The sequence below is a fragment of the Citrobacter sp. Marseille-Q3906 genome, from assembly GCF_916618775.1.
In the GTDB taxonomy this organism is placed as follows: Bacteria; Pseudomonadota; Gammaproteobacteria; order Enterobacterales; family Enterobacteriaceae; genus Citrobacter; species Citrobacter murliniae.
The window spans coordinates 461,371-518,612 of the sequence record NZ_CAKAKA010000001.1 but is presented as its reverse complement, the minus strand read 5'-3'; the positions used below and the strand labels follow the sequence as shown (position 1 = coordinate 518,612).

Below are 57,242 nucleotides of genomic sequence, written 5' to 3'. Positions count from 1 at the left end.
TCACAGGCCGAGGAATTAAGTGAAACTTCTCGCAACAACGAAGATGAAATGGTAATCACCGCATCCGGTTTCTCACAACAAAAACGTGAAGCCCCGGCGACCATTTCCGTTATCGATCGTAAAACACTGGATATTCAACCCGACCGTAACATCGGTGAAGCAATAAAAAATATTCCCGGCGTTTCAGTTACCAACAGCAGCGGTATGAATGCTGGCAGCATTATGATCCGCGGGATGGACCCGTCCTATACCGCATTCATGGTCAACAGCGTCAAACAAAACACCGGCGAGTCACGCCCGTACGGACACGATATTGGTACCGAAGCCAACTTCTTACCGCCGATGGAGGCCATTGAGCGTATCGAGGTTATTCGCGGGCCGATGTCATCGCTGTACGGATCAGATGCCATCGGCGGCGTGGTGAACGTTATCACTAAAAAGCCTTACGGTACAAAGGACTGGACGACGGCAATTGCCGCCAATACCTGGCTTCAGGAACACCAGTATCTGGGTAATACCAGCCAGATGAATCTGTTCACTATGGGTCCCATTATCCCTGATGTTCTGGGATTAAGCGTGGCGGCAGACTGGCTCGACCGACGCGATGACGATCGCAACAATTACTTTGGCAAGCATAACCGTAAATCCGTGGATATGACGCTGGGTCTGGCCGCCAGCGAAAATAACCTGTTCGACCTCAACGTCGTCACCGGTGAACAAGAGAAAAACCGCACCCAGAAACGTGGCGCGCCGTGGTCATGGCTGTTCGATCGTAACGCCGTCACCCTCACTCATACCGGCTGGTACGCAGAAGATACCGTCGCGACAACCAATTACATTAACTACGAAAAAGGCCGGTCAAAATACGTTTACGACGGGCAATCACCGCAGTATGTGCAGATGGAAAACTACGTCGCCAACTCGCAAACCACCATCACTCTCGACAACCACAAGCTGACCGTCGGGGCGAATTTTACCCGTGAAGAGTTAAACGACCGCTTTGATGTGGCAAACAAAACGCTGCCGGGTTCAGAACCCGTGACCAAAGTCAGCCGCAACGGTTGGGCTGTGTTTGCTGAGGACGGTTGGAGTATTGATGATTTTATCCTGACTACGTCAGCGCGTATGGATCAGGATGATAATTTTGGGACACATATTACGCCAAAAATGTACGGCAACTGGGCATTCAGCGATGCCTGGGCGCTGAAAGGCGGCGTTTCCGCAGGGTATAAAAAACCAGAACTGCGCGCGACCTCCAGCGACTTCGTCACGCCTTACGGCTCAACTGTGCCTTATCCGTTCCTGACGGTGGGTAATGACGACCTGAAACCGGAGAAAAGCGTTAACTCTGAGCTGGGTCTCTACTGGACCGGCAATACATTGTCGCTGGATAGCACCGTCTTCTATACCCAGTTCAAAGATAAAATTGCCGAGCAAACCATTTGCGAAACCACGGCGACAAATCAGTGCTCCGTAAATGGTTACAAGGCAGATTCCGTCAGTAAGTACTTCAACGTTAGCGAGGCGGATGTATACGGTGTGGAGCTTAACGCCGACTGGCAAATCAGCGCGGATATTAAAGCTAACGCCAACTACACCTGGAACCACAGCGAGCAGAAAAGTGGGGTAAATAAAGGCTACGCGCTGAACGATTACCCACGCCATATGGCAAATCTGTCGCTGAACTGGACGGCAACACAAAGTCTGGACGTATGGAGTACGGTGAATTATCGCAGCAGTAACCGCAACAGTGGCAACAACTATAAGTACGATGACTACACGATGGTAGACGTAGGCGTACGCTATAAACTCAATAAAAATACACAGCTGATGGCGGGTATCTACAACCTGCTGGATGAGGATCCGAAGCTGACTACCGCGTGGAATGAGTCCGCTCAGGTGGAAGGACGTCGCTATAACCTCGGCGCGCGAGTGGAGTTTTAAGCCCTGTAATAAAACAACGCCACCCGAGGGTGGCGTGTTCATATTAGTACTGGTCTCTGTCTAACCAGTTACCGCTTTCAATCAGCGTTAACCCCTCGACCGGACGTTGGTACACGTACATCCATGCACTTCCGTACGGCGTCTGAATTAACTGGCGTGCATACTCGCCGCCTCGCGTACGCAGAGCGTCAAGCTCTGCCAGCGTAGCGTTGTCAATACGATAAACTTCCCCGTGTACCGATCCGTTTCCCGGAACTGCGCCTGGATAGTGGCCCAGACTATACAACTGGTAGTTCTCGATATTGAAATCACCCAGCAACTGGGCGTTGGTCATCCAGTGGCTGTTGCCCTGTTTGCGTCGTAAACTACCGTAGACAAATATTCGCATTGCTAAAACTCAAACTGATAGAGCAAATCAAGTGCCTGATCTACGCCAGACACGGCTTCCAGATATAGCTTAGGCATCAGACGATAACGTAGCGTGAGTGTCGCTAAGGAGTCAAATATACCCACACCATATTTCACCTGCAGACCTGGCAGTACGTATCCGCTGACAACCACCTGAGATGAGTCGCCCACCCCTTGTGTGTCCAGTGCCAGATTGCTTACGCCAAATGTCTCCCCGATTTTACCCACAACCTGACCACTTTGTGCAACCCCCAGACCAATAAGCATTGATGTCATTGCCGCACTGTCGCTCTGCTCGCTGTCCAGTCCTTGCCCACGAAGCAGGTAGGAAAGCGCCATTTGCTGTGACATCGCCGGGTCAGAGAAGATCTCCGCTTTTGGTTCATCAGCAGTACCTGTAACGCGAACACCGGCAATGACGTCGTCTTCAGTGGCATCCGGGTTACGAATCGCCTCGATGTTGAGCAACGGCTGGTCCGGCGGGCCGGAGAACAACAGCTCGCCTTTGCGCACAATAAGATCCTGACCATAAGCATGGAAGCGACCGCTCGGGATGTTAATCTGCCCGTTAAGCCCCAGCCCCTGCTTGTCCTGCGCCACTTTCAGATCGCCTGTCAGTCTTGCTTTCAGACCAAACGCATCGATGCGCACGTTGTTGCCTACATGCACGATCAGATTGCTGTTGATCGGAATACCCGCACTCTGTGGCTTCTCAGGCTGAAGATCGTTATTGAGCATTACCATATCGCTGGAGACACCCACCGCGCTTTCCGGCAGGTCATGCACCACAATACGCGCCCACGGTACATCAACGCTACCATCCAACGTGAATAAACTTGGCGTGGCTTCGAAGACCACATCCGGAGATACATCCAGACGAACCATTGGCGGCACGGTGATACGAACGCGGCTGCCTTTAGCCGCGATACGCGCCCGCCAGTTGTCTATCTGAGTCCAGTCGGCGTCACCACTCAGGTTAATCTGTCCCTGCTGCGTGCGCACCACGCCCGCAATCGTCGAACGTGACCCCGTGAAATTAATCGCCAGCTGGCTTGGCTGCATGTCAAATGGCATAAAGTTGCCGTCAATGTCCAGACCACTAAGCTGTAACTGTCCGAGCAACTGCGGGCTTTGCACATCGCCGCCGAGGCGCAGGTTAGCGTTTAGCATCCCCGCAGCTTTTTCACCACGCGAGAAGATGGGATTGACCATCGCCAGATTAAAGTTACGGATATTGACGTTACCGCCAAGGTTGCGTCGCCCTTGCGGATCGGTAACCTGCACCTGCCCGTCAAACTGTCCGTTATTGGTCAGGCGAATCAGCCATCCCAGTTCGGCACGGTTATTATGCAGGTCAGCGGTCATATTCAGCGTTTCAAATGCCACCGGCAACGGTGCATCATTGACGCTTTGTGTGACCTTCACGTTACGCCCGCTTAGCGTTACCTTTCCCTGTGGCAACCCTTCTTTAGTCGTGTCCCAGCTTACATCGGCTTTACCGCTGAACACGCCGCTCGCCTGCGTGGTATCTGGCATAAACGGTTTCAGCATCGCCAGATCGAAGCGGTTCAGATTAACCACTGCACGTCCTTCAGCACCGGCATCAATCGTCTGCGGCACGCACAGCTCAGCGTTTGGATTGTTCCAGCAGTGCGGCCCGATGCTGATTTTCTGTTCCTGATTACGGTAATCCAGCGCTATCGCGCGGTTCAGCGACCACGGACCAACCGGCGTCTGGAAGCGGGTATTGCTCAAGGCTCCTTTCCAGCGCTGTTCTTTGCGATCAAAACTCCCTGCCAGATCAAGCTGCCCGGAGACCGGATCCCCCTGAATACGCAGCTGCAGCTCATGTTGCTTTTCGCTGCCTTTGGCATTCAGGGTTACGAGATTGATATTCACATCAGGTTGCACAATCCGCTCTACGCGCACGTTGAGGCTACCGGCGATTTGTTCAGCCGATTTCACATCGCCTTCAACACGCACCTGGGCAACGGAGAGTTCCTGCCAGCGCAGGCCACGGGCAGTGATATCCGCCAACAGTTGCGGCGCTTCCACCGTACCGCGAATTTTGACCAGACCTTTCGCCGTACCGCCTAACCCCGGTAGCGCGTTATCCAGGCCCGGAGCATCAATCATCGCGTCGAGATTGAGATCTTTTACCCCCAGTTCACCTTTCACCTCGGCGCTGTTACGCCCCAGTTCCAGGTGCAGGCCTGGGATTGTCCACTGCAGGTAACTGTTCCCTTTCAGTGAGCCATTCACATTAACCTTGTTCTGTTTAACGTTACCGGTCAGCTTCAGCTCCGGAACCTCCATCTGCCAGGTTCCGCCATACAGGCTACCTCGGGTTTTCACCAAACCATTCAGTTTTGACGGCCAGTCCGGAAGCTCTTTCGCAGTGTTAATACCATCCAGCGTCAGTTCTCCACGCCAGCTTATAGCCTGCTGCCAGTCAAGCAACGCTTTGAGTTCGGTTTTCCCCTCCAGCGCCGCCACGGTAAGTTTGTCGAGATTAATCTGCTGTTCGTTGCCTTTAGCATCCAGCGTAATGGTTGCCGGAGGAATGTCCTGTCCCTTCACTGCTGTGCGCATCGACAGCGTATAGTCCGTCATTTTGCCGGTCAGTTTGAGCTTGATATCATCGGCCTGGAATTGCTTATCGCCAGTAAACGGCCAGTAAACCTGTTTGCTGACGACGTCCAGATTGAGCGGTAATCCTGCTTCCGCCAGGCGCGTCTGTGCGCGCAGATCCATATCCACCGGGCCGGATAGATTAACACCCACTTCCAGTTGTTCGCGCAGCGCGCCACCAACCTTCAGCTTCACCTTTTCGCCTTTTAACGGGTCAATGTTCAGCGTACTGTTCAGCGTAATATCGACTGGCCACGCATCGGTCAGTTGCGCCGTCCCGCTGGCGTTCACCGTCCCCTGGCTGGAGTCGATATCCAGCGCGTCGAGCTTCATATTGCCGTCAATGCTGCTCACTTTCAGCAACATGTTGTGTACTGTCAGATCGGTATCCCCGGTCACGCGCAGTTGCTCGCCGCGGAATTCTTCAATATTGAGATTCAGCGGCAGGTGAACATCGGTCATTTCCGGTAGGACCGGTTTTGAGAACAGATCTTTGAGCGTTTCACCCAACGGTTTCTCATCCGGCTGCGGATTCTGGATCTTCGGCTCAACAACCTCTTCCTGGGCGACTTCCGCCACTTTAGGCAGTGCAATCAACAGGCCCTGTAATGACGTTGGCTTCAGGGTCAGCGTTTTTTCCTGCCAGTTCAGGCCGGAAGTAAAATCCAGCACGGAAACGGTGGTGTCATCAATTTTGATATTGATGTTGTTAAGCGCCACGCGTGAAAGCGTGATGGGATAAGGCGTTGACAGATTAAGCGGGCCGCTATCCTCTTCCTCCACCGGAGCAGAAGGCGGCATTTTTTTACTGTCGATAGCCACGTTAATATCTTTTAGCGACAGATCATTGACGCACAGACTGCTGTTCCACAGACAGTTGAGGCCGATGGCCAGATGCACTTCACCCGCATTCACCGCCACGCCAGGCTGATCGTAGCGGATATTTTTCAGCGATAAATCCCGCCAGCCGCCAGTGACCTGGCCTATCTCCAGCCCCGGAACCCAGCGATTAGCCGCCTTAAAGAGCAGATGCAGACCCGAGGTTGTACCCACGAGAAACGCTACAGTGCCTAACAACAGCAGGATAAAAATCAGAACGCCGAGGCTTATCTTCTTCCATAAACTCATAATTCAGGCCCCAGACCGATGTAAAACTGTAAACCATGCTCATCTTTGTCGCCGACAGGTACAGCAAAATCGAGCTTGATAGGTCCTACCGGTGACTGCCAGCGCACACCAACCCCGGCACCGGTTTTAAAATCACTTCTGCGGATATCGCTGACCGCTTCACCGCTATCAACAAACATCGCACCCCACCATTTTCCGGTCACGTTGTACTGGTATTCCAGCGATCCTGTCGCCAGCTTCGAGGCCCCTTTCAGTTTGCCGTCGCTGCCTTCAGGCGCAATAGATTTGTATTTGTAACCGCGAATACTGCGGTCGCCCCCGGCGAAGAAACGCAGATCCGGTGGTACTTTGTCGAAGTCTCCGGTTTCAATCCAGCCGAGGTTACCGCGCATCACAAAGCGATGACGGTCGTACAACGTGCGGATCCAGACGTTCTGTGCCTGGAAGACGGAGAAATCGACATCTGAACCCCAGGCGGTATTCGAGTAATCGATGGAATAGCGCTGAGAATCCCCCCAGACGGGCATCAGACCGCCGCGCGAGCGCGTCCGGCTAATCATCACACCAGGATAGAGCAGCATAGTGGTATTGGTGACATTACCCTGGGTAAAGTGGTCGAGGCTCCAGCGCAGGTTAATTGCGCGCTGCCAGCCGCTGGAGAGATCCCAGTAGCGAGAGACGGCAAGCGTGGTGGAGTCCTGCTCGGTATCGTTCAAATCGGTACGTTTAAATCCCCCCTGAACCAGGTAGTACTGCTCCAGTGGGTTCTTTAACAGCGGCATTTTATAACTGAAATCAAGAACCTGTTCAGGCGCAGAAACGCTGACGCTGGTCGCCAGACTGTGACCGTACGAGTTCATCCACGGTTTTTTCCACGTGGTTTTTAACCTTGGCCCGACGTCGGTGGAATAGCCGACCCCGGTTTCAATGGTGTTTTCCGTGCGTGGCGAGACCACGCCTTTCAGCGGCAACACTTTGGTTTTGCGGGCTTTGTCGAATTCCGGCGCGACCACTACAGAATTAAACCAACCGGTTGCCGAGAGACGACGGTTCAGCTCCGCCAGATCTTTCGATTCGTACTCTTTGCCTTCTTTGAACGGCACCAGATTTTGCAGATACTCATCGCGAATCTGCGATCCTTCAAAGGTGACATGTCCAAAACGATAACGCTCTCCGCTGTTGTAATCGATATCCCAGAATGCCTGGCGACGATCGAGCGCGATCCCGAGTTGGCTTTTATTAAATTCACTGTCGAAATAGCCCTTACGCAGCGCCACGCTGGCTAGCGACTTTTTGAAGCTGTCATAGTCGCCTTGATTCAGCACAGTGCCGATGGCTGGACGCGTTTTTAGCAGGTCCAGATAATCTCTGTCAGTGCGCGCCCCACCGCGTAAAATGACGTCGGTTCCGCCAATCAGTACCGGTTCACCGGGTGTCACTTTGGCAATCAACACCTGACGTCCCTTCGCCGGTGGTGGACGCAATTCAAAATCAATGGTCGGCTCAAAATAGCCCAGCGCTTTTAGCCCTTCGCGAATAGCATCATCGACGCGCGCACGAAAACGGCGGTCAGGCGTGACTTCATCACTCTGAATCGTGGATAACTGCGCACGGACGTTTTTTTCCAGCGGTCCCGATAATCCCTCGACCTGTAAGCGAACATTCGCAGCGGCGGCTGAGCCACTTAAGCACAGTAACCCCACCCAACATAACTGACGGATATGTGGCACATTTTCTCCTGAATATCCTTTTTTCCCACCCCTGGAAAAAAATACTATGCCGTTCCTGGGCTTAACAAAAAATCAACAATAAGAGTTGAAAAACAGACGACAACCCAAATATTTCTTATGTTTAACTCTAGACGTATTCACACCGTTTATTGTGGGCAAAGACGCGTCTTGTTACAACCTTAACCCAAATGACTGATTTCGGGAGAACGGCCATGAGTTTATTTGATAAAAAGCATCTTGTTACTCAAGCAGATGCATTACCTGGACGCAACACCCCGATGCCAGTGGCAACGCTGCATGCGGTTAACCAACATTCGATGACCAACGTGCCCGACGGTATGGAGATCGCCCTTTTCGCCATGGGCTGTTTCTGGGGCGTAGAACGTTTGTTCTGGTCACTCCCCGGCGTGTACAGCACTGCAGCCGGATACACTGGCGGCTATACCCCCAATCCAACCTATCGGGAGGTTTGTTCTGGTGATACGGGCCATGCTGAAGCAGTACGTATCGTCTATGACCCGCATGTTATCAGCTACGAACAGCTACTGCAGGTATTCTGGGAAAATCACGACCCGGCGCAAGGTATGCGTCAGGGCAACGATCTGGGCACTCAGTATCGTTCCGCAATTTATCCATTAACTCCGGAGCAAAATACCGCAGCCCAGGCCAGCCTTGAACGCTTTCAGGCAGCGATGACCGCAGCCGGTGATGATCGTCCTATTACAACGGAAATCAAAACGGCAACCCCGTTCTACTATGCCGAAGACGATCACCAGCAGTACCTGCACAAAAATCCTTATGGATATTGCGGCATTGGCGGCATTGGGGTTTGCCTGCCGCCACAAGGATAAATATCAGCCTCTGGCGACTTTACAGTCGCTTACGCTATACTAGCTTCTGAATTTACCGGCTCACTTCCGCGAGCCGGTTTTCAATGAATATTCCATTGGATTTATACTCTATGGATTTCGAGTTGCAGAAAGGCGGCAAACTCGTGAATCCCCAGGAGCATAGATAACTATGTGACTGGGGTGAATGAGTGCAGCCAACGCATCTGCGGCTTGAAAGACGACGAGTATCAACTTCTCCCTTCCGAGGATCTGGCCTTAACGGTCGGATAAGATATGTTAAACAGTATTTTAGTCATTCTCTGCCTGATCGCCGTGAGTGCGTTCTTCTCGATATCCGAGATCTCGCTTGCCGCATCACGCAAAATTAAACTTAAGCTGCTTGCCGATGAAGGCAATATCAATGCACAACGCGTTATGAAGATGCAGGAAAATCCCGGCATGTTCTTCACCGTGGTGCAAATTGGTCTTAACGCCGTCGCCATTCTTGGCGGTATCGTGGGGGATGCTGCGTTTTCTCCGGCTTTTTACGGCTTGTTCTCGCAATACTTCGCTCCAGAGCTGTCCGAACAGTTGAGCTTTATCCTCTCGTTCTCACTGGTAACTGGCCTGTTCATCCTGTTCGCGGATTTAACCCCGAAACGCATCGGTATGATTGCGCCAGAAGCTGTGGCTTTGCGTATCATCAACCCGATGCGCTTCTGCCTGTTCGTGTTCCGCCCGCTGGTGTGGTTCTTTAACGGCCTGGCAAATAACATTTTCCGCCTGTTTAAGATCCCAATGGTGCGCAAAGATGACATCACCTCAGACGATATTTACGCCGTGGTAGAAGCTGGCGCGCTGGCGGGTGTACTGCGTAAACAGGAACATGAGCTGATTGAAAATGTGTTCGAGCTGGAATCCCGTACCGTCCCGTCTTCCATGACATCACGTGAAAACGTCATCTGGTTCGATCTGCACGAAGACGAACAGAGCCTGAAGAACAAAGTTGCGGAACATCCGCACTCCAAGTTTCTGGTGTGTAATGAAGATATCGACCACATCATTGGCTATGTGGACTCCAAAGATCTGCTTAACCGCGTACTGGCAAACCAGAGCATGGCGCTAAACAGCGGCGTGCAGATCCGCAATACACTGATTGTCCCGGATACGCTGACGCTCTCAGAAGCGCTGGAAAGCTTCAAAACTGCAGGTGAAGACTTTGCCGTCATCATGAACGAGTACGCGCTGGTAGTAGGGATTATCACGCTTAACGACGTAATGACCACGTTGATGGGTGACTTAGTCGGTCAGGGCCTTGAAGAACAGATCGTAGCACGTGATGAGAACTCCTGGCTGATTGACGGCGGTACGCCAATTGATGACGTGATGCGCGTGCTGGATATCGACGAGTTTCCACAGTCTGGCAACTATGAAACTATCGGCGGTTTCATGATGTTTATGCTGCGTAAAATCCCGAAACGCACCGACTCGGTGAAGTTCTCAGGCTATAAATTTGAAGTGGTGGATATCGATAACTACAAGATCGATCAGCTGCTGGTGACGCGACTGGACAGCAAACCCAGCGTCCTGGTGCCGAAACTGCCGGATGCAAAAGAAGAAAGCAAAGCCTGAATGTCCTGAGTGTAAAAACATCAACGGCTCCTGTTTAAGGAGCCGTTTTTTTATATACCACTTACACTACTGCATAGCACTTTGGTCAAGCCATCTCAGTTTGCAGACGCAAAACCTGACGGTTAACTTCGGACATCACAGAAAAATGCTGTTTGTCCTTCACTTTTGGGATAAGAATCTTACCCTTATCAAATTCAAAAGCGCCTACATCCTTGATATATAACCGTCCACGAAACAGGATCTTCACGTACTTCGCCACCTGCAGCGGGTTGTATCGTTGGAAAATTTTCATTGTTGTCTCCTGCTGAGCATTACGCCTTTGCGGTACCACAATCGGTCCGACAATACTCAGGCGCAAATTTTAATGCCCTATGACTATAGACTATCTCTACGATGTTTCCAGCGTGTATAAGTTTATTTACCTTCAGGTTACAATTATTCAGAATTATCTTTTCATCCATTCGCTGTCTTCAGTATAAGCCTTCATTTTTCACAGGATTTGTGCGCCCGTCCGCAAACTGGCATCGCACTTGCGGGAAAAAGCATCATTCGCACATATGATTAAATTCCAGACCCAAGTGGTCGGATCACCTGCAAAATATAAAGAAAGAAGGAAACACCATGACCTTACAAAAACTGCTGGCGGTATCATGCCTGCTGCTACCCATGATGGCCTCCGCACATAAGTTTGAAACCAACCAGCGCGTGCCGCCGGTGGGGATTACCGATCGCGGTGAACTGGTGCTTGATAACGATAAGTTTAGTTATAAAAGCTGGAATAGCGCGCAGTTGCCAGGGAAGGTACGCATTGTGCAACACATTGCCGGACGCACTTCTGCCAAAGAGAAAAACGCGACGTTAATCGAGGCAATCAAAGCGGCAAATCTGCCGCACGATAAATACCAGACCACCACCATCGTCAATACAGACGACGCCATTCCAGGCTCCGGCATGTTCGTTCGCAGCAGCCTTGAGAGTAATAAGAAGCTCTATCCCTGGTCACAGTTTATTGTCGACAGTAACGGTGTTGCGCGTAAAGCCTGGCAACTGGATGAAGAAAGTTCAGCCATCGCGGTACTCGACAAGGATGGCCGCATTCAGTGGGCAAAAGATGGCGCATTGACGCAGGAAGAGGTGCAGCAGGTTATTGCCCTGCTGCATAAGTTGCTCAGTAAATAGAGACCCGGAAGCCGGGGTTAAGAAACGATTCACGCGGAGTGTAATCCAGGGGTTTCCCCTGCCAGTCGTGAACGTGCGCCCCGGCTGCTGCGGCAACAGCGTGGCCTGCGGCAGTATCCCAAACATTGGTTGGCCCAAAGCGCGGGTACAGCTGTGCCTGCCCTTCAGCGACCAGACAAAACTTCAGCGACGATCCAATCGACGTGGTCTGATGCTCACCTAATTGTTGCAGATACTCTTTTAGCTCATTGTCAGCATGCGAACGGCTGATCACCACCAGCGGTGGACGCGCGTCGCGTACCCGGATTTGCTTGCGCACGCCGTACTCTTCTTTCCACGCCTTACCTTCCGCCGCGCTGTACATCACGTTCATCACCGGCGCATACACCACGCCCAGAACCGGTTTTCCCTTCTCAATTAGCGCAATATTCACGGTGAATTCGCCGTTACGCTTAATGAACTCTTTCGTTCCGTCCAGAGGATCAACCAGCCAGTAGCGCTGCCAGTGCTGACGTATATCCCAGCCCGGGGGAGCCTCTTCTGATAAAACCGGAATATCTGGTGTCAGGGCCTGTAATCCTTCGAGGATCACCATGTGCGCGGCAATATCCGCCGCAGTGACCGGAGAATCATCCTGCTTGCTGGTGATCTCTATCGGTTTGATTCCATCGTAGACCTGCATAATGGCATCGCCCGCGTTCCGTGCAAGCTGGCATACATGTTCTAGCATTCTCCACCTCGTTTACACCCGTCATACTTCAAGTTGCATGTACGTTGGCTGCGTTCCTGCAACTCGAATTATTTAGAGTATATATCAGTGATGTTAACTCGTTGTTTTACTTATACCCGATCGTCAGGGGATCCGCCAACTGTGATAGCGTCTGCGGTTTTAAACGCTAACTTCATGTCATGATTCACAGTTCTGTAAGCAAGAAGATTTATATACATTTTCTTTTGTGGCTTAGATCTTAAAAAGGATGCCCCTGATGATTAAGTTTAGTGCAACGCTTCTGGCCACGCTGATTGCAGCCAGCGTGAATGCTGCAACCGTCGATCTCCGCATAATGGAAACCACTGATTTGCATAGCAACATGATGGATTTCGATTATTACAAAGATACGCCAACTGAAAAATTCGGTCTGGTGCGTACGGCAAGTTTGATTAATGCCGCCAGGGGTGAAGTAAAAAACAGCGTTCTGGTCGATAACGGCGATCTGATTCAGGGCAGCCCTCTCGGGGATTACATGGCGTCCAAAGGGCTTAAAACTGGCGAGACTCACCCGGTCTATAAGGCGCTCAATACTCTCGATTACGCGGTGGGCAACCTCGGCAACCATGAGTTTAACTATGGGCTGGAGTATCTGCATAAAGCGCTCGCTGGCGCAAAATTTCCCTACGTTAACGCCAATATCATCGACGTTAAGACCCAAATGCCGCTGTTTACCCCTTACCTGATTAAAGACACTGAAGTTGTCGATAATGAGGGCAAAAAGCAGACACTGAAGATTGGCTATATCGGCTTTGTACCACCGCAGATCATGACCTGGGACAAGGCTAATCTCAGCGGTAAAGTGACGGTGAATGACATTACCGAAACCGCACGTAAGTATGTGCCGGAAATGCGCGAAAAAGGCGCTGATGTGGTGGTAGTGATTGCTCACTCCGGTCTCTCTGCCGACCCATACCAGACCATGGCGGAAAACTCTGTTTATTACCTCAGCGAAGTCCCGGGCGTGGATGCGATTATGTTTGGCCACGCTCACGCCGTTTTCCCGGGTAAAGACTTTGCCAGTATCAAAGGCGCAGATATTACCAAAGGCACGTTGAACGGTATTCCTGCAGTAATGCCAGGCATGTGGGGCGATCATCTGGGCGTGGTGGATCTGGTACTGAACGACAACAGTGGTAAATGGCAGGTCACCCAGGCGAAAGCCGAGGCGCGTCCCATTTATGACGCGGCGGCTAAAAAATCCCTGGCTGCCGAGGACAGCAAGATAGTTGAGATCCTGAAAGCCGATCACGACGCCACGCGTGAGTTTGTCAGTAAGCCAATCGGAAAATCTGCCGATAACATGTATAGCTATCTGGCATTAGTGCAGGACGATCCGACCGTCCAGGTCGTGAATAACGCGCAAAAGGCCTACGTTGAACACTTTATTCAGGGTGATCCAGATCTGGCAAAACTGCCGGTACTTTCTGCCGCTGCGCCGTTTAAGGTCGGCGGACGTAAAAACGATCCGGCAAGCTTTGTGGAAGTCGAAAAAGGCCAGCTGACTTTCCGTAATGCCGCCGATCTCTATCTGTATCCGAATACCCTGGTGGTGGTAAAAGCCAGCGGTAAAGAAGTGAAAGAGTGGCTGGAATGTTCCGCCGGGCAATTTAATCAGATTGATATTCACAGCAACAAACCCCAGTCGTTAATTAACTGGGACGGCTTCCGTACCTACAACTTCGACGTGATTGACGGCGTGGATTATCAGATTGATGTTTCACAACCCGCCCGCTACGACGGCGAGTGCCAGACCGTGAACGCCAAAGCAGAGCGTATTAAAAATCTGACCTTTAACGGTAAACCTATCGATCCTGACGCGACCTTCCTGGTAGCAACCAACAACTATCGCGCCTACGGTGGCAAGTTCGCCGGTACCGGCGACAGCCATATCGCGTTTGCTTCACCGGATGAAAACCGCTCAGTGCTGGCGGCATGGATAGGTGCCCAGACGAAGAGTGCAGGTGAAATTCACCCAGCGGCGGATAATAACTGGCGTCTGGCGCCGATCCACAGCGATACGAAACTGGATATTCGCTTTGAAACGTCGCCGTCCGATAAAGCCGCCACGTTTATCAAAGAGAAAGGGCAGTATCCGCTGAAGAAAGTCGCCACCGACGATATCGGTTTTGCCATTTATCAGCTGGATTTGAGTAAGTAACGTTAATGCAGGATGACGGCTAACGCCTTGTCCGGCTTAAAAATTGTGTACGCACACAGGCCGGATAAGCGAAACGCCATCCGGCAACATATCATGCAACCCGCTCTTCCCTCAGTGCCAGCACCTGCGGTAAATTCATTTCAATCCAGTCCGCCAGTGCAGCAACTTTATCACTCACCTGCTCACCCAACGGCGTGAGACTGTACTCCACATGCGGCGGAACCACCGGATACGACACCCGGTTGATAAACCCGTCCTGCTCCAGCGCCTGCAGGGATTGCGCCAGCATTTTTTCACTAACGCCGCCCATCTTGCGACGTAAATCACTGAACCGGTGCGTACCATCACGCAGCGCCACCAGAATCAACACGCCCCAGCGGCTGGTGACGTGTTTTAACACCTCGCGGGAGGGACACTGTTCGGCAAATAAGTTGCCGTCACGCAATTGCTGAGAAAGTGTCGAAGTTGTCATATTCATACTTACCTTTTTGTACGTACTTACTAAAAGTAAGTTTAAGTGCTAGCTTTACTAAACACAAGACAAACACCAAGGAGTTCCCCATGATTGCGATTACCGGTGCCACTGGTCAACTGGGCCAACACGTTATTGAAGCCCTGCTGAAAACCGTACCCGCCAGCCAGATTGTGGCCATTGTGCGTAACCCAGCCAAAGCTACTGCACTCAGCCAACAGGGTATTACCGTCCGTCAGGCGGATTACATCGACGAGGCCGCTTTCACTACAGCATTGCAGGGGATCGACAAGCTGCTGCTGATCTCGTCCAGCGAAGTTGGGCAACGTACCCCACAGCATCGCAACGTGATTAACGCGGCAAAAGCCGCCAATGTGAAATTTATTGCCTATACCAGTCTGTTGCATGCCGACAGCTCTCCGCTGGGGCTGGCAGCTGAACACGTGGAAACCGAGAAAATGCTGGCTGACTCCGGCATTGCTTATACCCTGCTGCGTAACGGCTGGTATACCGAAAACTATCTGGCCAGCGCGCCAGCCGCGCTGGAGCACGGCGTGTTTATTGGTGCTGCGGGCGAAGGCAAAATCGCCTCAGCGACCCGTGCCGACTATGCTGCCGCTGCCGCACGCGTCATCAGTGAAGACGGTCACGCCGGTAAGATCTACGAGCTGGCGGGCGATGAGGGCTGGACCCTGAGCCAACTTGCCGCCGAACTGGCAAAACAGAGTGGCAAAAAAGTGGTGTATCAAAACCTGAGTGAAGCCGATTTTGCCGCTGCGCTGAAAGGTTTTGGTTTGCCTGCCGGACTGGCGGATATGCTCGCCGACTCTGACATCGGTGCCTCAAAAGGTGGTCTGTTCGACGACAGCCACACCCTGAGCCAATTAACCGGTCACCCGACAACTTCTCTGGCGGACAGCGTCAAAGGCATCGTGTAAGTGTTAAAAATCGGTTAATTATGGTGGCATCCCCGCGTATCCTCTCTGATAATGAAAGACGATGCGTGGGGAGAGAAAACGTGCAAGGTGTACCTGAGCAGTTCATTGATGAGAAAGACAGCGCCCGCTTTCGCCATCTGGCGCAGGTTCCGGGCGTTGAGTTGTATCATGCGCACATCTCCCGTTATGCCTTTGAACCACATACCCACGAAGCCTTTGGCATAGGCGCGATTGAAGCGGGTGCAGAACGGTTTCGCTATCGCGGTACGCAGCACGTTGCTCCTGCCCACTCCGTCGTCACCATGAATCCCGATGAGCTGCATACCGGTGAGGCGGCAACCGCCGACGGCTGGCGCTATCGGATGGTCTACCTCGAACCTGACCTTCTGGAAGACGTCACCGGGATCCGCCACTGGTGGTTTCATGATGTTACGCGCCACGATCCGCTACGCTCGTACCAGATCTGTTCACTTATCCACGGCCTGTGGAATACCGAGGATCCGCTGGCGCAAAAAGGGTTACTGCTCGATCTGATTGATACATTCCAGCCTCTGGCCCGTCATGCGCCGGTACAACTGGAAGGCGCCCATCGCTTTGAGCGCGTACGCGAATATCTACACGACAACTACATGCACCCGGTGACGCTCGACGAACTGGCCCGCGTTGCCTCGCTGAGTCCCTGGCATTTTCAGCGCCAGTTCAAATCTCATTTCCACGTCACGCCACACCAGATGCTGATGGCGATCCGCCTGTGGCGTGCCAAATGTTTTCTTACTCACGGCATGCCCGCTGCAGATGTCGCCGCAGCGACTGGCCTGACCGACCAGTCGCATCTCACCCGCGCATTTACTCATCGTTACGGCATTACGCCTGTACGCTACCAGAAACAGGTTTTTTCGCGCTAATGCGCAATCTCATACAATACGCGGCCATTTTGCCTGCCTACACTGCTCGCAATGTTAAGCGATGTGGATGTCAAAAATGATTAGCGGTGTGTTGTATGCCCTGCTGGCCGGGCTGATGTGGGGATTAATTTTTGTCGGGCCGCTGATCGTGCCGGAGTATCCGGCAGTATTGCAGTCGATGGGACGCTATCTGGCGCTGGGACTGATCGCCCTGCCGATCGCCTGGCTGGGCCGCGGACGTCTGCGCCAGCTGGCGCGTAAAGACTGGATGACCGCACTGACGCTGACGATGATGGGTAACCTGATTTATTACGTTTGCCTGGCCAGTGCGATCCAGCGCACCGGCGCGCCGGTCTCAACAATGATCATTGGCACATTACCGGTGGTGATCCCGGTATTCGCCAACCTGCTCTACAGTCAACGTGATGGCAAATTATCGTGGTGGCGCTTAGCCCCTGCCCTGGTGCTAATCGGCATTGGTCTGCTGTGCGTGAATATTTCTGAGCTGAATCAGGGACTGCCTGATTTTAGCGGTTGGAGATACGGTTCCGGTATCGCGCTGGCGCTGGTTTCCGTAGTGTGCTGGGCGTGGTATGCGCTACGTAATGCCCGCTGGCTGCGAGAGAATCCCGATAAGCATCCAATGATGTGGGCAACAGCGCAGGCACTGGTAACGCTTCCCGTCTCCCTGCTGGGATACGTTGCGGCCTGTCTGTGGCTAAATGGACAAACACCAGATTTCTCTCTGCCCTTCGGCCCACGTCCGGGCGTGTTTATCGGTCTGATGGTCGCCATTGCGGTACTGTGTTCGTGGGTGGGAGCATTGTGCTGGAACGTCGCCAGTCAGAAGTTACCAACGGTGATCCTCGGGCCGCTGATTGTCTTTGAAACGCTGGCGGGCCTGCTCTACACCTTTATTCTGCGCCAGGAGATGCCGCCGCTGCTGACCCTGAGTGGCATCGTGCTGCTGGTTGTGGGTGTGGTGGTCGCCGTCAGGGCCAAACCGGAAAAACCAAGTGTCGTCGCGGTTTCACCATCATAATGTGCTGGATAGTACTGCGCTAATCCGGCCTACAGGATATTTTCTTGTAGGCCGGAGCAGACGTTAAACTTTAAACACCGCCACCGTCTGATTCAGGCGTGCTGCCTGCTCTTCTAGCGCGGCAGCGGCAGAAGCAGACTCTTCCACCAGCGAGGCATTTTGCTGCGTCACTCGGTCCATCTCAGCAACCGCCTGACCTACCTGATCAATACCCCGACTCTGTTCATCTGAGGCGGATGCAATCTCACCCATGATGTCAGTCACCCGGCTGACGGCACTGACTATTTCCGCCATCGTTTCACCGGCTTCATGCACCAGCGCAGTACCGGCGTTGACCCGGTTACCGGAATCATCAATCAGCGCCTTAATTTCTTTCGCCGCCTGGGCGCTGCGCTGCGCCAGCGTACGCACTTCTCCTGCTACCACAGCAAAACCGCGCCCCTGCTCACCGGCTCGCGCCGCTTCTACCGCCGCGTTCAGTGCAAGAATATTGGTCTGGAAGGCAATACCGTCGATAACATTGGTAATTTGCGCAATTTTACTCGAACTGGTGGCGATCTCATCCATAGTGCGCACCACACCATCGACCACAGCGCCACCTTTCTGCGCCGTCTGTGAGGCATTTTTTGCCAGACTGGTTGCCTGCCGCGCATTGTCCGCATTCTGTTTCACGGTAGCGGTAAGCTGCTCCATACTGGCAGCCGTCTCTTCCAGAGAGGCGGCCTGTTGTTCAGTACGGGAAGAGAGATCATTACTACCCGCAGCGATTTCCCCCGCGCCGGTATAGATGGTATCTGCCCCATCGCGTACGACGCCAACCGTGTTTGCCAGCGCCTGTTGCATATCACGGACATTACGCGCCAGTAGCGCCATTTCATTACTGCCCTCGGCGCTGATACCGTGGGTCAGATCGCCAGCGGCAATATGGCGGATGTGCCCAATTACCTCATGGAGTGGCCTCAGCAGTACGCGTTGCATGGCTATCCAGCTGACGACAATAACGGTTATCACGATCAGCATCACCGCGGACAACAGCCAGATAATCTTCTGATAGTCCTTCTCGTTATCCTGTACACCAGCATTTGCCAGAGCAGATTGCGCAGCGCGCCATTCCTGATAAACCCCCTGCATCACCGTCTGCTTTTGCTCAGCATTCTGTTTAAACATCTCCTCCAGTTTGCCTTCAGCGAGCAGCGCATTCATTTTTGCCAGCGTTGCAGAATAGATGCCGTACTGCTCTTCGAGCCGGTCAGCCAGATGCTCATCCAGACCCGGCGTTTCCGGCAAGGCATAGTATTTATCGTAATGATCTTTGGCATCATTCAGCAGGCGATTTGCTGTATTCACCAGTTCCTTCAACTGGCCACCGTTAATTTCATTCGCCATCGTCCCTTGCAAACGCAGCATACCCCGATTGAGCGTGACGCGCGCCTGGTTCAGGCTAATCCAGGCATCAGTAAACTCGGCCACATTCTGGCTGGAAAGCTGAGACACGTTAAAGTTTTGCTTGTCGTTATTGAGCGCGCCAATAAAAACGCCTGCGGAAATGAGCTGCATTGCGCCCAGGGCGAGTAACACGGTGATAAGTAAGGTTATCACTTTGATTCGTTTGAACATCTGTTGCCTTTTTATTATGCAGGTATTGTCTGAGGTCTAACTATCGGCAGCAGCGTCCGCTTATTTAATCTTGTGACGCGGTTTTTTTCGCCGTTTTTCCCCTTTTCAATAAGATTCAGCATGTTAAAGAGATAAGAAATTTTCGTGACAACCATCACATAATCCTCTGCCCCGAAAGGGTTATATCCTTCTCTATAAGTTGCATTTAAAATGCACCTTATATTATTGAGAATGAGGTAACGGCTATGTCTTATCGCGATCAACCTTTAGGTGAACTGGCGCTCTCTATTCCTCGCGCTTCGGCACTGTTTCGTAAATACGATATGGATTACTGCTGTGGCGGTAAGCAAACGCTGGCACGCGCTGCCGCACGTAAAGAGCTGGATGTAGAAACTATCGAAGCACAGCTCGCACAGTTGGCAGAACAACCGCTGGAGAAAGACTGGCGCACCGTAGCGCTGGCAGAAATCATCGACCATATCATCGTTCGTTATCACGACCGCCACCGCGAACAACTGCCGGAACTGATCCTGCAAGCCACTAAAGTTGAACGCGTTCATGCAGACAAACCTAACGTACCACGCGGTCTGGCAAAGAACCTGACCATGCTGCATGAAGAACTGTCCAGCCACATGATGAAAGAAGAACAGATCCTGTTCCCGATGATTAAACAGGGAATGGGTAGCCAGGCGATGGGACCTATCAGCGTGATGGAAAGCGAGCACGACGATGCCGGTGAACTGGTAGAAGTGATCAAGCACATCACCAACAATGTGACGCCTCCGCCAGAAGCCTGCACCACCTGGAAAGCCATGTATAACGGCATTAACGAGTTGATCGACGACCTGATGGAGCACATCAGTCTGGAAAACAATGTGTTGTTCCCGCGTGCCCTCGCTGGTGAATAAAAAGGGCGCCTGAGAGCGCCCTGTTTTACGGAATATTAGAGCCGCATCGCGGCTCTTTTTTTATTAGCGTACGCCAGCCATGCGTTTCTTACCGATAAACAGCCAGCCCAGTCCCAGTGCAATGAACCACAGCGGCGTTACGATCAGTGCCTGTCGGGTATCCTCTTCCAGCGTCAGCAGTACCAGTACAAACACGAAGAACGCCATGCACACCCAGCACATCAGCTTGCCTAACGGCATCTTGTAGATCGATTTCTCATGCAGATGCGGACGCTGTTTGCGGTACACCAGGTACGAGCAAAGAATAATGGTCCAGACAAACATGAACAGAATCGCTGATACGGTGGTGATCATGGTGAATGCGCCAATCACACTCGGGTTAACATACAGCATCACTACGCCGCCCAGCAGGCAGATACAGGAGAACGTCAAACCTTTCGCCGGTACTGCACGTTTAGACAGCTTGGCGAACGCTTTAGGCGCTACGCCTTCCTGCGCCAGACCAAACAGCATACGACTGGTTGAGAACACACCGCTGTTCGCAGAAGACGCCGCAGAGGTCAGAACCACAAAGTTAATCAGGCTCGCCGCTGCCGGTAGCCCTACCAGCACAAACAGCTCAACGAACGGGCTTTTGCTTGGAACAACCGAGCTCCACGGTGTTACAGACATAATCACGATCAGCGCGAAAACATAGAACATGATAATACGGATCGGAATCGAGTTAATTGCTCGCGGCAGAGATTTCTCCGGGTCTTTGGTTTCCGCAGCTGTCGTTCCCACCAGCTCGATACCCACAAACGCGAACACCGCTATCTGGAAGCCAGCAAAGAAACCACTCAGACCTTTCGGGAACCAGCCACCATCATTCCATAAGTGCGTAAACGACGCTTCAACGCCGGTTGGCGACTGGAAGTGCGTCAGTACCATCACCAGACCGACAACAATCAGTCCAACAATGGCGACGATCTTGATCATGGCAAACCAGAACTCCATCTCACCGAACATTTTAACGGTGGCGAGGTTGAGACTCAGCAGCAGAATGATCACTGCCAGTGAAGCAACCCAGTCAGAGAGTCCAGGGAACCAGAATTGCGCATAAGCCGTAATGGCGACAACGTCCGCCATCCCGGTAACTACCCAGCAAAACCAGTAGGTCCAGCCGGTAAAATACCCAGCCCATGGCCCGAGAAGGTCAGAGGCGAAATCGCTGAAGGATTTGTATTCGAGATTCGAAAGCAACAGTTCTCCCATTGCCCGCATCACGAAAAACAACATGAAACCGATGATCATATATACAAAGATGATCGACGGTCCGGCGAGACTGATGGTTTTTCCGGAGCCCATAAACAGGCCCGTGCCGATGGCACCACCGATTGCAATAAGTTGAATATGACGGTTTGTGAGATTGCGCCGTAGCGACTGTTCAGACGAACCCTCTTCGTCGGCAACGACTTTTACCTGATCTACCATGTTTTTTTCTTCCTGTACCTGTCTGTGTTGTTCAGGCTCTACGGCCTTTAATGTGTCTATGATACGACGATCCCGTTAGCAGGACTCATCGATATTAGGTAAGAATCGGCGGGATGAATACTAAGATTTAGATATAATGTTAATTTAATGTTTAAAGTGAGTGTCATATCACTCTGATACCGCGAATTAGCTCACAAAAATACACGCAAGAACGTCATTTGCAAGATAAAATATCGATACTGTTACAACTATAGGTTTTAAAACTAATTTTCCGCTCCCCTCAACCCTGAAGGGAACAGAAGTCACTGCTTACAGGATCTCGAGCAGCTCAACCTCGAACACCAGCGTGCTGAACGGAGGAATGGACGCGCCAGCGCCACGCTCGCCATAAGCTAGTTCCTGAGGAATAGTCAGTTCCCATTTGGAACCCACCGGCATCAGGGTCAGCGCTTCAATCCAGCCAGGGATCACGCCATTAACCGGGAATTCAGCCGGCTCACCACGAGCGACAGAACTGTCAAACACAGTACCGTCAATCAGTTTACCGGTATAGTGCACACGTACGCGGTCGGTACGCGCCGGAATTGCACCTTCACCCTGAGTCAGAACACGGAACTGCAGACCAGATTCAGTGCTGTTCACACCGTCTTTCTCACGGTTTTCTTCCAGATATTTGACGCCATCGGCGGCCATAGCCTGGAAACGTTCACGACGTACCGCATCTGCACGTTCGTGGATTTCACGCAGTGCGCGGTGCACAACGTCAACAGGCACAGCTGGGTGTTTGCCTTCCAGCGCATCAGCAATACCAGCGACCAGCGCTTCAGGTAACAGCCCTTCCAGACCGGATTCGCTCAGTTGCTGTCCAACCTGCAAACCAATGCCGTAGCTTGCTTGCGCTTCGATAGTGTCAAAAGTCGGGGTGGCCATCATATTTCCTTTCATCGGATGTAAAGTAGCGGGCAGCATATCAGCCATGCCGCATCCGGTAAAACTTTGTATCAGGAAGAGATGACAAATCGCGAGGAAAAAGAAACAATGGCTATATTCCGCATCAATATCACGAAAGCGGATGTATACCCTGAAAAATTCGAGTGCAGGCAGGCGAACGAATCCCGATGAGCTTACATTTATAAGTAATTAGGGTGAGTGAGAGCAGCCAACACACCGGCAACGCGAAGCATGAAGGGTATTATGACGAACATCATAGCGTTAGCCATCTATACTCTATGATCGAGGAACGATAAGCGGAGCAGGAGGAAAGCCATGCCCGGGCGCTTTGAATTAAAACCAACCCTGGCGAAAATCTGGCATGCACCGGACAATTTTCGCATTATGGACCCGCTACCGCCTATGCATCGCCGTGGCATCATTGCTGCTGCAATCGTGCTGGTGATAGGTTTCCTGCTCCCTTCTAATGACTCCAGCGATACTCCAGTGGTCACACGTGATGCACAACTGGATTTCCAGTCGCAATCACAGCCGCCGACTGAGGCTCAGCTTCAGGCACAGCTGGTTGCCCCGCAAAACGATCCTGGCCAGGTCGCTCCGGTTGCGCCGGAACCGATCCAGGAAGGAGAACCAGACGTACAGCCGCAGGCTCAACAATCTCAGCCCCAGACGCAGCCTTTTCAGCAGGATAGCGGGATTGACCAGCAATGGCGCACCTATCGCGTAGATTCAGGCAAAACGCTGGCGCAGGTATTCCGCGATCATAACCTTCCACCAACCGATGTGTATGCTATGGCACAGGTCGAGGGGGCAGGAAAACCGCTGAGTAATCTGAAAAATGGTCAGATGATACAGATCAGGCAGAATGCCAATGGAGTGGTGACGGGTTTAACTATCGATACCGGTAATGGTCAGCAGGTGCTGTTTACCCGCCAACCCAACGGCAGCTTTATTCGCGCACGGTAATTTTTAGTCCGGGTGGCGACGTCAATGCCTCACCCGGACTGGCATCGGCCTGATAAGCGCCACGTTATCAGGCATTCTGTGGTTTGCGCACTTTACTGACCTTATTCACCCACCAAATCCCCGAACAGACCAGCACCAGCGCAACCGCGTATTTCCACTCCAGAATATTCTCGCCGAGGAAGATCGCCGACAGCACCGCTCCCGAAACGGGAATAAGAAAGTTAAACGGAGCGATCATCCCTACACGATTGTACTTGAGCAAGATGCTCCACAATGCGAACGCCACCGAAGAGAGCAGCGTCAGGTAGCCAAGAATCGCCACCGAAGACGAACCGTGTACGGTCAGCGTCCCACCGAAAGCATAGCCCCCGATAACCAATGCCAGACCGCCTATCCCCAGTTGATAGCCTGTCATCACCGTCGGATCCACTGTCTGAGAAATACGTTTACCGTAAAGCGTGGCGGCAGAGAGAATAAAGGCTGCCAGCACCACCGAGCCATCACCTAACAGACTAAAGCTAAAGTCCATCAGGCCACTGTTAAAGTTCACCACCATCACACCGGTAAAGCCCAGGATACAGCCCAGCGCCTTGTTGTAGCTCAGCTTGTCGTTCTGGTAGATAAAGTGGGCCAGCAGTACGCTAAAGAACGTGCCAGTGGCGTTCATGATTGAGCCTTTCACACCCGTCGTGAACGCCAGACCGATGTAAAAGAAGATGTATTGCAGTGAGGTTTGCGTCAGTCCCAGCAGCGTGAGCTGTCCAAACTGGCGTGGGCTTAACCTGCCGATAGGTTTACGCTGCATCATAGCCAGCAACAGTAGTAATAATCCCGCAAACAAGAAGCGGTATCCGGCAAAGACAATTTTCGACGGAATGTCATCCGTGGCAATCTGGAAGAGCTCATACCCGCTTTTTATCGCCGGATAGGCACTTCCCCAGAGCAGGCAGCAGAACGCCGCGCTCAGATAGACTACGTTTTTACGCGCAAACAGAGGTTGGTGCGTTGTTTCCATTCCATCACCACTTTGAAATAATGTTTTATTTTTACGATTATCCCGAAAAGGATAGAGAATAGCCAGAGCGAAAAACAGGAGGGGGAGAAAAGCAAAACGCCGGCACAGGGCCGGCGCTTTTACGCGGTTTTCAGAATAAAAACTTATTCTGCAACTACGTTTACAGTCAGCTTAGCAAACACTTCGCTGTGAACCTGGAAGCTCACTTCGTGCTCACCAGTGGTACGCAGAACACCGTTCGGCAGACGAACTTCGCTCTTAGCCACTTCAACGCCAGCTGCAGTTACAGCGTCAGCGATGTCGCGAGTACCGATGGAACCGAACAGTTTACCTTCATCGCCCGCTTTGGACGCGATGGTTACGGTTTCCAGTGCGTTGATTTTCTCAGCACGAGCTTCAGCAGCAGACAGAACGTCAGCCAGTTTGGCTTCCAGTTCAGCGCGACGCGCTTCGAAAAATTCAACGTTTTTCTTGGTAGCAGGAACAGCTTTACCCTGTGGTACCAGGAAGTTACGAGCATAGCCCGCTTTAACGTTAACCTGATCACCCAGGCTACCCAGGTTTGCTACTTTATCAAGCAGAATAACTTGCATTACCTTATCCTCTCAAAGTCGTATTAATGGACCGTGACCGATTACTGATGACGATCAGTGTACGGCAGCAGGGACAGGTAGCGAGCGCGTTTGATAGCGCGAGCCAGCTGACGCTGGTATTTTGCACGGGTACCGGTGATACGGCTTGGGACAATCTTACCGCTTTCGGTGATGTAGTTTTTCAGCGTAGCGATATCTTTATAGTCGATCTCTTGAACGCCTTCCGCGGTGAAACGGCAGAACTTGCGACGACGGAAATAACGTGCCATATGGCTAGTCTCCAGAATCTATCAATTCAATCTGCTCGGCATGCAGAACCATTTTGCTCAGGCCGTTCTTTGCCTTATGGCAAGAAATGAACCCCTGAACGGTCACTGCGCTACCGACCGTTATACTGTGAGTAATGGCCTGGTTTTCGTGTCCGCTAACAATAACGGGCATTTGGCACCATGCCTGCCGGTGAAAACCGGCTTCCTCCTGCACAGAACGATGCTCAAGCACGAACTGGCAATGAGGAATTCCTGATGGACTGACCTTTCGAAGGGGAGCCCTGCACACGGTGCCGGACAACGCCAGACGGTTGGTCATCAGAAATTACTCTTCAGAATCCCCAGCATCTGCATCATCTGCGGTTTCGTTTGCGAAATCATCGCGACGTTCACGACGCTCGTCTTTCGCTTTAACCATCGGAGATGCTTCGGTAACAGCGTGCTTAGTACGCATTACCATGCTACGGATAACGGCATCGTTGAAGCGGAAGTTTGTTTCCAGCTCATCGATAACTTCCTGCGGCGCTTCAACGTTCAGCAGAACGTAGTGAGCTTTGTGCAGTTTGTTGATCGGGTAAGCCAGCTGACGGCGGCCCCAGTCTTCCAGACGGTGGATCGTGCCTTCTGCTGCAGTGATTGCACCAGTGTAGCGTTCGATCATACCCGGAACCTGTTCGCTCTGGTCAGGATGGACCATAAAAACGATTTCGTAATGACGCATCGAATTGCTCCTTACGGATTATTCAGCCTCCTGTCTGGGTCAGCCGAGGCCCGGGGAGGCAAGGAACGTGTTAAAGGTCGGCTGAAAAATTGACGCGTAATCATACTTGCGCCTACAGCCAAACACAAGGCGATTGTTCGATTATTTATCATGGCGTCATTAATACATATCCAGCAGCATTTTGACGCTGATGCAAATGGAGACAATCACAATCATCGGTCTGATGACTTTCTTTCCTCGCGTCAGCACCACCGTGGCCCCCAGGCGCGCACCGAGGGATTGTCCCACGAACATGACCAGCCCGAGCGACCAGATCATTTTACCGCCGAAGATAAAAAACAAAATCGAGGCGATGTTCGATGCCAGATTAATAAAGTTAGAGTGGATTTGCGCCTTATCGATGCTGTATCCCCAAAGCAGGATATAGCAGAGCGTATAGAAAGAGCCGGCCCCAGCGCCAAGAAACCCATCATAAAAACCCACGCACCCGCCGCCGATAAGTGAGAAAAGAAGCAGTGACACCTGCTGTTTTCTTTTCGGTTCACTGAGATTAGGGGCAAATATGAAATAGATGGCGACGGCGATAATCAGTACCGGCAGCAACTTTTTTAGCAGGTCCGGCTCAATAAACTGGATTAATGTGGTGCCCAGCGCAGAACCAATAAAGGCAGATAAAAATACATATTTGTGTTCCTGAACATTGATATGCCCTCGGCGTAAAAAATAAATCCCGGAGGTGAGCGAACTGCCCAACGCCTGAATTTTATTGGTCGCCAATGCGTTGGCCGGCGGCAAACCGGAAATCAACAATGCGCCAATAGAGAGAAACCCACCGCCCCCCGACACTACGTTAATAAAACCTGCTACCAGCGCAACCATAAACATAATCAGGAAATAGCTGAAATCCATGAATGAAGTATCCATAAGTTTTTTCCTTATAATCATAAAGTTATATTATTTTTCAGCTCACTATAGACGGCGTACTCATTCGGTTAAATTGACCATTTGGTAAGAGGTTATGCCTGGAAAACAGGAATTTTTAACCACAGCGGTAGACATCAGCTAACTGTTAATTAAAGGAAAGACAGGCATGCGGTAATTTTTTGAACAACTGCATCAGAAATGGTCGCTATCGACTCCGTCGGTAACGGTTAAAATTAAATCAGAAGTTATCTACTCACAGGAGAAAGCGAACCAGAGACCGCAGTCGAGGAGGTACATATGCGAGCCCGTGTTTTGACCCTTCTGGCTGTACTTTTGCTCAGTGCAAGTGCAACAGCAGCCATCAAGATTGACAATCATCAGGCCAGAAATATGGATGATGTGCAGAGCTTAGGCGTAATTTACATAAACCATAACTTCGCCACTGAAAGTGAAGCCAATCAGGCCCTGAATGAAGAAACAGATGCTCAAGGCGCTACCTACTACCACGTAATCCTCACCAGGGAGCCAGGTAGTAACGGAAATATGCGCGCCAGCGCGGATATTTATCGCTAGCTATCCAGAAATAACCAACGAGAACATTGCCACAGTTTGACTTGCCCCCTTCATTGGGGGCTTTTTTTGCAGTAAAACGCATCCGGAGCTGATCGATAACATCCCCTGAAAGCGTTAGCTCCGGAGCGTTTTGTTTATTTCTGTCCGTAATAGGCGTTCGGGCCGTGCTTACGCATGAAGTGTTTGTTCATCAGGTAGCCATCAATGGGATTGAGGCATGGGTTGATGCCGCGCGCAATCCACGCCATCTTCGCCACCTCTTCCATCACCACTGCGTTATGTACCGCCTCATGGGCAGTTTTCCCCCACGCAAACGGACCGTGCTGATACACCACCACACCTGGGGTATGCAGCGGTTCAACGTCCCCCAGAGTTTCAATGATGACCTTGCCGGTGTTCAGCTCATATTCGCTCTGTACCTCTTCTTCGTTTAACGCCCGGGTGCAGGGAATATCGCCAAAGAAATAATCCGCATGCGTAGTGCCAAGTGCCGGGATCGCCAGCCCCGCCTGCGCCCATGCCGTCGCATGGGTTGAGTGGGTATGCACCACGCCGCCGAGCGACGGGTAGCGGCGGTACAGTGCCAAATGCGTCGCAGTATCAGAGGAAGGACGATAACGCCCTTCCACCACGTTCCCTGTCATATCGACCACAACCATATCGTCTGCGGTCATAGCCTCATAAGCAACACCGCTGGGTTTGATCACTACCCACCCGCGTTCGCGGTCGATGCTACTCACGTTGCCCCAGGTAAAAGTCACCAGTCCGTAGCGCGGCAAATCCATGTTGGCATCGAACACCTGCTGTTTAAGCTTTTGCATTACGCCGCCTCCACCAGACCAACGCTTGCCATACGCGCTTTCACCCAATCACGCGCTTTCGCCACTTCTCGTGCCGGATCATCTGCCGTTTCACTCCACATCTCAATCAGGTATGGCCCGCAATACCCACTCTGCTTGAGTGTCGCAAAACAACGTTCGAAATCCACCACGCCCTCGCCAAACGGCACGTTTTTGAACACACCGGGTTTGGTGTCTTTAACGTGTACCGCCACGATATGTCCTATCCCGGCCTGTAATTCCATCTGCACGTCGTTATCCCACGCCGACAGATTGCCAATATCAGGATAAAGCTGGAACCAAGGATTGTTCAGGTAGTGCGCATAACCCAGCGCCTTGCTGATCGAGTTCATCAGGGGATAATCCATAATCTCCATCGCCAGCGTCACCTGAGCACGACTCGCCATTTCCACGCTCTCTTTCAGCCCATCGCGAAAACGACGACGCGTTTCGTTATTTGCCTTCTGGTAGTAAACGTCGTAACCCGCCAGTTGGATCACGCGAATGCCAATATCCTGAGCAAATCGGATCGCTTTACGCATGATCTCCAGTCCCTGGTCACGCACCGCGTCATCTTCACTACCGAGCGGAAAACGACGATGCGCACTCAGGCACATGGAAGGGACACGCACACCGGTTTCGGCAATCGCACTTACCAGCGCCAGACGCTGCTCACGGCTCCAGTCCAGGCGCGCCAGGCGGTCGTCTGTTTCATCAACAGACATCTCAACAAAATCAAAACCCAGTTCTCTGGCAAGCTTCAGCCGCGTTTGCCAGCACTCCCCGACGGGAAGCGCTTTTTCATAGATACCGAGCGGGATCTGTTTCGACAACATAACCGCTCCTTAGCCCCAAAGTTGGGCGATGGAACGTTTGAACTGACGAGCAGCTTCTACCGGTGAGGCTGCATCACGAATGCTGCGACCGGCGATAAAAACATGGATTGGAATGCCTTTGAACAACGGTAGATCCTCCAGCGCCAGACCGCCGGTAACGGTGACTTTGAAGCCCATATCGGCCAGACGTTTGATGGCGCTGATATCTGCGTCCCCCCACGCCACACCTGCGGCCTGTGCATCGCGACTACGGTGATACACAACCTGTCCAATGCCCGCGTCACGCCATTCCTGCGCCTGTTCCCAGGTCCAGTAACCGGTCAGTTCAATCTGTACATCGCCATTGAATTCTTTCGCCACATCCAGCGCACCTTTGGTGGTGTTGATATCCGCACAGCAGATCACAGTCACCCAGTCAGCGTTGGCTTCAAAGCACATACGAGAAAGAATTTTGCCTGCATCGGCAATTTTGGCATCCGCCAGTACGATTTTATGCGGATACAGCGCTTTAAGATCGCGAACCGCACGCACGCCTTCAGCGACACAGAGAATCGTACCAACTTCAATGATGTCCACTTCATCTGCAATCAGGCGTGTTGTTTCATACGCGGAAGCCATCGTTTGATTATCCAGCGCTACCTGCAACATAGGTAATGACATTTTAGTGTTCCTTTTAAGCAGCCGCCGCAGTGGCGTTATCAATTAAATCCAGTACTTCCTGCGCGGTGCGGCAGGCACGTAAACGATCAAAATTAGCTTCATCTTCAAACAGATTAACAATCTGCATGATGCCAACCTCCTGATGCGTGTTGGCATCCACTGCCGCCATGGTGATCAGAATATCAACCGGGTCGTTATCTTCATGGTTAAACACCAGCGGTGTTTTCAGCGTAACCAGGGCAAACCCGGTTTTCTTCACACCTTCCTCCGGGCGGCCATGAGGCATAGCCAGACCAGGTGCTATCACAAAATACGGGCCAAACTGCTCTACGCCGTCGAGAATCGCCTGGTAGTAACGCGGTTCGACAACATCGGCCTTAACCAGCAGATCGACGCCCAGCTTTACGGCTTCCTGCCAGGTGCTGGCATCAGCCTGCAAAAGGATGGCGTTATTGTCCGCTAATGAATCACGTAATTTCATATGGCGTCCTTACTTCACATCCTGCGGAAAATGTTCTTTGATCACTTCCAGCAGCTTTGGACCAAAATCGGCTGGCGATAGCATATTGCGTACGCCAACGACATATTTGTTGCCGGAAACAGTGATTTCACCGGCGATATGGGTAGAGGCGATGATGATATCTGCGCCGCTCAGCTCGCTTTTGTATTCGCCCACCGCGCAACTGTTCACCGTATGGTCAATATTTGACTGGGTTAAAAACTGATCCACTTTCATTTTCATGATCATGGAACTGCCTTGCCCATTGCCACACACAGCCAGAATACGTACGGTCATAATCGGAACTCCTTATTAGGCAGATTGTCCTGCCAGTTGTTTTTCTGCATCTTCCTCAGCGCGCAATGTGCGCCCTGCGAAAAACATATAAGCCAGTGAAATCAGAATCATGACGGCCATAAAAATCAGTCCGAGTGAGGCAAAGCCCTGCATCATCGGTGGAGCCAGAATCGACCAATCCGCCATCCCCATCCAGGCGCTCATGCCGGTGAGTTTCACCGCCCAGACGCAGCCAAAGATTTCGATCATCCCCATCACCAGACAAATTTTGAGCGCCGCACGCCAGCCGCCAAAGTGGTTAGCAAACACACCAATAGTGGCGTTAGAGAAGAACATTGGGATAAAGCCAGGGATTATCAGAATGGATGAGCCGAAACCCACCAGGATACCGACGGCGATCAACTGGCCGATGGTGCCCCACATAAAACCCCAGACCACCGCATTTGGTGCAAAGCTATAAATCGCCGCACAGTCAATCGCCAGTACTGCGCCGGGAATAAGGCGTTGAGAAATACCATTGAACGCTTCTGAAAGTTCAGCAACGAACATACGTACGCCCTGGGTGATGATGAAGATCGCGACCGCGAACGAGAAACCAGTTTGCAGGATATAGATAGTCCAGTGGGTTTTACCCGCCATCGCCTGGACAACATCAATACCGAAGGAAAGCAGGATCGCTCCAAAGAAAATGGTCATCACAATGGCTGTAGAAACGATGTTGTCATGGAAGATATTCAGCCAGCCAGGCAGCTTAAGATCTTCGACGCTCTCTTCTTTTTTACCCAGATATGGTGCGAGTTTGTAAGCCATCCACGAAGCGAATTGCTGCTGGTGACCAATGGAGAAGCCGCAACCGTCGGTGACTTCCTGGGTCGGCTTGTACATCATGTTGGAGGTAATGCCCCAGTAGAGCGACACCAGCACCGCGGTACAGATAATGGTGGTCCACATCGGGTAACCGAAGATGTAGAAAGAGACCGCAATCAGCCCCGCTTGCTGGAACATGATGTGGCCGGTCAACATGATAGTGCGGATACCGGTAATACGCCGCAGCAGGACGTAACAAATGTTCAGCGCCAGCGCCAATAACACGGCGTAGCCTACCCAACTATAGGCATCGCCCATACGTTCAATGGTTGCCATCATTGAGGCGTAGGTATCTGAAATCGCGCCGTTGATGCCATAAACCTCAGACATCTTCGCCACCACTGGTTTAAAGGTGCTGGTCAGGATGCCGGACCCCGCCTGCAACAACATAAAACCGATGATTGTTTTGATCGTGCCTTTGATAATCACGCTGACGCTCTTACGCAGCAGGATGTAGCCAAGACAGGTCACAATACCCAACAGCAGCGGAGCATTGGTCATTACCTGATTAAAAAAGACGGTAAAGATGTTGTAGAGGATCTCCATAACGATCTCCAGTAAACGAAGTTGCCGGGTTTTGTTGATACCCGAATGTTGTACCCTCACTCTAATTTTCAAAAGTAATCACAACAAGATTGAATTTGATTAAATGTGACGCACCACGCAAATAATTCCTATAGATCAGGAAAGGATTAATCACCATCAACTTAAATCACGATTAAGTGCAATAAAATCAAATAAATAATAAAATACCTCAAATAAAACCTCGCGTAATTCCCTCGTAATTACACTCTGTCCGAGATGCTGGTCGCGAAAAACAAGTCATTGCCAACGTGAAAAAATAGTGTCAGGATTAATCAAAACAAATCACACTTTGATTCAACTTGAACAAACATGAAGGTAAATGCGATGAGTAAAGTAAAAAGCATCACGCGTGAATCATGGATCCTGAGCACGTTCCCGGAGTGGGGAAGCTGGCTGAATGAAGAGATCGAACAGGAGCAGGTTGCACCAGGCACCTTTGCCATGTGGTGGCTAGGTTGTACCGGGATCTGGCTGAAATCAGAAGGTGGGGCTAACGTCTGTGTCGATTTTTGGTGCGGGACAGGTAAGCAGAGCCACGGTAATCCGCTGATGAAAACCGGGCATCAGATGCAGCGTATGGCCGGAGTAAAGAAATTGCAGCCAAACCTGCGCACCACGCCATTTGTGCTCGATCCTTTCGCTATTCGCCAGATCGACGCTGTACTGGCCACTCACGATCATAACGATCACATTGACGTTAACGTTGCTGCGGCCGTCATGCAGAACTGTGCCGACGATGTACCATTCATCGGGCCGCAAACCTGCGTGGATCTGTGGATCGGCTGGGGTGTGCCAAAAGAACGCTGCATCGTAGTGAAACCGGGTGACGTTGTTAAAATAAAAGACATTGAAATTCATGCTCTTGATGCATTTGACCGCACAGCGCTGATCACACTGCCAGTCGAGCAAAAAGCGGCCGGTGTCCTTCCAGACGGCATGGATATGCGTGCCGTTAACTACCTGTTCAAAACGCCGGGCGGTACGCTGTATCACAGCGGAGACTCCCACTACTCCAACTACTACGCAAAACACGGCAATGAACATCAAATAGATGTGGCACTGGGTTCCTATGGCGAAAACCCGCGCGGCATTACCGACAAGATGACCAGCTCCGACATGCTGCGTATGGCGGAAGCGTTAAATACCAAAGTGGTGATCCCGTTCCACCATGATATCTGGTCAAACTTCCAGGCCGATCCGCAAGAGATCCGTGTTCTGTGGGAGATGAAAAAAGATCGGTTGAAGTATGGCTTCAAGCCGTTTATCTGGCAGGTTGGCGGCAAGTTCACCTGGCCGCTGGATAAAGATAACTTTGAATATCACTATCCACGCGGTTTTGACGACTGTTTTACAATCGAGCCGGATCTGCCGTTTAAATCCTTCCTCTAATCGCTATGATGCCGGGTTTTTCCCGGCATTTTTCTATATTTACTTTAGTATTTTCAGGCTATTTCAAATATCATCTTAAAAAATCATTTTGTATCGGAATAGCTCATGACTGAAGCACAAAGACATCAAATTCTACTCGATATGCTGGCACAGCTGGGCTTTGTGACCGTTGAAAATGTCGTAGAACGCTTAGGAATCTCACCCGCTACGGCACGTCGGGATATCAACAAACTTGACGAAAACGGCAAGCTTAAAAAAGTTCGTAACGGCGCAGAAGCCATTACTCAACAGCGGCCACGCTGGACGCCGATGAATCTGCACCAGGCACAGAATCATGACGAGAAGGTACGCATAGCCAAGGCAGCGTCACAACTGATCAATCCAGGCGAAAGCGTGGTGATCAACTGTGGATCCACTGCATTCCTGCTTGGGCGGGAAATGTGTGGCAAGCCGGTGCAGATCATTACTAATTATCTGCCGCTGGCAAATTATCTGATCGACCAGGAGCATGAGAGCGTAATCATCATGGGCGGGCAATATAACAAGAGCCAGTCCATCACACTTAGCCCGCAGGGCAGCGAGAATAGCCTGTACGCCGGGCACTGGATGTTTACCAGCGGCAAAGGACTTACCGCTGACGGGCTGTATAAAACTGACATGCTGACCGCGATGGCAGAACAGAAGATGCTTAGCGTAGTCGGCAAACTGGTAGTACTGGTCGATAGCAGTAAAGTGGGTGAACGTGCAGGTATGTTATTCAGCCGTGCCGATCAAATCGATATGCTGATTACCGGTAAAAATGCGAACCCTGAGATCTTGCAACAGCTCGAAGCGCAGGGTGTAAACATTTTGCGCGTTTAGAGATGTTGGCGGAAAAATGATACCGTCGCTGCCAGCGCTTCTGGCGTGATACGGTGGCGCACGCCAGCTTCCCACAGGCAGGTCAGATTTTTATCCAGACCTGCCTGAATCAACGCCTGTTGTAAGCGGAAGGTTTCAACGGCCGGGACCACATCGTCATCCTGTCCATGCCACAATAAAAGCGGTCTGTCGGCCAGTCGGTCCAACTGATGCGTCACATCCCACTCAGCGAGCGGAGCTATTATCGTATCGAATTCCGTCTGCTGCTCTGGCGTCTGCACGAATAAAGGTGGAAAAAGCGTATGGGCAAGGTGGGTAAAATAGCCCGAACCCATCAGGCTGGCTGCACATTTAACCTCGGGATATCGCGCCATAATACCCAGTGCCGTCATACCACCCATTGAGGCGCCCGCGATAGCAAGACGTTCATCTAATATCCAATTCTCTGCCACCAGCGCCGCACGTAACGCCGTAAATTCCTGCATGTTTTGCTGCAAAATCTGCCAGAAGCGGTACATTCTACCCTGCGTATCACCACTGAACCGCGCACCATGATCGGGTGCTTCGGGCATAACAACCCGGAACCCGGCCTGTGCCAGAGCGACGGCAAAATAGCTGTAAACCAGGCTGGAAGAAGTGAACCCGTGATAAAAGATAATGCAGGGAAGTGAAAGGTCGTGTTGACCAGCAGGAAATGCGTGCAGGACAGGAATACCAGCCAGTTGCCGTGTTTCAATTTCTATCATTTGTCGCCTCTTTCTTTCCGGTATGCCATGGAGAAATACTTAACGCAAGTGAATGTGTTCGGCAATGATTCATAATGTTGAGAACTAGGTTACGCTTTCGCAACATTTTCATTCGAAAATCGCGCGAGAGATAACATTTCGGGAACATTCCCCTAAAGGGAAATTAATAAGGCACTACACTATGGCTATCAGGAAACGAGATAGAGTTATGCGTCGGTTTGCCTCTTTGATGCTGGTTATGTTTTTAAGCGCCTGTAGCGTGCTACAGGGGACGCCACAACCCGCGCCACCTGTCGCAGACCATCCGCAAGAAATCCGCCGTGACCAGAGCCAGGGGTTACAGCGAATGGGGACAGTCAATGCGCTGGTGAGAGGCTCTCCAGATGATGCGCTGGCAGAGATTCGTGCCAAAGCTGCCGCGGCTAAAGCTGATTATTACGTTGTATTACTGGTTGATGAAACCGTGGTAACGGGCCAATGGTATTCACAAGCCATTTTATATCGTAAATAACACGGGATTGAAATTTAGTCAGCTTTACATTGCTTTGCGCCCCTATGCGTTTACCTGTGCACAATAAACCAACAGCAGGGAGCTTGAGGTTTATTATCGCGATGGAATGCCCTGCCACGTGTAGGGGTACGAATAATGGAGCTGACGATGAAACAATCACTTGCCTTATCCTCACTGCTGCTTTCTGCCGGACTGGTGGATACCACGGCACAGCCTGCCGAGTTCGCCAGTGCTGACTGTGTCACGGGTCTGAACGAAATAGGACTGATCTCTGTCAGCAACATTGCAGGAAATCCACAGGATGTGGAACGCGTTGTGGCGTTAAAAGCGGATGAACAAGGTGCCTCATGGTATCGGATCATTCAAATGTATGAAGAACAACAGCCTGATAACTGGCGTGTACAGGCCATACTCTATGCATAGCATACTGCCAGGTGTCGCTCACTTATCTGGCCTACATCGAAAGTAAGAGTGTAGGCCTGATAAGATCCTCCTGCACAGCCGCCAGGCAAGTCATTAACACAAGCCACCCGTAGCCCGTAATAACAAGTCATTCTGCACCTGTTCAGACAAACGCCGACCACCACGCGTATCCAACATCATCTGACACCAGGCCTGCGCCACTGGCGGAGATGCATAGCGCAACATCTGCGCCCCACAGCCGAGCAGGAAAAGCTGCTGCGTAATCTCCCGTCCCAGCTCCTCACTGGGTTTACGTAAGTGCTGTTGTAGCTGACGTACCATTCTGTCGTAATGTCGGTCTTGCCCTTTTACTTCAGCAAAAGCTTCACTGAGCATATCGTACATACCCGGTTGTTTCGTTAACACTCGCAATACATCAAGGCACATAATGTTTCCGGATCCTTCCCAGATACTGTTTACCGGCATCTCGCGGTACAAACGCGGCAGTTCACTCTCCTCACAATACCCCGTGCCACCAAGCACTTCCATGGCCTCTGCAACGAATGGCATACCGCTTTTACAGATGGCGAACTTTGCCGCTGGCGTAAATAATCTGGCCCACAGTGCTTCTTTCACATCGTTGCGACGATCCCAGGCTCGCGCCAGCCGAAACAACAACGCTGTTTGGCCTTCCAACTGGAGAGCCATCCGGCTCAATACCTGTCGCATCATCGGCTGCTCAATCAGTGGTTTGCCAAATACCTGCCGCTGATGTGCATGATAAATTGCCACGGAAAAAGCGCGCCGCATCATACTGTGGCTACCAAGCGCACAGTCAAAACGTGTCATACCGCCCATTTTCAGGATATGACGAACACCTTCTCCCTCCTCACCCAGTAGCCAGCCAATCGCATCCTGAAATTCAACTTCGCAGCTGGCGTTAGAGCGGTTGCCTAACTTATCCTTCAGCCGTTCAAGACGGATAGCGTTACGCCGCCCATCAGGTAAAAATCGCGGGACAAAGAAGCAGGACAACCCTCCTTTAGCCTGTGCCAGCACCAGATGAGCATCGCTTTGCGGTACGGAGAAAAACCATTTATGCCCAATTAGCCGATACGTGCCATCCTCAAGGCGGTCTGCCTGAGTGGTATTGCTCAGCACATCTGATCCCCCCTGTTTCTCCGTCATTCCCATGCCAATCAGCAGACCGCGCTTTTTCCCGCCGGGCAGCAGATGTGAATCATAACGATCGCTGCATAGCGGTGTGAACCAGTCATGAAATTGTGGAGGTAACATATCAAGTAACAGCGGCGTGGCGGCAAACGTCATGGTAACAGGGCATAACGTGCCTGCCTCCACCTGCGCATGCAACATAAAACGTGCGGCCCGGGCAACAAATGCCCCCTGTCTTGCATCTTCTTCCCAGGCAAGATTATGTACCCGGTTGGCACACAGCCCCTGCATCAGTAAATGCCAGGCGGGATGAAAACGCACGTCATCCAGTCGCTGCCCCTGCGGATCGTATCGCAATAGTTCTGGCGGATAAGCGTTGGCCAACCGTCCCAGTTCGAGCGATTCCGCCGTTCCTAATTGCTGGCCAATACTGGCAAGAAGATCGCTGTCCCAGCCAGCCCCCTCACGATTCACCGCTTCACACAGTGCACCATCGGACAGGTATAAATTGCTGTTATTGAGCGGTACAGGTTGGTTAAAAACGGTATGCGTTTGCCAGTGCATTGTGTTTCCCTCCGTCAATGGCAGTGACCATAAGTATGGTCACTCACAGAAGAGGGTGCCTGGGATAGCGGTCACAAAAAAGCCATCCCGGAGGATGGCTTGATGGAAATGGAGAGCTCAGTTACCCGCGCTGACGAACGGCCTCAAACAGGCAGATCCCCGTTGCAACGGAGACGTTCAACGATGAGACGCTACCAGCCATCGGAATACTGATCAGCTCATCACAGTGTTCACGAGTCAGACGACGCATACCTTCACCTTCAGCTCCCATGACCAGCGCCAGGCGGCCAGTCATTTTGCTCTGATACAGAGTGTGGTCAGCTTCACCTGCCGTCCCAACAATCCAGATGTTCTCTTCCTGCAGCATACGCATCGTGCGCGCCAGGTTGGTCACACGGATCAGTGGCACGCTTTCTGCCGCGCCACAGGCGACTTTTTTCGCCGTCGCATTCAACTGCGCAGAACGATCTTTCGGGACGATAACAGCATGCACACCAGCCGCGTCTGCGCTTCGCAAGCAAGCGCCCAGGTTATGCGGATCGGTAACGCCATCCAGGATCAAAAAAAACGGCTGATCGAGAGAGGCGATCAGATCCGGCAGATCGTTTTCCTGATACTGGCGGCCCGGCTTCACGCGGGCAATAATACCCTGATGTACCGCACCCTCACTTTTCTCATCCAGAAACTGGCGGTTAGCCAACTGGATGACAACGCCCTGCGCTTCCAGAGCATGGATCAGCGGCAGCAGGCGTTTATCTTCACGACCTTTGAGAATAAAGACGTCCTGAAAGCGCTCAGGCGCACGCTCCAGCAGAGCCTGCACCGCATGGATGCCGTAAATCATTTCACTCATGAATGTACTCGTTAATAGTTTATGTGTAATGCCGGGCAGTACTTAGCTCACCCGGCTTACTGTTTATGGCCGTTATTCCGCGACTTTCTTTTTCGCCGCGCGTTTAGCTTTGGTGGCAGCAGCGATTTTAAGCGTTTTCGCCGATGGCTTTTTCGCTTTTTTGTCGCCTTTTTTCTCAGTCGCTTTTTTATCCGCCTGAGGTTTAGCTCTGCCTTTCTTCTCGCCACGGAAAGCACTATCCGGCTCGAAATTCACCTTTTTGCCCATCTGACGACGTCTGCCGGTGTTTTTACCTGCATCACCTTTTTTCGCTTTTTCGCGCGCGGTTTTACCCTCATTACGCGGTGCGCGTTCACTGGAGATCAGGCTAAAGTCGATTTTACGCTCGTCCATGTTGACGGCTTCCACACGAACTTCCACACGATCGCCCAGGCGATACATCTGACCGCTGGATTCCCCCGTCAGGCGTTGTCCAACCTGATCAAAGCGGTAATAGTCATTATCCAGTGAGGAGACATGCACCAGACCGTCAATAAACAGCTCATCAAGACGAACAAAGAAACCAAAACCGGTCACGCTGGCAATCACGCCTTTAAAGACATTACCGACCTGATCCAGCATAAAGTCGCACTTCAGCCAGTCAGAAACGTCCCGCGTAGCTTCGTCAGCACGGCGCTCCGCCATGGAACAGTGCTGGCCCAGTTGCAACATCTCTTCCATCGAATAATGGTAGCCCCCCGTTTCCGTGGTGTTACCTTTGTGGCCCTGCTCCTGTGCCAGCAAATACTTAATTGCACGGTGCAAAGACAGATCCGGATAGCGACGAATCGGTGAGGTAAAGTGTGCATAAGACTGCAGCGCCAGACCAAAGTGTCCGCGGTTTTCTGGATCGTAAATCGCCTGCTTCATTGAACGCAGCAGCATAGTTTGCAGCATTTCCGCGTCAGGTCTGTCGGCAATTGATTCCAGCAACTCGGCATAATCGCGTGGCTCTGGTTTGTTACCACCAGGCAGTTCCAGTCCCAGCTCTGCCAGTACGGAACGGAAGGAGGTGATTGCTTCAGTGGTCGGCTTGTCGTGGATACGGAACAGTGCAGGCTCTTTGGCTTTCTCAACGAATCGTGCCGCTGAGATGTTAGCCATAATCATGCACTCTTCAATCAGTTTGTGCGCGTCATTACGCTGGGTCTGTTCAATACGTTCAATGCGGCGTTCAGCGTTGAAGATAAATTTGGCTTCTTCACTTTCAAACGAGATACCGCCACGTTCTTCACGGGCTTTATCCAGCACTTTGTACAGATTGTGCAGCTCTTCAATGTGTTTAACCAGCGGCGCGTATTGCTCACGCAGCTCCTGATCGCCCTGCAGCATGTGCCAGACTTTGGTGTAGGTCAAACGAGCATGGGAGCTCATTACCGCTTCGTAGAATTTAAAGCCGGTTAAACGACCTTTCGACGAAATGGTCATTTCGCACACCATGCACAGACGATCCACCTGCGGGTTCAGCGAACACAAGCCATTGGAAAGCACTTCCGGCAGCATCGGTACGACCTGCGACGGGAAGTAGACGGACGTACCACGATTGCGAGCTTCCTGGTCCAGCGGTGTTGGTGGTCGAACATAATAGCTTACGTCAGCGATAGCCACCCATAAACGCCAGCCGCCACCGCGTTTCTTCTCACAATAAACGGCATCATCGAAGTCACGCGCATCTTCACCGTCAATTGTCACCAGCGGTAAATCACGCAGGTCAACGCGGCCAATTTTGGCCTCTTCCGGTACTTCCTCTTTAAGCCCGGCGACCTGCTTCTCTACCGCCTGCGGCCAGATATAAGGGATTTCATGAGTACGCAAAGCCATATCAACGGCCATGCTAGTGCCCATGTTATCGCCCAACACTTCAACAATTTTACCTACCGCTTTGGTGCGTCGGGTTGGGCGCTGGGTAAGTTCAACCACTACCACAAATCCCATGCGGGCGCCCATTACCTCTTCAGGTGGGATAAGGATATCGAAGCTCAGGCGGCTATCATCTGGTACCACAAACCCTACGCCGGCGTCGGTGAAGTAGCGACCGACAATCTGGCTGGTTTTTGGCACCAGTATGCGCACAATACGTGCCTCGCGACGGCCTTTACGATCCGCGCCCAGCGGCTGTGCCAGAACCTGATCGCCATGGATGCAGGTTTTCATCTGTTCGCTGGAGAGGTACAGGTCGTCTTTACGTCCTTCAACGCGCAGAAAGCCGTAGCCATCACGGTGGCCATTAACGGTACCTTTCAGCAGGTCAAGACGTTCCGGCAGCGCATAGCACTGACGGCGAGTGAAGACCAGTTGCCCATCACGCTCCATAGCGCGCAGACGGCGACGTAGCGCTTCTAACTGCTCTTCACCTTCAATGTTGAGTTCAACAGCCAGCTCATCGCGGTTGGCCGGTTTTTCACGTTTGGTTAAATGTTCGAGGATAAATTCCCGGCTCGGGATAGGGTTCGCGTATTTTTCAGCTTCGCGTTCCTGGAAAGGATCATGTGACATCTCGGTTCCTCCGTTGTCATCTCTGATGAAGATTTTCGTCACTCCACCAGCAATAATTTATAAAGCGGTTGATTATTTTCAACCAAATCGGCAAGTGTGTAGTTGTCCAGTTCCGTCAGAAAACTTTGCACTGCTTTAGAAAGCGCCTGTTTGAGTCGACAGGCAGGGGTTATGTGGCAAAACTCGCTGCTACAGTTGACCAGCGATAAAGGTTCCAGCTCGCGAACCACATCGCCAATACCAATAGCCTTAGCTGGTTTGCCCAGGCGGATACCGCCGTTTTTTCCTCGAATAGCAGTAACGAAGCCCGCCCGGCTAAGTTGATTGATTATTTTGACCATATGATTACGGGACACGCCGTAGACTTCTGTCACCTCAGAAATACTGGTCATACGTCCTTCGGGAAGCGACGCCATGTAGATTAGCGCACGTAATCCGTAATCGGTGAAACTTGTTAACTGCACATCAACCTCAGGAAAAAGGGAAAACGGATAAGCCTGGTAGTATTAATTATATTGATGATAAACCAGCCACCAGCCAGGTCGCTAATTTATTTCAGTTCGGGAAGGAAAAAAGCGAGGAACTTACAAGATTTTAAGCCGGATACCAGCGTAAAACGCCTTATCCGGCCTACAAATGCCCACTCACTGTAGGCCCGACAAGCATAGCGCCACAGGCGCTATGCAACAACCATAATTATGCGTCGAACGGGTCGCGCAGGATCATAGTTTCAGTACGGTCTGGACCAGTTGAGATAATATCAATTGGTACACCGGTCAGTTCTTCAATACGCTTGATGTAGTTCAGAGCAGCCTGCGGCAGACCACTACGTTCTTTCACACCAAAGGTAGATTCAGACCAGCCAGGCATGGTTTCGTAAATCGGCTCGATACCTTTCCAGTCGTCTGCTGCCAGCGGGGTTGTCGTGACTTCACGTCCATCCGGCATACGGTACGCCACACAGATTTTCACCTCTTTCAAACCGTCCAGTACGTCCAGTTTGGTCAGGCAGAAGCCAGACAGGGAGTTAATCTGTACTGCGCGACGCACAGCAACGGAGTCCAGCCAGCCGGTACGACGACGACGACCCGTGGTCGCGCCATATTCGTTACCCTGCTTGCACAGGAACTCGCCGACATCATCAAACAGTTCAGTCGGGAACGGACCTGCACCTACACGAGTAGAGTAGGCTTTAATGATACCCAGCACGTAGTCCACATAACGTGGGCCCAGGCCGGAGCCAGTTGCCACGCCACCAGCAGTGGTGTTGGAGGAGGTTACGTACGGATAGGTACCATGGTCGATATCCAGCAGTGTACCCTGCGCACCTTCGAACATGACAAAATCGCCACGTTTACGCGCCTGGTCCAGCAGATCGGAAACATCAACAACCATAGAGGTCAGGATGTCGGCAATCGCCATCACATCATCCAGCACTTTTTGGTAGTCAACTGCTTCAACTTTATAGAAATTCACCAGCTGGAAGTTGTGATATTCCATCACTTCTTTCAGTTTTTCAGCGAAGGTTGCTTTATCAAACAGATCGCCAACGCGCAGACCGCGACGAGCTACTTTGTCTTCATAAGCCGGACCGATGCCACGACCGGTGGTGCCGATCGCTTTCGCGCCACGCGCTTTCTCACGTGCGTTATCCAACGCGACATGATAATCAAGGATCAGAGGACAAGCTTCAGACAGCAGCAGGCGCTCACGGACAGGGATACCACGATCTTCCAGTCCTTTCATCTCTTTCATCAGCGCGGACGGAGACAGCACAACACCGTTACCGATGATGCTGATGACATTCTCGCGAAGAATACCTGATGGAATAAGATGGAGGACGGTTTTTTCACCGTTGATTACGAGAGTATGGCCTGCGTTGTGACCACCCTGGTAGCGCACAACATATTTAGCCCGTTCAGTCAGAAGATCGACGATCTTCCCTTTACCTTCGTCACCCCATTGGGTGCCCAGTACGACGACGTTGTTACCCATTTTTCAAAATCACCGTTTGCTTAAAAATGGATTCTACCACCGCTTTTTCAGATATACAGCACTTTTTGCATCCAAAAATTCGTAAATTAGTCTACTTATTAATCAGCCAATCGTTTTCCTCAACATGTAGTAGACCACAACGCCCGCAACCACAAGACCGCCGCCAAAACGACGTAAAATATTTTCCGGCAGTTGTGCCATCGCAGAGATCATTTTCTTCCAGGCACTGGGATACAGCATCGGACCAAGACCTTCCAGCACCAAAACCAGCGCGAGCGCCAGCAAAATTGTTGAGTTCATCCGCTGTCCTTATATAAAAAGAAAACCACCGCATCCCTGAGGACGCCGGTGGTTTTACTGGTCTAAAACCGCTGGGCTATTTTAGCGTGTCGCGGAATTCGGTGTCTTCATGTAACGGAAGAAATCGCTGTCCGGACTCATAATCATCACGTCCTGATTACCTTCGAAGCTCTTCTCGTAAGCACGCAGGCTACGGATGAAGGCGTAGAAGTCAGGATCCTGACTAAATGCGTCGGCAAACAGTTTAGCGGCCTCCGCATCACCTTCACCACGCATAATACGGCCCTGGCGCTCAGATTCTGCCAGCGTTTTAGTAACTTCATAGTCCGCTGTTGCGCGCAGTTTTTCCGCTTCTTCCTGACCTTGTGAACGATGGCGACGCGCTACCGCTTCACGCTCAGCGCGCATACGGTTGTAGATAGCCTCGGACACTTCGGCCGGCAGGTTGATTTGCTTGATACGCACGTCGACCACTTCGATACCCAACGCCGCCATACTGTTCGGGTTGATGACCGGTACTTTACCGTTCGTTTCAGCCTGAACACGTTCAGCTGCTTCGGCAATTGCACTATCCGCCGCAGGGGTCGCTACTTCATCTTCCGTGCCAGCAGATCCGGAGTTCAGCGCGTCACGGACTTCCAGGGTCAGACGACCACGAGAATCGGTAACGATGTCTTTTACATCCAGACGACCGATTTCAGAACGCAGACGGTCAGAGAACTTACGTTTCAACAGAACTTCTGCCTGAGAAACATCACCACCGCCCGTTGCCAGGTAGTAACGGCTAAAATCGCTGATACGCCATTTAATGTAGGAGTCAACGATCAGGTCTTTCTTCTCTTTGGTAACAAAGCGATCGGCCTGGTTGTCCATGGTCTGAATACGCGCATCAAGCATTTTCACTGATTCAATAAACGGGATCTTAAAGTGCAAACCCGGTGCAAAAACCAGCGGCTTGTTGTCATCGTCGCGCAGAACTTTACCAAAGCGCAGCGTAATACCACGCTCGCCTTCTTTGACGACAAAGACAGACATGAACAGAACTACCAGAACGATGATAATAATCGCAATAACTGACTTACGCATCGTTATTCCCCCTGACGCTGGTAGTCGTTACGCTGCGCATTCGCGCGGCGTTGGTCCATAATATCACCCTGACTGGTGGACGAAGTGCTGCTTGCTCCAGTACTGGAGGTTGATGCCGGTGGCAGACGCAACAGGTTTGAGCTGCTGTCAGATTTTGCTGCTGGCGCATTTCCGCCTTTAAGCATCTGATCTAACGGCAGAACCATCAGATTGCCGCCCTTATCGTTAACCAGAACTTTGCGGGTATGGCTCAGCACTTTTTCCATGGTTTCAATATACAGACGCTCGCGAGTAATTTGCGGTGCGGCTTTATATTCCGGCAGAATTTTTGCAAAGCGAGCCACTTCACCCTGTGCTTCCAGGATGGTTCGCGTTTTATATGCACGCGCTTCTTCAAGAATACGCTGCGCCTGACCATTTGCGCGTGGCTGAACTTCGTTGGTGTACGCTTCAGCTTCACGGATGTATTGCTGCTCGTTTTCACGTGCTGCGATGGCATCGTCAAACGCGGCTTTCACCTCTTCCGGCGGACGTGCAGCCTGGAAGTTGACGTCCAGCAGAGTAATACCCATGTTGTATGGACGAATGGTCTCTTCCAGTTCACGCTGGGTGTCGCTACGAATAACAGTACGCCCTTCGGTCAGAATACGATCCATGGTGTATTTACCGATAACCCCACGTAAGGCGCTGTCGGTAGCCTGGCGCAGACTGTCATCAGCACTGGTTACGCTAAACAGGTAACGCTGCGGATCGGTAACACGGTACTGCACGTTCATTTCAACGCGCACGACGTTTTCGTCAGATGTCAGCATCACGCCGGATGCAGCAAGCTCACGCACAGCTTCGACGTTTACCGGAGTAACTTCGTCGATAAATGTCGGTTTCCAGTTCAGACCCGGCTCAACCAGATGGCTGAATTTACCGAAGCGTGTCACCACGCCGCGCTCCGCTTCTTTAATGGTATAGAAACCGCTGGCTGCCCAGATAATGACAATTGCCGCTGCTGCGATAGTAAAGACCCGTCCTCCCAGTTGTGGACGCGGGCCTTGCGATGAACTACCGCCACCAGAACCTGTACCTTTACCGCCACCCAGACCACCGAGTTTTTTACTCAGTTTGCGGAAGATATCATCAAGATCGGGAGGTCCCTGCTCACGACCACCTTTGTTTCCATTTCCCTCAGGGTTGCCGCCAGGTTTGCTGCTTCCCCAGGGGTCGCGGTCTTGTCCGTTATTACCGGGCTGATTCCACGCCATGTTTGTGCTCCATATTTGTTATGCGGTGATATACCCCGTTTTTTGCACTACAGGAGCGTTACCGCCTTCCTGCAACCCAAAATTCGATGAGTATTGGGCAAAAAATCCCCAGGCATTTCCTCCCGGTCAGACGATGTAATCTGCCAGGGTCGGTTCTTGTTTACAGAGGCGACGCCAGTCAACGATCGGCATACGAACTTGCAGACCTACGCTGCCATCCTCCTCCATCCACTCTTTTTCTATTGCCTGAAGTTGGTAAAACCGGCTTCTCAGACGCCCTTCCTGCGGCGGTAAACGCAACGTATGCTGCGCAACCTCACCGGAAAGCCGCTCTGTCAAAGCCTGAAAAAGTTGTGGTATACCAATGCCAGTTTGCGCAGAAACCCAAACGCGGATTGGTTTATTCTCTTCATCTCTGTCGATACGCGGTTCAAAATCATCCAGCATATCGATTTTATTCATCACCAGCAGGGTCGGGATCTCGTGCGCGTCGATCTCTTCGAGAACCGTATCCACAGCCTGAATATTTTCCTGCACACGGAAATCTGCCGCATCAATAACGTGCAGCAGCAATGTCGCCTGACGCGTCTCCTGCAAGGTGGCTTTAAACGCCGCCACCAGGTCGTGCGGCAAATGACGGATAAACCCGACGGTATCCGCCAGCACAGTTTCACCGACATCTGCTACGTCTATACGACGTAGTGTAGGATCCAGGGTCGCAAACAGTTGATCTGCTGCGTAGACCCGGGCTTCGGTTATCTGGTTGAACAAGGTGGATTTTCCGGCGTTGGTATATCCCACCAGTGAGACGGTTGGGACATCCGCTTTCTTGCGCGACTGCCGCCCCTGCTCACGTTGCTTTTCAACTTTTTCCAGGCGCGACTGTATCTGCAAAATGCGATTACGCAGCAAACGACGGTCGGTTTCGAGCTGGGTTTCACCCGGACCACGCAAACCAATACCGCCCTTTTGCCTTTCAAGGTGAGTCCAGCCACGGACAAGGCGTGTAGCCATATGACGCAACTGCGCCAGTTCAACCTGCAACTTACCCTCATGGGTACGTGCACGCTGGGCAAAAATATCTAAAATGAGGCCAGTCCTGTCGATGACAAGACACTGGCATAACTGTTCCAGGTTACGTTCCTGGGCAGGGCTTAGAGCATGATCAAAAATCACCACCGCAGCGCCTGTCGCTTTCACGGCTTCCGCAATTTCGATTGCCTTACCTTCACCAACAAAAAACTTCGGGTGCGGTGCTTTACGGCTCCCGGTAATCACCTGCATTGCTTCGACACCGGCGGAAGAAACCAGAGATTCAAACTCCTGGAGATCTTCCATATCTTTGTCTTGCGAAAAATAGATGTGTACCAGTACCGCCTGCTCACCGGCATCATAACGGTCAAACAAGCGTCAACCCCTTAATATATATCAACGGGGAACGCAGGATCTCTGGCTCCCCGTGTGTAAAACAGCCAAAACCTTATTCGGTTTCTTCGCTGTCCTGTTGCGCAGATGAACCCTGCGCGTTGCTACCGTGATGGTAGTTACTGCTGGTGCCGCCGGTGGCGTTATTGCTGTGATGAGAAACCGGGCGAGACGGGACAACAGTAGAAATCGCGTGCTTATAAACCATCTGGCTGACCGTGTTTTTCAACAGGATCACGAACTGATCAAAAGACTCGATTTGACCTTGCAGCTTAATACCATTCACCAAATAAATAGAAACTGGAACACGTTCCCGACGCAGTGCGTTCAGGAACGGATCTTGTAAAGATTGCCCCTTAGCCATTCTCTCTTTTCCTTATATGCTTATTTGTACTTTGAACCTTTCGATTCTGAAAAATTGCGCACGATACGTTTCAATTGTACACATTCAGTTCGCGATAGCACCAACAACCTGTAATACTTCGTTTCGCGCCTGGTCAGGCTTTTCACTGTCAAGCCAGTGCACCCCATCCCAACCACGCAACCAGGTTACCTGCCGCTTCGCCAACTGCCTCGTGGCGCAAACACCTCTATAAACCATTTCATCATATGAGATTTCACCTTCAATGTATGACCACATCTGGCGATACCCAACACAACGAATGGAAGGCAAATCCGTATGCAAATCTCCTCGGGCAAAAAGCGCCCGGACTTCTGCTTCAAAACCTGAAGCTAACATCTGATGAAAACGCTGCTCAATTCGCTGATGGAGCAGTTCACGGCTCGCCGGGGCGATAGCAAACTGATGCACCTGATACGGCAAAGCATCTCCTGACGTTTGCGTCAGCTCCGTTAAAGTTTTACCCGAAATGAAAAAAACTTCCAGTGCCCGGGAAAGTCTTTGCGGATCATTTGGATGAATCCGCGCTGCGGCAACAGGATCAACCTCCTGAAGCTGCCGATGTAACGCGTCCCACCCAAGCTCTGCCGCCTGCTGTTCAATTCTGGCCCTGACCTCCGGATCCGCCGACGGTAACGGCGACAACCCCTCAAGCAAGGCTTTGAAATATAACATTGTGCCGCCTACTAACAGCGGGATACGCCCCGCTGCAGTAATATCAGCCATCTCGGCTAGCGCATCGCGACGAAAATCCGCAGCAGAATACGCCTGTGCCGGATCGCGAATATCCAGCAATCGGTGCGGTGCAGCCTTTAGCTCTTCAGCATCGGGCTTGGCGGTACCGATATCCATCCCCTTGTAAATAAGGGCGGAATCAACGCTTATCAACTCTACAGGCAAAACTTTACGCAATTCAATTGCTAATGCCGTTTTACCGGAGGCCGTTGGCCCCATTAAAAAAATTGCCTTTGGCAGGCTCGCCTTACTGATATCACTCATGTTTCAGGGCGTTCATTACCGAATGTAAATCAACAGGTTGTAACAGACCACCCGGCGGCGCCTTCACAAGCTGCGGACAGAGCCGCTCAACATCCGCCAACAGCGTAATAGCCTGAGCCATGCTCCACTGCGGATGTTCACTCATCAGGTTACGCGCAATCCACTGTGCAATGTTGCCATGTTCGAATACGGACTGCTGCGCCAGGTAGCCTATCAGTTCAGGAATCAAGATTTGTAAATTTTGTTGGCGTAAGGGTAAAGGCACTGCTCGGATGGTCACATGCTGCGCATCCAACTGAAATTCAATGCCCAAATCCGCCAACTGGCTTTGCGCTTTTTGCAAAGCCGCCTTTTCATCTGCGGTCACTTTCAAACGCAACGGGATCAGCAATGGCTGAGCACAAACAGGTCCCTGTCCCGGCGTCAACTGCGCCTGACGCAACCAACGTTCAGCTACCGGTAGCGCCAACAGCCGGATATGTCCGTCACATTCGAGTAACGCGCAGTCTGCACCGACGATTGTCAGGACTCGGCCAAAACTTTGGCTGTGTCCGGCAAGAGAAGACTCTGCCACGTTGGGTACAGCGGATTTGTGCGTTGGAACCGGAGCAGGTGTCTGAAGTAGTTGTTGGTAAACTTCACCCTGTTGCTTTTGATACCCAGGCTGAGCATGCGGCCAACTGGCAGATGCCTGGCGACCGCCACCACTCCCTGCCGATACGGAATAACGCGGCGTAGTAGGTTCACGTGCTGGCGCAGGTTCTGCAAAGTGATTACGTCCCGCCGCAACCCGGTTTTCAGGGATATGCCTTGGTAGAGGATCTTCATCACCCTCCAACGGAAGCGATGTTTCAAGCTGTTGTTGCAGTACGCTCAGCACCCCCTGATAGATAAAATCATGCACCAGGCGGGACTGATGGAAGCGGACTTCATGTTTGGCAGGATGCACATTTACATCCACCTGATGCGGGTCAATTTCCAGATACAAGACAAATGCGGGTTGTTGATCGGCCCCTAACTTGTCTTCGCATGCCTGGCGGATAGCGTGGTTAATCAGCCGGTCACGCATCATACGACCATTCACGTAGCAGTACTGAATTTCTGCCAATGCCGCAGTGGTGTGATTCGGGTCAGCTACCCAGCCCCGCAACGTCAAATCGCCATGCTGCCACTCAATAGCCAGCGCCTGCTCCAGAAATGGCGTACCACAAATAGCGCCCAGTCGACGCTCTTTTTGCCCATCGGCTGTCACCGCGCGGTACTGGCGCATTATTTTACCGTTGTGTGACAAATTAATCGTCACGTCAAAACGCGCCAGCGCAATGCGTCGGATGATTTCGTCAATATGATTAAACTCGGTTTTCTCGGTGCGCATGAACTTGCGCCGCGCTGGCGTGTTGTAGAATAAATCCAGCACTTCCAGCGTAGTACCCACCGGATGCGCAGCAGGTTTAACCGTCACGTCCATATCGCGCCCTTCAGCATACGCCTGCCAGGCTTCGGGTTGTTCTTGTGTACGGGACGTCAGGGTTAAACGTGAGACAGAGCTGATACTTGCCAGCGCCTCCCCGCGAAACCCGAGACTAACGATAGCCTCGAGATCGTCAAGTGAGGCTATTTTACTGGTGGCATGGCGAGCCAGCGCCAGCGCCAGCTCGTCTTTTTTGATACCACAGCCATTGTCACGAATACGGATAAGCTTTGCACCACCGCGTTCGATATCAATATCAATACGTGTAGCACCCGCATCAAGGCTGTTTTCCACCAGTTCTTTTACTACCGACGCAGGCCGTTCTACCACCTCACCTGCGGCAATCTGGTTCGCCAGCTGTGGCGGTAGAACCTGAATCGGCATGGCTAATCCTTAATTTGTTAACGTATCACCCGGCGATACAGCGCTGGCTGTTTGTGACGGTGCGCCCTGCGGCCCCGTTTGCATAGGGTGCGCCAGGAAGTAGTTACGCAACCCTTTATAAATCGCCTCTGCCAGTTGCTGCTGATAATCATCGCTCGCCAGCAGGCGCTCTTCACTGTTGTTACTGATAAAACCGGTTTCAACCAGTACTGACGGGATATCAGGCGAGCGTAATACGCCAAGGCTGGCGTGCTCTGGTCGACGTTTGTGCATCGAACCAATACGCTCTAACTGGCCGATCATACTGGTCGCCACATCATACCCTACACGCTGTGAATGACCGAACTGCAGGTCCAGCACCGCCTGGCTTAAGTACGGATCGGACTGACTGTTTGCCAGCACATCCCCCGCACCACCCAACAGCTCAGATTGCTTCTCATGCTGTTCCAGCCAGCCTGCCATTTCACTGTTGGCACGACGGTTTGACAGTACCCACACGGAAGCGCCGGTGGCATCCCGGTTTGGTGCAGCATCCGCATGAATAGAGACCAGGAAATTGGCATTTTGTTTACGAGCGACGTCAGAACGCCCCATCACCGAAATGAAGTAATCGCCATCACGGGTAAGCACGCCTTTAAACATCGGGTCGTCATTCAGCAAGCTACGCAGCTTACGCGCAACCGCGATAGTGACGTTTTTCTCCCGCGTACCGCCAGGCCCGATAGCGCCGGGATCTTGCCCACCGTGTCCTGCATCGATAGCGATAACGACTTTATCGCCATTGTTGTTGGTCGCCCGGGCGGCAGGTCGCGTGACCGTATTGCTGTTGGTCACGGCAGTTGTACGATTGCTTTCCGTTTTAAACGGATTGCGTGCAGGCTCAACCAAACGCGGGGCAACAACCGGCGCTTCAACACGCTTCACGACCACTGGAGGAGGTGGAGGCGGTGGAGCATCGGCTTTGATCGTAAACACGACAGTATAGTTACCACCGTTTTGCCGTTTTACGGCTTCAGCTTTCCCGTTTTCGGTTAAATCGACGACCAGCCGCAGAGACTGCGCGTCATTCGGCGTGCCGGAGCGGATCGCCTTCACCAGATTATTGCCACTAAACAGCAGCGGTAATCCCTGAATCACACCGGATTGTTTGATATCCAGCGCGACAGTTCGTTTCCCGTCCTGCGATACGCTGTATTCAGGATCGCCAATAAAACTTAACGTGATCCGCGCCTGTTGGTCGCCGTTGGAAACCTGAAGATCCGAGAGGCTGGCGGCTCCTGCCTGCGCGCACAGCAGGACCAGGGTTGCCATCAGCCAGTTTCTGATGCGATAAATCATCCCGCCACCCTTAAGATTAATCGGCTAAACGCGCCAGCAATAAATCACCCGATGAGGAGACTGCACTTACGCGCGCCTCCCGACCTTGCGCCTGGTACTCAATATGTATTTCGACGTCCGGGTCAGGAAGCACACCTTTACCTTGTTGCGGCCATTCCACCAGGCAAATTGCATCATTGGCAAAATAATCTCGGATCCCCATAAACTCCAATTCTTCCGGGTCCGCAAGTCGATACAGATCGAAGTGATACACCATCAGGTTATCGAGTGAATAGGGTTCAACCAGTGTGTAGGTGGGGCTTTTTACATTGCCTTTGTGACCCAACGCCTGCAGGAATCCCCGGCTAAAGGTGGTTTTACCCGCACCCAGATCGCCGTACAAATAAATAACAGTTGCGCCGTCACAGGCGTTGGCTACCCGCAGTCCCAGGTCTAAAGTCGCCTGTTCATCAGGTAGCGGAATTACTCGATTCATCATGATAAACGTCAATCACATCAGGGTTAACAATACGCTGTAGCGTGGTAAAGAGATCTGTCGCCAGCATGCCGCGAGTTCCAAAACGCGCTGCCAGCACATCCGCCGCCGCACCGTGCGCGACACATCCTGCACACGCTGCATCATACGGGGTAAGCTTCTGTCCGAGCAATGCACCAATAATACCGGAGAGCACATCGCCCATACCGCCGCTGGCCATTCCTGCATTGCCGGCATCAATAATACCCAACGCATTTTGTTCGGAGGCCACAACCGTACCCGCACCTTTCAGCACCACTACACCTCCGTACCGTTTTACCAGACGCTGTGCAGAAAGTAAGCGATCGTCTTCAATTTCTGCTATGGAACAGCCCAGTAGTCGCGCGGCCTCACCTGGATGCGGCGTGATCACGCGATTGTGACGTTTATCGGGGTTGATTGCCAGCAGGTTAAGCGCATCAGCGTCCCAGAGCATTGGTTTACGAAAATTCTCCACTTTTTGCAGCGCTTTTTTGCCCCACTCCTGCTGCCCAAGCCCAGGACCAATGACCACCACATCCGCCCATTCCAGATTTTCCTCCAGCGCATGCGGCGTTAGCGTATCCACCATCAACTCCGGACGGGCAGTCAGGATTGGCGCAATGTTTTCGCTGCGGGTCAGAACTTTAACCAGCCCGGCACCTGCGCGAAGTGCGGCTTCACCGGCCATACGTATTGCACCAGCAGTGCCATGGTCGCCACCAATAATCACCAGTCGCCCATGGGAGCCTTTATGCGATGTCGATCGGCGCGGCGTTAACCAGTGGGCAAGTTGCGAAGCATCAAAACGCTGAACAGGCACTTCCTGCCCTGCAAGCCAGGTCTCCAGCCCAAGAGCATTAAAATGAAGATGCCCAGTGACATCACGCGCTTTACCGGTTAACAGTCCCGGTTTTAACGCAATAAAAGTGACGGTATGCGCGGCACGCATCACCGCACCTGGCGTCGCTCCTGTCTGCGCCAGCAGACCGGACGGAATATCTATCGCCACCACGGGAGCAGGGTGCGAATTAGCCAATTCGATCAATGCAGCCAGAGGGGCGCGCGGTGCATGTTGTAAGCCGGTACCGAGCAGCCCATCAATAATGACATCCACCTTTTCCGGCCAGATAATATCTGGAGCATGGATAACGCCCCCTGCATTCAGCCAGGCGTCACGCGCCTGCTGCGCCTCTTCAGGGAGAGGCTTGTCACTCTCCTGCGCCAGTAATGTGACGTTAATACCCACCGCTTTGGCAAGCCTTGCGACCACATAGCCATCCCCACCATTATTTCCGTGGCCACAGAGCACCAGCCAGTGCCGGGAGTCCGGGTACGCGTCGCAGGTAACCTTAAATGTTGCCTCTCCCGCTCGTAGCATCAGTTCATAAAGAGTCAGCCCAAGACTGTCTGCAGCCTCACGTTCCGCTCTCTTGATGTCATCGGCGTGCCAGATGGAGTGTGGTATACTTGCGAGGTTTTTCTTCATTGTATGGTCCGTCATGTCAGAGCCCCTCGATCTCAATCAGTTAGCGCAAAATATTAAGCAGTGGGGGCTGGAACTTGGCTTTCAGCAGGTCGGTATTGCCGATACCAACCTTAGCGAAGCCGAACCCAAACTGCAGGCATGGCTGGATAAACACTATCACGGCGAGATGGACTGGATGGCCCGTCACGGCATGATGCGTGCTCGTCCCCAAGAGTTATTGCCCGGGACTTTACGCGTCATTAGCGTACGAATGAACTATCTCCCTGCCAACGCGGCCTTTGCCAGCACCTTAAAGAATCCGACCCTGGGCTACGTCAGTCGATACGCACTGGGGCGTGACTACCATAAACTACTGCGTAACCGCTTAAAAAAACTGGGAGAGATGATTCAGCAACACTGTGTTTCGCTGAATTTTAGACCTTTTGTTGATTCTGCGCCTATTCTTGAGCGTCCACTGGCGGAAAAAGCCGGGCTTGGATGGACAGGTAAGCACTCACTTATCCTTAACCGTGAAGCCGGTTCATTTTTCTTTCTGGGTGAGTTACTGGTTGATTTACCTTTGCCAGTGGATCTGCCAGCAGAAGAAGGATGTGGGAAGTGTGTCGCCTGCATGACCATCTGCCCGACTGGTGCGATCGTTGAGCCGTACACCGTAGATGCCCGCCGCTGCATTTCTTATCTCACCATTGAGCTGGAGGGTGCAATTCCGCAAGAATTTCGCCCACTGCTGGGAAATAGGATCTATGGCTGCGATGACTGCCAGCTCATTTGTCCCTGGAATCGCTATTCGCAGTTAACCGTCGAAGACGACTTTAGCCCACGCAAACAACTCCACGCCCCAGAGTTAATTGAACTGTTTAGCTGGAGCGAAGCGTGGTTTTTAAAAGTCACAGAAGGTTCTGCCATTCGTCGTATTGGTCACTTGCGCTGGCTACGAAATATCGCCGTCGCGCTGGGTAATGCCCCCTGGGATGGGGCTGTTATCAATGCGCTGGAAAATCGCCGAGGTGAGCACCCACTTCTCGATGAGCACATAGAATGGGCGATTGCGCAGCAAATTGAGAAGCGAAATGCCTGCGTGGTTGAAGTGCAACTGCCGAAGAAGCAGCGCCTGGTCAGGGTCATTGAAAAAGGCTTGCCACGTGACGCTTAAGTCATCCACAGCTTGTGTATAAAAATAAAAACACATTGATATTCAAGAGGGAAAAAATCGTCAAGTGATCGCATTAACAGTTTGAAATGATAATTAATTCAACGTATTCAATTAATTACAAAGATACTATTCACCCGGCTAAGTTTTTTGCATTCCAGGAATAATATCCGAACCTGTGGATAAGTCTGTTTACAAGAGTATGTCAAAGACAAAAGAAAACAGCCCCAACGCGATAATTCGTTGTGGATATGTTTATTGAGATAAGAATTTGGAGCGGGAAACGAGACTCGAACTCGCGACCCCGACCTTGGCAAGGTCGTGCTCTACCAACTGAGCTATTCCCGCTTGGGTGTGTCTGTGCTTGATAAGCACTTTCAAATTTTGGAGCGGGAAACGAGACTCGAACTCGCGACCCCGACCTTGGCAAGGTCGTGCTCTACCAACTGAGCTATTCCCGCTTGGGTGTGTCTGTGCCTGATAAGCACTTTCAAATTTTGGAGCGGGAAACGAGACTCGAACTCGCGACCCCGACCTTGGCAAGGTCGTGCTCTACCAACTGAGCTATTCCCGCACAATCTTCGATGAAATTTGTTGCTGTCGTAATTCGCATTTCTGCGTCGTTACGGGAGGCGCATTATACGAGAAATCCGTTTAGCTGCAACCCCCCTGAATACGTTTTTTTTAAAAACTCGTTCAAGTGATTACTTTGCAATCAAGCTGAACAATTTAACGTCAAATACCCGGTTACGCAAGCGCACCGGGCATAGAAATCAAAGCTTAATAAAATGCTCGCGATAGTAAGCAAGCTCAGCAACCGACTCGCGGATATCGTCCATCGCCTGATGCGTTCCCTGTTTTGTGAAACCATCGAGGATCTCTGGCTTCCAGCGACGGGCCAGCTCTTTCAGAGTACTAACGTCCAGATAACGATAATGGAAATACGCTTCCAGTTCCGGCATGTATTTAAACAGGAAGCGGCGATCCTGACCGATACTGTTGCCGCAAATAGGTGATTTCCCTTCCGGAACCCACTCTTTTAAAAATGCTAACGTCGCAAGCTCAGCTTCACGATCACCCATCGTGCTCGCCTTTACGCGCTCCACCAACCCACTACCTGTATGCGTTCTGACGTTCCAGTCATCCATTAATGCCAGCTGTTCATCAGACTGATGTACCGCAATTGTTGGTCCTTCAGCCAGAATATTCAGATTGGCGTCAGTCACCAGGGTAGCGATCTCAATGATGCGATCGCGCTCGGGATCCAGACCGGTCATCTCCAGATCGATCCAAATCAGGTTGTTTTCATTGGCACTCATGCTATTTTCCACCCTTCTTACGTGACGATACGCGAAACCATTCATGCTGCATCAAGGCGGCAAGGAAAGAAACCCTGAGGGCATAGAAAACTATGTGGCCTGGGTTTCTGAGCATAGCCAGTGCTGGGGCAGCGTGAAGGATGAAGCGTATATATTCATCTAAAATTGCGTGTATCATAGATGTTTTGCCCATAATGGGCGATCAGGAGCCAGTACGATTGAGTAAAAATAAACTCTCCAAAGGCCAACAGCGCCGCGTGAACGCAAATCACCAGCGTCGTCTTAAAACGTCCACGGAGAAACCCGACTACGACGACAACTTGTTTGGCGAAACCGCTGAAGGCATTGTTATCAGCCGTTTTGGTATGCATGCCGACGTGGAATCTGCTGATGGTGAAATTCACCGCTGCAACATCCGCCGTACAATTCGTTCGCTGGTTACCGGCGATCGCGTGGTCTGGCGTCCGGGTAAAACGGCAGCCGAAGGTGTCAATGTTAAAGGGATCGTTGAAGCGGTACATGAGCGCACTTCCGTTCTCACACGCCCGGATTTTTATGACGGCGTGAAGCCCATTGCTGCCAACATTGACCAAATCGTTATTGTCTCAGCCATCTTACCTGAACTGTCATTAAATATTATCGACAGGTATCTGGTGGCCTGCGAAACGTTACAGGTTGAGCCAATTATCGTACTCAACAAAATCGATCTGCTGGACGACGAAAGCATGGCTTTCGTAAATG

55 protein-coding genes and 3 tRNA genes (2 of these 58 only partly in view) are annotated in these 57,242 nt (G+C 51.8%); 17 read left to right on the top strand and 41 right to left on the bottom strand.

Translation table 11 applies throughout. The features are described 5' to 3' along the window. Window positions 1-1,944, top strand: partial view of a TonB-dependent receptor domain-containing protein gene (locus LG384_RS02400; RefSeq protein ID WP_225760394.1) — the 3' portion only. The gene continues 66 nt to the left of window position 1, outside the view; only the last 1,944 of its 2,010 coding nucleotides appear in the window; its start codon lies off the left edge, out of view; the stop codon is at window positions 1,942-1,944. Between the two features lie 43 nt (window positions 1,945-1,987). On the opposite strand, the gene LG384_RS02395 is transcribed toward LG384_RS02400, so the two are convergent. The 3 genes from LG384_RS02395 to tamA are packed head-to-tail and all read right to left on the bottom strand — an operon-like array spanning window position 1,988 to window position 7,841. Further along, window positions 1,988-2,332: a gamma-glutamylcyclotransferase gene (locus tag LG384_RS02395; protein WP_045439093.1), complete on the bottom strand. Its 345-nt coding sequence runs from the start codon at window positions 2,330-2,332 to the stop codon at window positions 1,988-1,990. Between the two features lie 2 nt (window positions 2,333-2,334). After that, entirely contained in the window at window positions 2,335-6,111 is a 3,777-nt protein-coding gene (gene tamB, locus LG384_RS02390; protein ID WP_225760393.1) for an autotransporter assembly complex protein TamB, read from the bottom strand. After that, window positions 6,108-7,841 carry an autotransporter assembly complex protein TamA gene (gene tamA / locus LG384_RS02385; RefSeq protein WP_225760392.1) on the bottom strand — a complete coding sequence of 578 codons (1,734 nt, stop codon included), beginning with the start codon at window positions 7,839-7,841 and terminating at the stop codon, window positions 6,108-6,110. The genes tamB and tamA overlap by 4 nt, the downstream gene beginning before the upstream one ends. Window positions 7,842-8,053: 212 nt before the next feature. Here tamA and msrA point away from each other — a divergent pair, with 212 nt between their 5' ends. After that, a complete protein-coding gene (gene msrA, locus LG384_RS02380) occupies window positions 8,054-8,692 on the top strand; it encodes a peptide-methionine (S)-S-oxide reductase MsrA (protein ID WP_225760391.1) in 639 nt (212 codons plus the stop codon). A gap of 273 nt (window positions 8,693-8,965) precedes the next feature. Beyond that, entirely contained in the window at window positions 8,966-10,303 is a 1,338-nt protein-coding gene (locus tag LG384_RS02375) for a hemolysin family protein (protein WP_045439075.1), read from the top strand. 85 nt (window positions 10,304-10,388) lie between these two features. Here LG384_RS02375 and LG384_RS02370 read toward each other — a convergent pair whose 3' ends face one another. Further along, complete coding sequence (locus tag LG384_RS02370; protein ID WP_041143739.1) at window positions 10,389-10,595, bottom strand: DUF1107 domain-containing protein; 207 nt, start codon at window positions 10,593-10,595, stop codon at window positions 10,389-10,391. A 329-nt stretch (window positions 10,596-10,924) separates the two neighbouring features. Here LG384_RS02370 and LG384_RS02365 point away from each other — a divergent pair, with 329 nt between their 5' ends. Beyond that, complete coding sequence (locus LG384_RS02365; RefSeq protein ID WP_045439061.1) at window positions 10,925-11,482, top strand: YtfJ family protein; 558 nt, start codon at window positions 10,925-10,927, stop codon at window positions 11,480-11,482. Here the strand turns inward: LG384_RS02365 and cysQ are convergent. Next, a complete protein-coding gene (cysQ, locus tag LG384_RS02360) occupies window positions 11,472-12,212 on the bottom strand; it encodes a 3'(2'),5'-bisphosphate nucleotidase CysQ (RefSeq protein ID WP_045439058.1) in 741 nt (246 codons plus the stop codon). The two genes, LG384_RS02365 and cysQ, sit on opposite strands and share 11 nt — an antisense overlap. Window positions 12,213-12,468: 256 nt before the next feature. Here cysQ and LG384_RS02355 point away from each other — a divergent pair, with 256 nt between their 5' ends. After that, on the top strand, window positions 12,469-14,412 hold the full coding sequence (locus LG384_RS02355) for a bifunctional 2',3'-cyclic-nucleotide 2'-phosphodiesterase/3'-nucleotidase (protein WP_225760390.1): 1,944 nt from the start codon (window positions 12,469-12,471) through the stop codon (window positions 14,410-14,412). Window positions 14,413-14,503: 91 nt separating this feature from the next. Here LG384_RS02355 and LG384_RS02350 read toward each other — a convergent pair whose 3' ends face one another. After that, complete coding sequence (locus tag LG384_RS02350) at window positions 14,504-14,884, bottom strand: helix-turn-helix domain-containing protein (RefSeq protein WP_045439054.1); 381 nt, start codon at window positions 14,882-14,884, stop codon at window positions 14,504-14,506. Between the two features lie 89 nt (window positions 14,885-14,973). On the opposite strand from LG384_RS02350, the gene LG384_RS02345 reads away from it, so the two are divergent. The 3 genes from LG384_RS02345 (at window position 14,974) to LG384_RS02335 (ending at window position 17,769) form a co-directional block, all read left to right on the top strand. Then, window positions 14,974-15,822 (top strand): SDR family oxidoreductase, encoded by an 849-nt coding sequence (locus LG384_RS02345; RefSeq protein WP_048222302.1) that lies wholly within the window; start codon window positions 14,974-14,976, stop codon window positions 15,820-15,822. A gap of 80 nt (window positions 15,823-15,902) precedes the next feature. Next, window positions 15,903-16,727, top strand: a complete 825-nt coding sequence (locus tag LG384_RS02340) for an AraC family transcriptional regulator (protein WP_048222305.1) — start codon at window positions 15,903-15,905, stop codon at window positions 16,725-16,727. A gap of 76 nt (window positions 16,728-16,803) precedes the next feature. Then, entirely contained in the window at window positions 16,804-17,769 is a 966-nt protein-coding gene (locus LG384_RS02335) for a DMT family transporter (protein WP_200012616.1), read from the top strand. A 63-nt stretch (window positions 17,770-17,832) separates the two neighbouring features. Here the strand turns inward: LG384_RS02335 and LG384_RS02330 are convergent, their stop codons facing one another. Beyond that, complete coding sequence (locus LG384_RS02330; protein ID WP_225760389.1) at window positions 17,833-19,386, bottom strand: methyl-accepting chemotaxis protein; 1,554 nt, start codon at window positions 19,384-19,386, stop codon at window positions 17,833-17,835. 245 nt (window positions 19,387-19,631) lie between these two features. On the opposite strand from LG384_RS02330, the gene ytfE reads away from it, so the two are divergent. Continuing rightward, entirely contained in the window at window positions 19,632-20,294 is a 663-nt protein-coding gene (ytfE, locus tag LG384_RS02325; RefSeq protein ID WP_045439037.1) for an iron-sulfur cluster repair protein YtfE, read from the top strand. Window positions 20,295-20,357: 63 nt separating this feature from the next. On the opposite strand, the gene cycA is transcribed toward ytfE, so the two are convergent. After that, on the bottom strand, window positions 20,358-21,767 hold the full coding sequence (cycA, locus tag LG384_RS02320) for a D-serine/D-alanine/glycine transporter (protein WP_045439035.1): 1,410 nt from the start codon (window positions 21,765-21,767) through the stop codon (window positions 20,358-20,360). 309 nt (window positions 21,768-22,076) lie between these two features. Beyond that, window positions 22,077-22,697, bottom strand: coding sequence for an FKBP-type peptidyl-prolyl cis-trans isomerase (gene fklB, locus LG384_RS02315; protein ID WP_045449404.1), 621 nt, complete (start codon window positions 22,695-22,697; stop codon window positions 22,077-22,079). A gap of 336 nt (window positions 22,698-23,033) precedes the next feature. On the opposite strand from fklB, the gene LG384_RS02310 reads away from it, so the two are divergent. Further along, window positions 23,034-23,684 carry an OapA family protein gene (locus LG384_RS02310; RefSeq protein WP_045439032.1) on the top strand — a complete coding sequence of 217 codons (651 nt, stop codon included), beginning with the start codon at window positions 23,034-23,036 and terminating at the stop codon, window positions 23,682-23,684. A 67-nt stretch (window positions 23,685-23,751) separates the two neighbouring features. On the opposite strand, the gene LG384_RS02305 is transcribed toward LG384_RS02310, so the two are convergent. The 6 genes from LG384_RS02305 to LG384_RS02280 all read right to left on the bottom strand — a co-directional run bounded on the left by LG384_RS02305 (window position 23,752) and on the right by LG384_RS02280 (window position 27,206). Then, on the bottom strand, window positions 23,752-24,699 hold the full coding sequence (locus LG384_RS02305; RefSeq protein WP_225760388.1) for a DMT family transporter: 948 nt from the start codon (window positions 24,697-24,699) through the stop codon (window positions 23,752-23,754). A 143-nt stretch (window positions 24,700-24,842) separates the two neighbouring features. Further along, entirely contained in the window at window positions 24,843-25,292 is a 450-nt protein-coding gene (rplI, locus tag LG384_RS02300; protein ID WP_003025676.1) for a 50S ribosomal protein L9, read from the bottom strand. Window positions 25,293-25,333: 41 nt separating this feature from the next. After that, complete coding sequence (gene rpsR / locus LG384_RS02295; RefSeq protein ID WP_000135199.1) at window positions 25,334-25,561, bottom strand: 30S ribosomal protein S18; 228 nt, start codon at window positions 25,559-25,561, stop codon at window positions 25,334-25,336. 4 nt (window positions 25,562-25,565) lie between these two features. Next, a complete protein-coding gene (gene priB, locus LG384_RS02290) occupies window positions 25,566-25,880 on the bottom strand; it encodes a primosomal replication protein N (protein ID WP_006686338.1) in 315 nt (104 codons plus the stop codon). Window positions 25,881-25,886: 6 nt separating this feature from the next. After that, on the bottom strand, window positions 25,887-26,282 hold the full coding sequence (rpsF, locus tag LG384_RS02285; protein ID WP_006686337.1) for a 30S ribosomal protein S6: 396 nt from the start codon (window positions 26,280-26,282) through the stop codon (window positions 25,887-25,889). 159 nt (window positions 26,283-26,441) lie between these two features. Then, a complete protein-coding gene (locus tag LG384_RS02280; RefSeq protein ID WP_045439023.1) occupies window positions 26,442-27,206 on the bottom strand; it encodes a TSUP family transporter in 765 nt (254 codons plus the stop codon). Between the two features lie 297 nt (window positions 27,207-27,503). Here LG384_RS02280 and yjfY point away from each other — a divergent pair, with 297 nt between their 5' ends. After that, complete coding sequence (gene yjfY, locus LG384_RS02275; protein ID WP_045439020.1) at window positions 27,504-27,779, top strand: DUF1471 family protein YjfY; 276 nt, start codon at window positions 27,504-27,506, stop codon at window positions 27,777-27,779. Window positions 27,780-27,913: 134 nt separating this feature from the next. Here yjfY and LG384_RS02270 read toward each other — a convergent pair whose 3' ends face one another. The 6 genes from LG384_RS02270 to ulaA are packed head-to-tail and all read right to left on the bottom strand — an operon-like array spanning window position 27,914 to window position 32,323. Beyond that, complete coding sequence (locus LG384_RS02270) at window positions 27,914-28,600, bottom strand: L-ribulose-5-phosphate 4-epimerase (RefSeq protein ID WP_200012449.1); 687 nt, start codon at window positions 28,598-28,600, stop codon at window positions 27,914-27,916. Beyond that, complete coding sequence (locus LG384_RS02265; protein ID WP_045439014.1) at window positions 28,600-29,454, bottom strand: L-ribulose-5-phosphate 3-epimerase; 855 nt, start codon at window positions 29,452-29,454, stop codon at window positions 28,600-28,602. Before LG384_RS02265 ends, LG384_RS02270 begins: the two co-directional genes overlap by 1 nt. Before the next feature lie 9 nt (window positions 29,455-29,463). Beyond that, window positions 29,464-30,114 carry a 3-keto-L-gulonate-6-phosphate decarboxylase UlaD gene (ulaD, locus tag LG384_RS02260; RefSeq protein WP_045439012.1) on the bottom strand — a complete coding sequence of 217 codons (651 nt, stop codon included), beginning with the start codon at window positions 30,112-30,114 and terminating at the stop codon, window positions 29,464-29,466. A gap of 13 nt (window positions 30,115-30,127) precedes the next feature. Then, complete coding sequence (gene ulaC / locus LG384_RS02255; protein ID WP_045439010.1) at window positions 30,128-30,595, bottom strand: PTS ascorbate transporter subunit IIA; 468 nt, start codon at window positions 30,593-30,595, stop codon at window positions 30,128-30,130. Window positions 30,596-30,604: 9 nt separating this feature from the next. Next, window positions 30,605-30,910 (bottom strand): PTS ascorbate transporter subunit IIB, encoded by a 306-nt coding sequence (gene ulaB / locus LG384_RS02250; RefSeq protein WP_045439008.1) that lies wholly within the window; start codon window positions 30,908-30,910, stop codon window positions 30,605-30,607. A 15-nt stretch (window positions 30,911-30,925) separates the two neighbouring features. Next, entirely contained in the window at window positions 30,926-32,323 is a 1,398-nt protein-coding gene (gene ulaA / locus LG384_RS02245) for a PTS ascorbate transporter subunit IIC (RefSeq protein WP_045438997.1), read from the bottom strand. 363 nt (window positions 32,324-32,686) lie between these two features. Between ulaA and ulaG the strand changes: the two genes are divergently transcribed. Together ulaG and ulaR are read left to right on the top strand one after the other, a co-directional pair. Then, window positions 32,687-33,751 (top strand): L-ascorbate 6-phosphate lactonase, encoded by a 1,065-nt coding sequence (gene ulaG / locus LG384_RS02240; RefSeq protein ID WP_045438994.1) that lies wholly within the window; start codon window positions 32,687-32,689, stop codon window positions 33,749-33,751. Window positions 33,752-33,856: 105 nt separating this feature from the next. Next, window positions 33,857-34,612: an HTH-type transcriptional regulator UlaR gene (gene ulaR / locus LG384_RS02235; RefSeq protein ID WP_045438991.1), complete on the top strand. Its 756-nt coding sequence runs from the start codon at window positions 33,857-33,859 to the stop codon at window positions 34,610-34,612. On the opposite strand, the gene yjfP is transcribed toward ulaR, so the two are convergent. Continuing rightward, on the bottom strand, window positions 34,609-35,358 hold the full coding sequence (gene yjfP, locus LG384_RS02230) for an esterase (protein WP_048222316.1): 750 nt from the start codon (window positions 35,356-35,358) through the stop codon (window positions 34,609-34,611). The genes ulaR and yjfP overlap by 4 nt on opposite strands. 181 nt (window positions 35,359-35,539) lie before the next feature. On the opposite strand from yjfP, the gene bsmA reads away from it, so the two are divergent. Then, window positions 35,540-35,869 carry a biofilm peroxide resistance protein BsmA gene (bsmA, locus tag LG384_RS02225; RefSeq protein WP_071828881.1) on the top strand — a complete coding sequence of 110 codons (330 nt, stop codon included), beginning with the start codon at window positions 35,540-35,542 and terminating at the stop codon, window positions 35,867-35,869. Between the two features lie 147 nt (window positions 35,870-36,016). Then, a complete protein-coding gene (gene yjfN, locus LG384_RS02220) occupies window positions 36,017-36,292 on the top strand; it encodes a DUF1471 family protease activator YjfN (protein ID WP_136345327.1) in 276 nt (91 codons plus the stop codon). Window positions 36,293-36,385: 93 nt separating this feature from the next. On the opposite strand, the gene LG384_RS02215 is transcribed toward yjfN, so the two are convergent. The 15 genes from LG384_RS02215 to nnr all read right to left on the bottom strand — a co-directional run bounded on the left by LG384_RS02215 (window position 36,386) and on the right by nnr (window position 54,047). Continuing rightward, complete coding sequence (locus LG384_RS02215) at window positions 36,386-38,008, bottom strand: isovaleryl-CoA dehydrogenase (RefSeq protein ID WP_045438971.1); 1,623 nt, start codon at window positions 38,006-38,008, stop codon at window positions 36,386-36,388. Between the two features lie 121 nt (window positions 38,009-38,129). Next, entirely contained in the window at window positions 38,130-38,861 is a 732-nt protein-coding gene (rlmB, locus tag LG384_RS02210) for a 23S rRNA (guanosine(2251)-2'-O)-methyltransferase RlmB (RefSeq protein WP_045438969.1), read from the bottom strand. Window positions 38,862-38,933: 72 nt separating this feature from the next. Continuing rightward, window positions 38,934-41,396: a ribonuclease R gene (gene rnr / locus LG384_RS02205; protein WP_225760387.1), complete on the bottom strand. Its 2,463-nt coding sequence runs from the start codon at window positions 41,394-41,396 to the stop codon at window positions 38,934-38,936. Between the two features lie 38 nt (window positions 41,397-41,434). Beyond that, window positions 41,435-41,860: a nitric oxide-sensing transcriptional repressor NsrR gene (gene nsrR, locus LG384_RS02200; protein WP_045438964.1), complete on the bottom strand. Its 426-nt coding sequence runs from the start codon at window positions 41,858-41,860 to the stop codon at window positions 41,435-41,437. Window positions 41,861-42,092: 232 nt separating this feature from the next. After that, the gene (gene purA, locus LG384_RS02195) at window positions 42,093-43,391 is read right to left on the bottom strand and encodes an adenylosuccinate synthase (protein ID WP_045438961.1); all 1,299 of its coding nucleotides are present in this window, start codon (window positions 43,389-43,391) and stop codon (window positions 42,093-42,095) included. Window positions 43,392-43,493: 102 nt separating this feature from the next. After that, the gene (locus LG384_RS02190; RefSeq protein ID WP_003025602.1) at window positions 43,494-43,691 is read right to left on the bottom strand and encodes a DUF2065 family protein; all 198 of its coding nucleotides are present in this window, start codon (window positions 43,689-43,691) and stop codon (window positions 43,494-43,496) included. 81 nt (window positions 43,692-43,772) lie between these two features. After that, on the bottom strand, window positions 43,773-44,777 hold the full coding sequence (gene hflC, locus LG384_RS02185) for a protease modulator HflC (RefSeq protein WP_045438957.1): 1,005 nt from the start codon (window positions 44,775-44,777) through the stop codon (window positions 43,773-43,775). A 2-nt stretch (window positions 44,778-44,779) separates the two neighbouring features. Further along, window positions 44,780-46,033, bottom strand: coding sequence for an FtsH protease activity modulator HflK (hflK, locus tag LG384_RS02180; protein ID WP_048222322.1), 1,254 nt, complete (start codon window positions 46,031-46,033; stop codon window positions 44,780-44,782). Between the two features lie 126 nt (window positions 46,034-46,159). After that, on the bottom strand, window positions 46,160-47,440 hold the full coding sequence (gene hflX, locus LG384_RS02175; RefSeq protein ID WP_045438953.1) for a ribosome rescue GTPase HflX: 1,281 nt from the start codon (window positions 47,438-47,440) through the stop codon (window positions 46,160-46,162). A gap of 73 nt (window positions 47,441-47,513) precedes the next feature. Further along, a complete protein-coding gene (hfq, locus tag LG384_RS02170) occupies window positions 47,514-47,822 on the bottom strand; it encodes an RNA chaperone Hfq (RefSeq protein WP_045438949.1) in 309 nt (102 codons plus the stop codon). An 84-nt stretch (window positions 47,823-47,906) separates the two neighbouring features. After that, complete coding sequence (miaA, locus tag LG384_RS02165; RefSeq protein ID WP_045438946.1) at window positions 47,907-48,857, bottom strand: tRNA (adenosine(37)-N6)-dimethylallyltransferase MiaA; 951 nt, start codon at window positions 48,855-48,857, stop codon at window positions 47,907-47,909. Further along, window positions 48,850-50,712: a DNA mismatch repair endonuclease MutL gene (mutL, locus tag LG384_RS02160; protein ID WP_200012434.1), complete on the bottom strand. Its 1,863-nt coding sequence runs from the start codon at window positions 50,710-50,712 to the stop codon at window positions 48,850-48,852. The genes miaA and mutL overlap by 8 nt, the downstream gene beginning before the upstream one ends. A 9-nt stretch (window positions 50,713-50,721) precedes the next feature. Next, on the bottom strand, window positions 50,722-52,050 hold the full coding sequence (gene amiB / locus LG384_RS02155; protein WP_225760386.1) for an N-acetylmuramoyl-L-alanine amidase AmiB: 1,329 nt from the start codon (window positions 52,048-52,050) through the stop codon (window positions 50,722-50,724). Window positions 52,051-52,066: 16 nt separating this feature from the next. Further along, window positions 52,067-52,528, bottom strand: a complete 462-nt coding sequence (tsaE, locus tag LG384_RS02150) for a tRNA (adenosine(37)-N6)-threonylcarbamoyltransferase complex ATPase subunit type 1 TsaE (protein ID WP_045438937.1) — start codon at window positions 52,526-52,528, stop codon at window positions 52,067-52,069. Then, complete coding sequence (gene nnr, locus LG384_RS02145) at window positions 52,500-54,047, bottom strand: bifunctional ADP-dependent NAD(P)H-hydrate dehydratase/NAD(P)H-hydrate epimerase (protein ID WP_225760385.1); 1,548 nt, start codon at window positions 54,045-54,047, stop codon at window positions 52,500-52,502. Before nnr ends, tsaE begins: the two co-directional genes overlap by 29 nt. Between nnr and queG the strand changes: the two genes are divergently transcribed. Then, window positions 54,046-55,185 (top strand): tRNA epoxyqueuosine(34) reductase QueG, encoded by a 1,140-nt coding sequence (gene queG, locus LG384_RS02140; protein WP_045438931.1) that lies wholly within the window; start codon window positions 54,046-54,048, stop codon window positions 55,183-55,185. The two genes, nnr and queG, sit on opposite strands and share 2 nt — an antisense overlap. Before the next feature lie 269 nt (window positions 55,186-55,454). Here queG and LG384_RS02135 read toward each other — a convergent pair. From LG384_RS02135 to orn, 4 genes are all read right to left on the bottom strand, one after another. Beyond that, window positions 55,455-55,530 (bottom strand) — tRNA-Gly (locus LG384_RS02135). A gap of 37 nt (window positions 55,531-55,567) precedes the next feature. Continuing rightward, window positions 55,568-55,643 (bottom strand) — tRNA-Gly (locus tag LG384_RS02130). A 37-nt stretch (window positions 55,644-55,680) separates the two neighbouring features. Further along, window positions 55,681-55,756 (bottom strand) — tRNA-Gly (locus tag LG384_RS02125). Between the two features lie 199 nt (window positions 55,757-55,955). Continuing rightward, a complete protein-coding gene (gene orn, locus LG384_RS02120) occupies window positions 55,956-56,501 on the bottom strand; it encodes an oligoribonuclease (RefSeq protein ID WP_045438928.1) in 546 nt (181 codons plus the stop codon). Between the two features lie 218 nt (window positions 56,502-56,719). Between orn and rsgA the strand changes: the two genes are divergently transcribed. Beyond that, window positions 56,720-57,242: the start of a small ribosomal subunit biogenesis GTPase RsgA gene (gene rsgA, locus LG384_RS02115; RefSeq protein WP_190284551.1), read on the top strand. Its footprint extends 530 nt past the window's final position; the window shows 523 of its 1,053 coding nt (coding positions 1-523); its start codon is at window positions 56,720-56,722; the stop codon falls past the right edge of the window.

Bases quoted from the DNA above. Each gene is read 5' to 3' on its own strand.
- yjfP (WP_048222316.1), bottom strand. From the start codon at position 35,358: ATGATAGAAATTGAAACACGGCAACTGGCTGGTATTCCTGTCCTGCAC.
- LG384_RS02215 (WP_045438971.1), bottom strand. From the start codon at position 38,008: ATGCACTGGCAAACGCATACCGTTTTTAACCAACCTGTACCGCTCAAT.
- nnr (WP_225760385.1), bottom strand. From the start codon at position 54,047: ATGACGGACCATACAATGAAGAAAAACCTCGCAAGTATACCACACTCC.
- miaA (WP_045438946.1), bottom strand. From the start codon at position 48,857: ATGAGTGATATCAGTAAGGCGAGCCTGCCAAAGGCAATTTTTTTAATG.
- ytfE (WP_045439037.1), top strand. From the start codon at position 19,632: ATGTCTTATCGCGATCAACCTTTAGGTGAACTGGCGCTCTCTATTCCT.
- queG (WP_045438931.1), top strand. From the start codon at position 54,046: ATGTCAGAGCCCCTCGATCTCAATCAGTTAGCGCAAAATATTAAGCAG.
- hflC (WP_045438957.1), bottom strand. From the start codon at position 44,777: ATGCGTAAGTCAGTTATTGCGATTATTATCATCGTTCTGGTAGTTCTG.
- LG384_RS02350 (WP_045439054.1), bottom strand. From the start codon at position 14,884: ATGACAACTTCGACACTTTCTCAGCAATTGCGTGACGGCAACTTATTT.
- yjfN (WP_136345327.1), top strand. From the start codon at position 36,017: ATGAAACAATCACTTGCCTTATCCTCACTGCTGCTTTCTGCCGGACTG.
- rpsF (WP_006686337.1), bottom strand. From the start codon at position 26,282: ATGCGTCATTACGAAATCGTTTTTATGGTCCATCCTGACCAGAGCGAA.
- yjfY (WP_045439020.1), top strand. From the start codon at position 27,504: ATGCGAGCCCGTGTTTTGACCCTTCTGGCTGTACTTTTGCTCAGTGCA.
- ulaB (WP_045439008.1), bottom strand. From the start codon at position 30,910: ATGACCGTACGTATTCTGGCTGTGTGTGGCAATGGGCAAGGCAGTTCC.
- LG384_RS02330 (WP_225760389.1), bottom strand. From the start codon at position 19,386: ATGTTCAAACGAATCAAAGTGATAACCTTACTTATCACCGTGTTACTC.
- LG384_RS02345 (WP_048222302.1), top strand. From the start codon at position 14,974: ATGATTGCGATTACCGGTGCCACTGGTCAACTGGGCCAACACGTTATT.
- ulaR (WP_045438991.1), top strand. From the start codon at position 33,857: ATGACTGAAGCACAAAGACATCAAATTCTACTCGATATGCTGGCACAG.
- ulaD (WP_045439012.1), bottom strand. From the start codon at position 30,114: ATGTCATTACCTATGTTGCAGGTAGCGCTGGATAATCAAACGATGGCT.
- LG384_RS02395 (WP_045439093.1), bottom strand. From the start codon at position 2,332: ATGCGAATATTTGTCTACGGTAGTTTACGACGCAAACAGGGCAACAGC.
- hfq (WP_045438949.1), bottom strand. From the start codon at position 47,822: ATGGCTAAGGGGCAATCTTTACAAGATCCGTTCCTGAACGCACTGCGT.
- LG384_RS02365 (WP_045439061.1), top strand. From the start codon at position 10,925: ATGACCTTACAAAAACTGCTGGCGGTATCATGCCTGCTGCTACCCATG.
- fklB (WP_045449404.1), bottom strand. From the start codon at position 22,697: ATGGCCACCCCGACTTTTGACACTATCGAAGCGCAAGCAAGCTACGGC.
- ulaC (WP_045439010.1), bottom strand. From the start codon at position 30,595: ATGAAATTACGTGATTCATTAGCGGACAATAACGCCATCCTTTTGCAG.
- ulaA (WP_045438997.1), bottom strand. From the start codon at position 32,323: ATGGAGATCCTCTACAACATCTTTACCGTCTTTTTTAATCAGGTAATG.
- tamB (WP_225760393.1), bottom strand. From the start codon at position 6,111: ATGAGTTTATGGAAGAAGATAAGCCTCGGCGTTCTGATTTTTATCCTG.
- LG384_RS02310 (WP_045439032.1), top strand. From the start codon at position 23,034: ATGCCCGGGCGCTTTGAATTAAAACCAACCCTGGCGAAAATCTGGCAT.
- LG384_RS02190 (WP_003025602.1), bottom strand. From the start codon at position 43,691: ATGAACTCAACAATTTTGCTGGCGCTCGCGCTGGTTTTGGTGCTGGAA.
- LG384_RS02370 (WP_041143739.1), bottom strand. From the start codon at position 10,595: ATGAAAATTTTCCAACGATACAACCCGCTGCAGGTGGCGAAGTACGTG.
- cysQ (WP_045439058.1), bottom strand. From the start codon at position 12,212: ATGCTAGAACATGTATGCCAGCTTGCACGGAACGCGGGCGATGCCATT.
- LG384_RS02375 (WP_045439075.1), top strand. From the start codon at position 8,966: ATGTTAAACAGTATTTTAGTCATTCTCTGCCTGATCGCCGTGAGTGCG.
- rlmB (WP_045438969.1), bottom strand. From the start codon at position 38,861: ATGAGTGAAATGATTTACGGCATCCATGCGGTGCAGGCTCTGCTGGAG.
- hflK (WP_048222322.1), bottom strand. From the start codon at position 46,033: ATGGCGTGGAATCAGCCCGGTAATAACGGACAAGACCGCGACCCCTGG.
- cycA (WP_045439035.1), bottom strand. From the start codon at position 21,767: ATGGTAGATCAGGTAAAAGTCGTTGCCGACGAAGAGGGTTCGTCTGAA.
- LG384_RS02335 (WP_200012616.1), top strand. From the start codon at position 16,804: ATGATTAGCGGTGTGTTGTATGCCCTGCTGGCCGGGCTGATGTGGGGA.
- priB (WP_006686338.1), bottom strand. From the start codon at position 25,880: ATGACCAACCGTCTGGCGTTGTCCGGCACCGTGTGCAGGGCTCCCCTT.
- LG384_RS02305 (WP_225760388.1), bottom strand. From the start codon at position 24,699: ATGGAAACAACGCACCAACCTCTGTTTGCGCGTAAAAACGTAGTCTAT.
- amiB (WP_225760386.1), bottom strand. From the start codon at position 52,050: ATGATTTATCGCATCAGAAACTGGCTGATGGCAACCCTGGTCCTGCTG.
- mutL (WP_200012434.1), bottom strand. From the start codon at position 50,712: ATGCCGATTCAGGTTCTACCGCCACAGCTGGCGAACCAGATTGCCGCA.
- rnr (WP_225760387.1), bottom strand. From the start codon at position 41,396: ATGTCACATGATCCTTTCCAGGAACGCGAAGCTGAAAAATACGCGAAC.
- LG384_RS02265 (WP_045439014.1), bottom strand. From the start codon at position 29,454: ATGTTGTCGAAACAGATCCCGCTCGGTATCTATGAAAAAGCGCTTCCC.
- msrA (WP_225760391.1), top strand. From the start codon at position 8,054: ATGAGTTTATTTGATAAAAAGCATCTTGTTACTCAAGCAGATGCATTA.
- LG384_RS02280 (WP_045439023.1), bottom strand. From the start codon at position 27,206: ATGGATACTTCATTCATGGATTTCAGCTATTTCCTGATTATGTTTATG.
- orn (WP_045438928.1), bottom strand. From the start codon at position 56,501: ATGAGTGCCAATGAAAACAACCTGATTTGGATCGATCTGGAGATGACC.
- LG384_RS02355 (WP_225760390.1), top strand. From the start codon at position 12,469: ATGATTAAGTTTAGTGCAACGCTTCTGGCCACGCTGATTGCAGCCAGC.
- purA (WP_045438961.1), bottom strand. From the start codon at position 43,391: ATGGGTAACAACGTCGTCGTACTGGGCACCCAATGGGGTGACGAAGGT.
- rplI (WP_003025676.1), bottom strand. From the start codon at position 25,292: ATGCAAGTTATTCTGCTTGATAAAGTAGCAAACCTGGGTAGCCTGGGT.
- LG384_RS02270 (WP_200012449.1), bottom strand. From the start codon at position 28,600: ATGCAAAAGCTTAAACAGCAGGTGTTCGATGCCAACATGGATTTGCCG.
- bsmA (WP_071828881.1), top strand. From the start codon at position 35,540: ATGGCTATCAGGAAACGAGATAGAGTTATGCGTCGGTTTGCCTCTTTG.
- tsaE (WP_045438937.1), bottom strand. From the start codon at position 52,528: ATGATGAATCGAGTAATTCCGCTACCTGATGAACAGGCGACTTTAGAC.
- rpsR (WP_000135199.1), bottom strand. From the start codon at position 25,561: ATGGCACGTTATTTCCGTCGTCGCAAGTTCTGCCGTTTCACCGCGGAA.
- ulaG (WP_045438994.1), top strand. From the start codon at position 32,687: ATGAGTAAAGTAAAAAGCATCACGCGTGAATCATGGATCCTGAGCACG.